This is a genomic window from Limnospira fusiformis SAG 85.79, from assembly GCF_012516315.1.
GTDB classification, from domain to species: Bacteria; Cyanobacteriota; Cyanobacteriia; order Cyanobacteriales; family Microcoleaceae; genus Limnospira; species Limnospira fusiformis.
Map to the genome: position 1 here is coordinate 170,990 of NZ_CP051185.1, position 56,418 is coordinate 227,407.

Consider the following 56,418-nt stretch of genomic DNA (forward strand, 5'->3'; position numbering starts at 1 on the left):
TCACCAAGGGGTGAAAGTCCCACTAGGAAGTTATTTCAGGCATTGCAGCCCTATTTCACTCCTAAACGTCTCGCACGGACACCAATAGTCAGACATACCCTAGAGAGACCGGACGCAACACCATACGACGGAAACTGGACATACTGGGCAACCAGAAAAGGACAAGCAATTGGAACACCAACAAGGATAGCAAAACTACTCAAGAAACAGAAAGGTAAGTGTAAATGGTGTGGACAATACTTTACACCATCAGACGTAATTGAGGTTCACCATATTGTACCTCGATGCCTAGGCGGAAAGGATGTATACAATAATCTTCAATTACTACACCACCACACCCGCGATGACAAGACAGCCCTAGACAAGGCTAAAGCTGTATCCATAACAATGGAACAGTCAGACTAGGAGCCGTGTGAGGTGAAAGTCTCAAGCACGGTTTTGAATGGGAGGGAATGGAGGCGACTCCATTCTCGACCCCTAATGGCATGGACAGTATCAAGATGCAGAAAGGCAAATCACGATAAACTGAGGAAATATTTTAGACCGGGAACGGTCAAACTCAGTAATGGGAAAGAAAGACATGAAACTTGGTTATTCCAGACCAAGGATGGATACACGTTATGGAAACATGACTGGACTCCGATTGTCAGACACACCCTAATACGCCCGGAAGCAACACTTTATGACGGAAACTGGACTTACTGGGCAACCAGAAAAGGACAAGCAATTGGAACGCCTAATAGGGTAGCAAAACTACTCAAAAAGCAAAAAGGCAGGTGCTCTTGGTGTGGGCAATACTTTACCCCATCAGACATAACTGAAGTAGACCATGTTGTACCTCGAAGCCACGGTGGAAAGGATGAATACAAAAATCTTCAGTTACTACACCGCCATTGCCACGATGATAAGACGGCACTCGATAATTGGTGTTGCATACAGCCTTTGTCTCAATCATTAAGCACAGTAACAACACTTGGTAAACCAGTTATTCAAACACTGTAAATCCACAAGGCTTACCGCCACTTCTACTAATCTCACTAATAATTCCATGGTCTCCGTCCTGAACTTGCACACTACACTTTTGAGCTGTGACCACATCATCTCTATCGGGTTAAACTCAGGGGAATACACCGGCAGATATTCTACCCTGGCTCCTACTGACTCTATCATTTCTTTGACTTCTTCTCGATGATGAGAATTTCAGTTATCCATTACCACTACATCTCCTTTTTTTAATTTTGGCAATAAATCTAACTTGATGAATTGGAGAAAATCCTCTTTTTTCATTGACCCTTATAATGTTTGAGTCGCCACCACTCCGGAGAGCTTAATTGCACCAATTATTGTCATTTTTTGACCTCGATAGGATTTCCACAGTTCATAGACTTTTTTCCCTTTCGTAGCTCTGGCTAACGGTCTGCTCATCCCTACCCATAACCCACTTTCATCAATAAACACAAGCTTTTCAGGAGCCACATCTCTAATTATTTACCAATAATCTACTCGCGCTTTCTGTACTTCTTCTGTTACTACTTTTTCGCTCCTGTATGTTTTTTTTTGAGACTTATATCGTGCTGCTTTAAAAATCTATCTATCATGGTCGTACTGACATTTATGCCCAGCTTTTCTCTGAGCTTATCACTATATTGCCATAAGGTCAGGTCGGGGTGGGCTTCTACAATATCTATCACGGCTTCCTCATGCTTAGATAAAATGCTTTTCTTTTTAGTGCCACACTTACGAGGAGATAAGTCTCCCGTTAATCGATACTGTTTGACCAGTCGCCTTACCGTGTCTGGACTCACCAAAAAGCGTTGCGCTACTTTTCGGATAGAGGTGTCTCCTTTTTCATAGGCTTCTACTATCTTTTTCCGAAAATCTAAAGAGTAACGGCTCATGGTAGTTGGTTGTGATAACTTATACAATAGCCATACATTATACTGTACTGTGTGTTTTGTGTAAAGGCTGTAATAGAAAATGATATTCTCAAATAAATCAAGATGGATTGTCCTTATTGCCAAAGCCATAAAGTAGTCAAAAATGGTCATCGTCAGGGAAAACAGAGTTACCTGTGCCGTGAATGTGGTCGCCAATTTCGAGAAAATCCCTGTCCTGGAGGTTACAGTTCTGATGTCAAAGAGCTTTGTGTGAAAATTTCCCTCAATGGCATGGGATTTCGAGCCATTGAGAGAGTCACTGGTATTTCTCACAACACAATACTTAACTGGGTTAGAGTTGCAGAAACCCACATTGATGAGGAAAACTATGAAATTCCTGAAATAGCTCAAATTGATGAGCTTCAGACTTTTGTGGGTTCAAAAAAAACCATCTGGGTCTGGACAGTTGTGAATACCAAACTGCCTGGCATTCTGAAGTTTGTCATAGGCGACCGCTCATTGCTGACTTTTACCACATTATGGCAAATGATTCAGGGCTGGGCTGGTTTTCTATATATTACGGACGGATACAAAGTTTATCCTTGCTTAATTGAGGATTGCAATCATCTAGTCAGCAAAACGGCTATGACAAGAGTAGAAGGAGAAAACTGCCGTCTGAGGCACTATTTAGCCAGGCTACATCGCAAAACTTTGTGTGATTCCAAGTCCACTGAGATGTTGTACAAATCAATTCGCTTACTTATCTATTATTTGAAGCATGGACAACTTCCTCCGTTCTCTTAATCATTCCTCACTGTGCAATACCCGATAATTCCAACGCTGTATCCCTAACAATGGAGCAATCAGATTAGGAGCCGTGTGAGGTGAAAGTCTCAAGCACGGTTCTGTATGGGAGGGGGAGATGGTGACATCTCTCTCGACCCCTACTAAACCGACTCGGGTTCAATTTCCATGCCTGCCTGCCCAACTTGTATAGCAAAAGACAGAACAGTTAGGACGTATAATGGCACGGATATCTACAGAAGACCCAAAATGCCAGCCCCCTACAGTTACGACCTTAGACAAAAAGTTATTAATGCAATTGAACTAGACGGTATACCCAAAACCGAAGCCAGTCAAGTTTTCCATGTCAGCAGGAACACCATCAATCTCTGGCTGCAAAGAAAAGAACACACCGGCGACTTCCTCCCTAAACCTAATCGCCCACCTGGTCATGGCCACCAAATTACCGACTGGCACAAATTCAAGGCTTTTGCCCAAGAGCATGGCGATCAAACCTCCGCTCAGATGGCTCAACTTTGGGATGACGACATCTCTCCTCGCACCATATCCAGAGCCTTGAAGAAAATTGGCTTCACCAGAAAAAAAACTTACGGCTACCAAGAACGTGATGAGCAACAGCGAGAGGAGTTTATTGCTCAGATTGAACAGATGGAGCCGGAAGGGTTGGTTTACCTCGATGAAGCTGGCATGAATAGTCAAGACTCGGATTATCCTTATGGTTACTGCGAGGAAGGACAACGCTTCCATGCCCTCAAATCAGGGAAGAGGCAGGGCAGGGTGAGCTATATGGCGGCATGGTGTTATCAACAACTCTTACAGCCTTTACACAAAACACAAAGTACGGTATAATGTATGGCTATTGTATAAGTTATCACAACCAACTACCATGAGCCGTTACTCTTTAGATTTTCGGAAAAAGATAGTAGAAGCCTATGAAAAAGGAGACACTTCTATCCGAAAAGTAGCGCAACGCTTTTTGGTGAGTCCAGACACGGTAAGGCGACTGGTCAAACAGTATCGATTAACGGGAGACTTATCTCCTCGTAAGTGTGGCACTAAAAAGAAAAGCATTTGATCTAAGCATGAGGAAGCCGTGATAGATATTGTAGAAGCCCACCCCGACCTGACCTTATGGCAATATAGTGATAAGCTCAGAGACAAGCTGGGCATAAATGTCAGTACGACCATGATAGATAGATTTTTAAAGCAGCACGATATAAGTCTCAAAAAAAACATACAGGAGCGAAAAAGTAGTAACAGAATAAGTACAGAAAGCGCGAGTAGATTATTGGTAAAGAATTAGAGATGTGGCTCCTGAAAAGCTTGTGTTTATTGATGAAAGTGGGTTATGGGTAGGGATGAGCAGACCGTTAGCCAGAGCGACGAAAGGGAAAAAAGTCTATGAACTGCGGAAATCCTATCGAGGTCAAAAAATGACAATAATTGGTGCAATTAAGCTCTCCGGAGTGGTGGCGACTCAAACATTATAAGGGTCAATGAAAAAAGAGGATTTTCTCCAATTCATCAAGTTAGATTTATTGCCAAAATTAAAAAAAGGAGATGTAGTGGTAATGGATAACTGAAATTATCATCATCGAGAAGAAGTCAAAGAAATGATAGAGTCAGTAGGAGCCAGGGTAGAATATCTGCCGGTGTATTCCCCTGAGTTTAACCCGATAGAGATGATGTGGTCACAGCTCAAAAGTGTAGTGTGCAAGTTCAGGACGGAGACCATGGAATTATTAGTGAGATTGGTAGAAGTGGCGGTAAGCCTTGTGGATTTACAGTGTTTGAATAACTGGTTTACCAAGTGTTGTTAATGTGCTTAATGATTGAGATAAAGGCTGTAGCTCCCTTTACCTTTGAGGGTTGTTGTAATTGGACAGTGTTTGAGTTGTGGTTGGAGTTTATCTTAATTCCAACATTGAAGCCAGGTCAGACTCTAGTATTGGACAATGCAACGTTTCATAAAGGGGGCGGATTGCTGAACTGGTGGAGGCAGCTCAATGCCGTTTACTCTATCTTCCGCCTTATTCGCCAGACCTCAACAAGATAGAGAAATGTTGGTCGTGGTTGAAAGCCCGCATTCGCCATTGTATTGAGGTCTGGCGAATAAGGTGCTATACATCAAAAGGTTTAACAATACCTTGAGACAACCAGTGTCTCGCTTAGTACCCAAGACCTTGTCCTTTTCCAAGTGTTTGCAGAATCACATTGGTGGCATTTGGTATTTTATCCATCACTACAACGCATCATTACCTCTTTAGCACTACCACCCTACAAAAGGATTCGCTTCCGGAGTTTGGTTACTGGTCAAAATTCATCTCGCCGTTAAGCCGCTCGGCTTAACGGGAGTCCTCTTTTGAGATTTAAGATCAGCTTGGGAATTTGTTTAACTTAACTGTGTTAGACTGAATTAAATTCTCCAAAAAAGCCTGCTACAATTTTGGGCAAGAAAATCTCAAATCAGTGTGGCTAAGTCTGACATCGCTGCTTGTTCAGGCGGGCATTGTAAACTTTTATTACGAAACTCATAGATTCTTCAAAAGTGATCGGGAACCCCCATTACAGGTGATGAAGATTAGCTTGTTAACTGATAGGGGTCACTTCTTTAATGAGGGAGTTTCCATATACTAGGTAACAGACCTGAAAAAGTAACCCTGATTATTGATATACCGACTAATTCAGGTATCCCTCACCAATAATTCATGACTCAGATTGCTGATCGGCAACATTGGGAACTGAAAGACTCAAGAGCGGTCTTAACCTGAATCAAGAATTAGCTAGTGCGATCGCCAACCTTAACATCCTGGGAATACTGAATCCTAGGCTCTGTGAGAGCAATTTGTGTTTAACCAAAAGCAACTGAGAACACGATCATGTCAGCCACCAAAGCTTCCCCAGATAAAGAGTCCACCCAAACTTTCCCAACTAAGGACAAGGATATGGAACTACCAACAGATGAACTCATCCGCCTTGACTTCAGTGATGTTGACCTCTCTGAGGCTCAAAGCAGTAGGCGCACTACGGACTTAGTGCGTCTGTACCTCCAAGAAATTGGTCGGGTTCGCTTACTGGGAAAAGATGAGGAAGTCTCAGAAGCCCAAAAAGTTCAGCGTTATGTACAACTGGTGGAATTGCGGGACACGGAGGCGGAAACCAAGGGGGGGGTACTCCAGACCTATGTTAATCTCCTGAAAGTACGCGATCGCCTCTGTGCTAAATTAAGCCATCGTCCATCCTTAGAGCGTTGGGCTGCGGCTGGGGGGGTTAATGTAGCTCAACTCAAGCAGATTATGGCAGAGGGTAAGCGCTGTTGGGCGGAACTAGCTAACCTGAGTGTAGAAGAACTAAAACAAGTCCAGCGGGAAGGCCTACAGGCTAAAGATCACATGATCAAAGCTAATTTGCGCCTGGTGGTATCAGTTGCTAAAAAATATCAAAACCGTGGTTTAGAACTATTAGACTTAATCCAAGAGGGAACCCTAGGATTAGAACGAGCCGTAGAAAAGTTTGATCCTACCCGTGGCTACCGCTTTAGCACTTACTCTTACTGGTGGATTCGCCAAGGAATTACCCGGGCGATCGCCACTCAAAGCCGGACTATCAGGCTTCCGGTGCATATTACCGAGAAACTCAATAAAATTAAGAAAGCCCAGCGCAAGATTTCCCAAGAAAAAAGTCGCACGGCTACCATTGATGATATCGCCACTGAATTAAAGATGACCCCGGATCAAATTCGGGAAGTGCTGCTGCGGGTTCCCCGTTCAGTTTCCTTAGAAACCAAAGTGGGAACGGACAAAGATACAGAACTAGGAGATTTGCTAGAAACAGAAGAAAGCACCCCGGAAGAACTGTTGATGCGGGAATCTCTTTATCGAGAACTACAGAACCTCCTAGCTGATCTCAGTGGTAAGGAGCGGGCTGTCATTCAAATGCGTTATGGTTTGGGTGATGGTCATCCTTACTCCCTAGCGGAAATTGGTCGTGCTCTGGATCTGTCGCGGGAACGGGTTCGCCAAATCGAGGCTAAGGCTCTGCAAAAACTGCGCCAGCCTAAGCGTCGTAACCGAGTGCGGGATTATCTGGATTCTCTGGATTAGTTTTTGAGCCTTGGTGGCGGGGTTATGGGAGATAACACTCGCCCCTAGGGTTGGGTTTATCAGAATTGATTATCAATAAGCTAGTTTTTTTGACAGAATCTCAAAATCTTGTGTATCATTGTCAGTATTAAGGTTTTATTGATAGTTTAATGATGGTGTTATATACCGCGACTTCGTTTAAATCGGAACTGAATAACAAAGGGTGGCGACTGACTCCTCAGCGGGAAACTATCCTCCATGTTTTTCAAAATTTGCCAAAAGGAAATCATCTCAGTGCTGAGGATCTCTATGATTTGTTAAAAGGTCGTGGGGAGACGATTAGTTTGTCTACGATTTACCGCACACTCAAGTTAATGGCGCGGATGGGAATTTTGCGAGAGTTGGAACTGGCAGAGGGCCACAAGCATTATGAAATAAATCAGCCTTACCCACACCATCATCACCATCTTGTCTGTGTACAGTGTAACAAAACCATAGAATTTCAGAATGAGTCGATTTCCAAAATCGGTTTGAAGCAGGCGGAGAAATCTGGGTTGCATTTGCTAGATTGCCAATTGACAGTTCATACTGTTTGTCATGAGGCTTTACGCATGGGCTGGCCTTCATTGGTTTCTAGTAATTGGTCTTGTTCTCAGGCGATCGCAGAAACTTCCGGTGAGTACCTTAACCCTGATTGAGTTTCACTTGGCGGCGTGGTAGTCCCAGGAACCGCTGTCTATCCCTAGGGCGATCGCCAGCGGGTTGATGCGGTTCCTCAAATATATACAGATACGGGGTCTAAAAGCTCCCTTGTTATTTTTGTGCTTGGCGTTGCAGACCCGGCGAGGTATGGGAAGAAGCGTTTACCTTTGCCTTGGAGTTGTAGAAGTCCAGATTGGTGTCAAGGGACTTAATGCGATCGCTTTTTTGTCCTAACTGGGAATTTGTACTTGTTTTGTCCATTTTCCCAGTAGGCTACCTTCCATTGGGTCAGTCTGATAACTTACTCCTTGCTTTCTCCCCTGGGACAGTTAATCCGGCTAGTGCGATCGCTTAACCTGGTGGGATTCTGTCTGGACTGATTTAGGATTGTGTATATCAGGTTCATTAGTTCGTTGTCTCTGGAGTTAACTTCAGTAATTAGTTTCTGGTTTTGTTTCATCAACTGCCAGACTAAAAAAACTGTAATTCCATCAGTTCCTAGCTTGACTATCTCAGGTAATGTATTAGAATTCATCGTTGTTTGTTTTGTCTTTTTTTAAGATTAATTCATTATAGTCAGTGGTTTTGGCTAAATATCTTTCAATATGTTTTAAAGTAAGCCAGACCAGTTGTTTGTCCCCTCGACATTCGCTTCTGACTGAACTTCTTAATCTATCGATATCTTCTTGATTTTTTTTGACATTAATTTGGAGTTCAGTATGTTTTGCTGAAAGATACCAAATACCTCCCGAAAAAGAAATAAGCCAACCAATAATTAAAGCAATTTTTTCAATTTCTAGATGCATAAAGTTAGAAACTCCTGTACTTTCAAAAACTAAAATTAAGTTTTGAAAAAATTGCTGGTACTTCGTTTTCGGGTAATTCGGATAGACTCCCAATCACCCGAAAAATTTAGACCGTTGGCAAATTAGAATTGTGGTCTACTAATAATTCCTGAATTCTCAAATTTTTGGTAGAATGACAATTGTCTATCTATCTGTCTTGTCACAGAGCCATCCGGTTGTAACACTATATTGAACAATGTCTGAGCAGAAACTACGTTTAATCGTTGAACATCAGGTAGTTGGTTGTGTTCGACTTGTGCCTGGTAAAAAGCCTCAACAAACTCGTAAAGTTCTACGGTAGCATCTACGTTTTCAGCTTCAGAACCTAATGACCCCAGCAAGGTTTTTCAGGTTGAACCATCTGGGAGATGGTTGATTAATTGACTGATAGAGATGTTCATGTTAAGCTACAAAAGCCTCAATTATTACGTTAAACTTTAGATCCATTGTAGGATGATTTTCGATCCATGTTGCGTTTTTGAAAAACCGGCGGCGGACTCCTAGCTTTCTAATTGTCCAGGAATTATCTGTAAATTCTTCTATGGGCGGATAATTAATCAGTTGTGGTTCTTCTGTAACGTATACAGCCCTTTGTCCTGTTACCCAGCCAAAACCCCCAGAATCATCACGATAATGCCCTCTGATAAGCAGCATTGACCTATAGCCATCATAGGGATTTTTCCAACGCCCCCAATCAGTTGAAAATTTAAACCTCAATAATGAGTGTTCAGTAATTGGGGGGTTGTGAATTATCCATTCTTGGGTAGGCTGATAGCTTGAAGCTATCAGTTTCCATGCACCATAAGCGTCGGTAAAATCCATGCCTTATTTGATAACTAGGCGGCGTTCAAAACCAGCGTTCATGACGCTCTTACCATTTAGAGTCCTACCGTTACTATTGTAATACGTCAAAGCCTCGTTTATTTTTTCCTTTGTGCAAAAAAGTCTATAAGTAATTGGCGGTTTGGTAGTGCCGTTGTTGCACTGAACGGCAAGCCTTACTAACAAACCAGTTCGCATTAATTCCCCGGTGTCATACACTGGATCATTAGCGTTGGTTTCTTCTACTGGGGATACGCCTAAAACATCTTTAGTTCCGGCTGTATACATTACCGCACTGGCTCTAAAGACTCTAACTTTAGTACCATCCATTGCCTGACAGAGTTGTGTTCTAGCCATTAATATTTTGTCCTTTCTCTATTAACGAAAATCAGCCCTTACGCGATCGCGGCAGGAAGTAATTCGCCCAGTGCCATCCCAGGCTTTGCCATGTAGTTTCTGAATTGCATCAGAAACTTTGTTTGTGGGTACATAAATATCAGCCCCAAAATATTTGTTACCTTTCCGATAGTTAATCCGCATTTTCATTAAGAGACCCTCTTTGACTGCTTGATTTGCCTTTACCATTTGCGCGGTGACTTGACTAGCGTCTGTGTGGGCTGTCATTCCCAAATCCTCAGCAATGCCATCGTATCTATTAGAAAGCCGAGCCGCTACTGTCATGGTTCCCGTTCCGCCTGGGGTGGGCGCATTCCAACTATAAATTTTCGTATCTGCTAAACTTGGCATCCAATACCCGCCTTGTTGCTTCAAAACTGCTTACTACTTCATTCATAGCAGACATTTTTAGGAGGTGGAACATATACGGAAACCTATAGGGTTTCCGGATATGCAAGGAGTTTTGTTTGGTCTAAAAAAAGTGTTGGGGTTGTCTTCTAATCGGGATTTCTATATAGATGACCGTTGTAGTCACAGAGCAGGATAGGCTCATTGAGCATCTCTAAAAACAATTTTGCTTCCCTAAAGTAGACGTACCCGACCGGACGGCGGCGCGGCGGTTTGATTTTGTTACCCAATATCGTCACTTCTGGAGATGTGATAGGGAACGCTTGGGCTGGATTTTGGTTGGTCGATGTAAATACTTTGGAGTTGTCAAACTCGATCTGCATCACCTGGCAGATGCGCTGGTAGAGATTGACACCTTCCGCCGTGCTGGTCGCAAAAACAAACGATTCTAACCCGGAGGATTTGTCCCGATAACTAACCGATTCCCTTCCTTTGCGGAACCGGAACTGCTGGGGCTGTAGAAAGTTCTGGAAAATTCTTTGTGCCAAACTTCTGATATTGGCTTTCGTCAGCAAGTCCCCGACTCCGTTTGGATTTTCCGTTTTTCCCACCAAACGGAAACCGACTCTCGCTTCCAGTTGTCGGTAGCCTTTCTCCACATCCTCAATTCTTTCCAAAAAGTACAGCACAACTTTAGGAGCGCCCCGGTAACTGATACCCGTTGAGACTGTGCTATCGGATTTTTCGCTACTGCCGCTGCCCTCGTAGTGGATTTGCAGGATTTGCCTAATTAGTTCCTTATCGTTCCCGGTCAAGACAACTGATTTGTTTTCGGAGCGATCTGGAAAATATTCTATTGTTCGGTGAAGCCCAACCTCCTTAGATGTTTTTCTGTCGGAAGGATGCCACTCAATATAAGCCGGGCGAGAACTCGCGTCTCCTCTCCATCTGGGGATGGTATCTCCGTCGCTGTTTCTTAGATTGCGCGCCGGATAGTTGGTGCTTAAATTGGGGAGTTTTGGGTTGGATCTATAACGCAGCTCTGGATAACCCGCCGCCCAAGCATCAAACCAGTCGTCAAATTTCAAGTCGCTGGCATTGAGGAGATGATCGATCATCTTCTCCATCCATCCGAGCTGAGACAACTGCAATGCCAAAGCTGACTCGGAACCCGCCATCAGCAGCTTGTAATCTGGGTTTTTTCTGTCAGGCTGCAGTTGGTAAACATCCCAGTTGGGTTGCAATTCTATTCGGACTCGTTCCGGGCGCTTATCCGAGAGTTTCGTGATGCGCCTTTGGCGAGCCATCATGATATAAGTTTGTTGGGTTAGCCTTCCAACATTTGCCATAAATACTCCCTCTCTCAGCCGATTAATTTACACAGGAATCCACTCCTCATAAGTTCCCTGGTCTGTTAGTAAATCCCCTAATGTTTCAAAGAAAGTAGAGGCTAATGATTCCATACCCTCCCACTGTTGTTCATTTACCCAGTCAAAATATTCATCTGCTTTAATCTTAGACCAGGTTTCCTCTACCTTTTCAGAAACGATAAAAGGCGACTGTCCTTCTTTCCCCCAAGTCTCCTCCTTATCTAACAACTTAGCTGCTACTTTCCTGGTGTTAATATAAGTTATGACAAACAGTGCTTTTTTAGCAACCTCTTGAACCGCATATCTAAGCGACGACAAGGCTTCTACCAAAGTATCCTTAATGGTTGGGTTAATCATACACATGGCGGCGATCGCGCCTTCTCTAATTCTTAGAGTTGTTGTCGCCGTGCTTCCTACCTTGCCTGCAACTAAAGCAGCCAGAGATTTTCCGACTGTCTCTCCCAAGGGAACATATAAAGCGTTAGCTGCTTGTTTTAAATCATCCATCATTTTTTTGTCAGATGCTGCCCAATCAAAATTATACGCTTGAGAAACTCCTTGGGTTAATTTGCCCATTAGTGTAGGCACTGTTACCCCCAAAAAACCGCCTACAAAAGCCGGGTGGGCTGCTACTAAACTCCCCACACCCGCACCAACAAGCCCTACAGCTTTTCCACCAACAAGCAGCACAGTCCCGGCAATTACACCACCCGCTAGAAGCCCTGCTACTTTAGGAATCATAGGGGCTTCTAATAGCCAATCTTTGAAAAATCCCCAGTTGCCTTTTTTGATGTTTTCTCCAATAGCTAAGGCACCACCTTTAAGACTTCCGGCCCATTTCTTAAAATCAAAAGATTTTAAAATCTGAACCTCTTTATACAGTTGAGATGAAAAAGCATTAAACCATTGTGCTGCGATTTCCTTGCCAGCTACAGCGGTTGAAGTTAGTTCTTTCAGGTCTACACCTACAACATTAGACATAATTTATTAACCTATTTCGTGGTCATTGTTGGGCAACAATCTTTCTCGGCGGCGTTGGCTTGGCGATTTTCCAGTAGACAAGTTGTCAGATTTAATATCACGAATCTCCATTAACTCGTCATTAGTTTTGATGAGGCGGGGCTGCTGTTCCCGACTGGGGGCTGTCTTGGGTTTATCCTTAAACCCAGATGCTGTCATGGCGTTATAGTAATTCATCAACCAAGAACGTTTAAACTCTTCAAAGTCGCCGCCCCCAACTGCTGATGCTACATTTAAATATTCCAGATGCAGCCGGAAATCTAACACAGCGATCGCTTCTTCAACTCTGCTCTTAGTGTCATTTTTCAACTTAGCCTTTTCCTGTCCTGCCGATGGCGGTTTTTTCCCACCACCCGAATCCGGCTGGGAATTACCCGAACCCCTTGGCGCTCTTCTTTTACTCATGATAAAACTATGACCTTAATTTTGCCGCTATCCCTATTAAAACCTCATAGAGGTCATTACTTTTAGCCCTAAACTCATCAACCTCTATTTCATAGTCGTGAATCTCCAACAAATCTGGCAGCATGGCTTCCGTCGTGTCTTCATCATTCAAATCAAGTTTAGGCTCCTGACCTTTCTTGTTATCCTTTCCAAAACCCTTTCCAGCCCCCCAGTGTTTTTTACCAAACACATTAAACTCAATTGGCAACGTAACCACTTTCGAGATAATGGGAATTCCCAACCCGTCTAAAATCGCCGACGTTCGATAATACAACTTAGCCAAAGTTCTATACATTCTCGTCATTATATAGGCTAAACGAATCTGAATATTTAGCCGGTTGGCGCTATCACCTTTTAACTCAATCAAAAGCTCAGTCTGAGCCTTTAATATTGCCCCCAATGAATTAAACTTTAACTCAATAGACTGGTCGCCTTCTTGGGCTTTGTTAGTATCCTGAACCGTCACGGTAACCGGAGCATCAAAACCATAATTATCTATGGTTTTGAACAGGTCAGACATGATTTCCAAATAATCTTTGTTTATGTGATTTCCCCGTCCCTCTGGTATCATCATATTAGCCGGAATCTGGAAACTCTTATCTAGCAACTTCCTTACCCCTAGGGCTTTATGGATTTCCCTAGTCATTTTAATCAAATCGTCACAACATTCTTTATTCATGTCATCCCTTAATATTGGTAAACTTGGCGGTAGCTCTGGTTGATGATTGTTGGCTTCATACGGTAATCGAGTATATTCAACCTGCCATGATGTATACCAATAATACGAATGTATTGCCATTTCAAGATTGGTTTCTGGGTCTCTACCTATGGGAAAGTGAGCAGGACATATTCTGTTTACCCTCGGTGTTATGGAACCACCAGAGAGACTCAAAGATGGAACGGAAGAACATTGTTTTGATGCAAACAGGCGAACAGGCGTTCCGCCTTTACCAAGATTAAAATTCCACTTTAGACGAAAAATATTGGGCGGATACGGGGGCGTACCATTCACCTGAATATGTAAATTCCGAAAATGTCTCGCTCCCGGACCGAGAGGAAAAATTCCTATGCTCTGTATACTAGAGTTTACATCTGTGTTGAATTGGAATTCTAAAGTGCTGACTATATATTCACCAGTGGTTATCCCGTCATCAGAATTATCAAGACGATCTAACATTCCCGAATACAAATCACCCCACCACCCTGATATATACCGTTTTCCAGTAACAAGAAAAAACTCAGCTAATAGTCCTGAATAACCTGGCGGAAAACTAGGTGGGTCAATGCTGGGAGGATTGTTATTATCTTGATCATCACTTGTTTCATTTTCATCTGTCTCCGATGGTTCTTCTATATCATCCTCGCAAACATTCCGAGCAAAAGTGACAGTTTTGCCAAGCATGGTTACGCTCATGGTTTGCTCACATTCCCCAAAGTAAACCGAGACATTAGCATCATTAATGCTGTCGATTGTTCCCCCAAAACCTTTGGGGTTGCCATCCTCATCAAGGTCTACAAATCCACGGGCTGTGCTGCCTATCTTCTCAGCTTTTATGCCTCTCCTAGTTCTACCATCCTGTAAATCTTCAGCCTCTGTGCTTATTTTTGGCTTCATTGCCTGGGCAAATTCAATTATCCCCCCCACATCTATATCAATGTCTCCATCGTCACGGGGAAATCTTACTCGCGCTCTGGGTTTGTCGTCGGCTTCTAGTCTTTTAACCTCTCTTTCTATGACATCTATAGCTTGCCTATAGTTGCGATTCCTTACAATGTCTCTTGTCCTTCGGCTACGTTCCTCTACTTCTCGCATTGTTCGCACTCCTGCCTCAACTCAGGAAATAGTTGCAGCCATCCCTCTTTGGTCAATTTTCGTCCGCCAACAACCCATTCCCGTTCCATTGTTTCTATGGGTTCCAAGGAGACAAGTTTAATGGTTTTCCGTTGTTTTAGCGTGAGAACAGACAGGGGGCGATAGGGACCAACAGAATCAGACAAAAAAGCTGCAATTGGCAACACTTCCAAAAATGGAAAGATATGGCACAAATACTCTATTCTTTCCAGCCATTGCTCAAGGACAAATCGATAATTTTCGTCTTGGGCTTGAGAGAGCCTTCTTTGTCTCTCTTCTGGGGAAGGAAAATCAACAATGGTTTTATATTCTTGGGGAACATGAGCCAATGCTTTTAATTCTCTATAAATCAAATATCCATTGGCGGGGCGACCTGGTAGCAAAAAATGGCGGTTAAACACATCCTTATTTGTAGCTATAAGAATCTCTAACCGCTTATCCCATAGATGAACAGGATTAACCGCAGATTCTAAGGATAAATCTACCGGATAATTTTCTAAGTCATCTAATCCATAAAAAGCTATCATCATGTGTAAGAACTCTCCATAATTAAAACAGTTGTCGAACCTTCTACTACTTTACCCCATATCGCGTCAGTCGGAATAAATCCTGATACATTACCGGGATAATAAATCTGACCGGGTGGCATTCTGAATGGGTGAGTAGTTGCATTATTTCCCGATGCACCCAACCCCCAAAGCAATTGAGTTTCTCCCTGGTTCTGAATTTCAAAATAAGCACGGTTGGGATTAGCGGGGGCGATTAATGTAGGATTAGGTCCGACTATTATTGTGTTCATCAAGGTATTAGCCGGGCGTTTAGCCATCAGTATCAAATCTAATTCGACCCGATATTCACCCTCTATATAAATGGTGTCATAGCCGCGATTACTGCCTATTGAACCGCCGCCTAATATACCGTTACCGTAATCCTTAAAACTTAAACCTAACTGGTCATCTACTCCAAATATTTTTACCTCATTGGCAGTTAAATAAGGGTTGATTAGAGGCACATAAAACCGCCGCCCTCGGTTTTGGATAACCGGACAAGCTGCCTCAACCCAAGGATTTAACGAGCCTTTTCTTCTCAGTAATTGCAAACCAAACTTAGGGTGATTGCTCTCTAATTTCATTAATTTAGCTGCCCTTTCCGCCGCTGAATCCTCTGGGTAAAATTCGGGATAAGGAGAACGAGTAAAACTCGGACACCAAACTGATGCAGTGAGACTTTCTAAAAAAGCATTAGCTCGCCATAGCCACCTGGGGTCAATATGGGCAGAAATGGCAGTAATAGCATCAGAAATATTCCACAGTGTTAACGGATTGCTTGCATAATCACTGACATTACTCTGATTAATTTCAAATGAAAAAGTGTCGGTTTCTGATAAGCGATTTTCTGCCATAGGTTAAGGAGTTAATAAGTATGGTTTGGCGGCGGAAGTCATGCCATTGGTGTAGTCAACAATTACGGGATAGTCGGTTAAGCTGATGGTGCATATTAACGGATATTGTCCATCTCCCCTAACGTTAGGTCGGATAGAAAAATCACAATGTTTTTTGGCGGGTTCGGGGTTTAGTGCGGGGCTAAATTCTGCTATGTGTTGATGTACAACTAAATGCAGTAAAGCACTGGCTAAATTGGTTTGGTCAAAGGGGTAACTACCTATACCGGGTTGAAAACTACCAAAAAACGGATCTACTATTTTAATCGCGCCATCTTCTATATAAGCCTCTAGCTCGTCAATATCCAGGTTGACAACAGAATCCTCTTCATTGAGAGTTAAATCCATAATGTCTTTTCCTGTGACGTTAATCGTCAGGTTTTTTTGCCTTTGTAGCAATCGCCGCCCCATGGCTAAGGTTAAGGCTTCTAGTGTGGTTTCGGAAAAATCGGGATAGACTCCCGGCGTGATGTTCATGTGAGAAAATAGAAGTGGTTACTTCCATTCTACGATAAATGCCTATTCGATTTGCAATGCGTCCTACCGGTGGCGGGGGCGGCGGGGGCGCTTATTATAGATTTTCCAAGTCGGGGACGGTTCAACTGGCGGCAGGGGAAGAGGTGGAAATTATCCCCTCCACATCGTCCCCGGTGAGGCGAGAAATTTCCATCAAGGGGGAAAATCCATTCTCCATCAGATGGGATGGTAGCGATCGCTCATTGCCAGTATTTGAAGATGCGACCTATTTTGATAGCAGCGACGGGGGAATCTCTCTTTTTGCGACATCCGCCACCACCCAGACGGTAGAACTCTGGGTTAGACAGGAAACGGAAATTGATTATGACTTAGGACAAGAATCAGGAGAAATAGACGATATGCCAATGCCGAATTTATCTATTAGACCTTTTATGGGTACAGGAAATCAATCCGTTCACGTACCCAATTTTATAGCTGACAACGCAGATTCGGATAGTAACAGAATATATGACTATCTTTGGTATAACACCTTTTCTAGTGAACATGGAGTTTTAATTTTTCAGTTTGATGTGTTTTTCCCTGGTCAAATGTACAACTTTACCATTAATCCCTCTAACGATTCTTGGCTGCCGCCTGGAGAAGTGATTAAAGTCTTCCTGATTCCGCGAGAAATTATGGCGATGGTCATGACTCAAATAGCCGTCTATACCTGGCAGTTTTATAACTACGATACACTAATAAATCTAACGAATTGGATTAAAGAACATAGTGAAGTTGCGACAGTAGAATCACCAGCACGCGGGTTTTCTGTTGTACCTACAATGAGCCGTCAACTATTATTTTTTGATATGCCATCCCCTTGGAGTTCTACTAGGCCATTGTGTACTTGTAGTTATACGCCCAACCTAGCGAACCCCAAAGAGGGGGGAGAATTTACTATCAATGAGTTTATCGATTACGAAGACTGGTAGATAAACGATCGCCTTAATCTGAGTTTTCCTAAGATGGGGGGGAAGCGATCGCATTACCGGCTGGCGAACAAATATAGGGGAGGCTGATCCGATCGCCCGCCGCCAATCCCCCAAGTCTCCGAGTTGATTCCATCTGGCTCAGTCCGTCCACTACAATAGGTAAACAGGAAGGGCGATCGCTTAATCCGACCATCTGGGCAACTGGGGAGAAACCATAGCCAATTACAAACCTATGAAGAAAAACCGAATCGGTCAGGCTTCCATTATCCCCGACGCGATCGCCTACAGAATTCAGAAGCAGTGCAAATATGACTGGCAGCGGACCTTACTAGCAATCTTGATGTACACCGGTGAACGAGTGGGAGCTGTCAGGTTACTGCGAATCCCTGACGTTTATGTTTCCTCAGCTTCCCGTGTTGTCCTGCCAGAAATAACTTTTCGATCCGAAACTCGTAAGCGCGCGGGCGGGAAAGATGGGGGAGTCCGCCAAGTTCCCATTTCCCAAAAACTTAGAGAGATTCTCGGAACTTACCGCATCGGTGGCGGCGAGTTTCTGTTTCCTAGCCCATCTGATATATCCAAGCCCGTTACCGTTCAAGCGATAGACTCTTTCCATAGGGCGGCGATCGCTCGTCTGGGATTAGAAAACGAGGGCTATTCTCTCCACAGTTACCGCCGCACTTTCATCACCAAACTCTATAACAAGGGAGTCAATACCAGAACCATCATGGCTATCACAGGTCACAAATCCATGTCATCTTTGCAGCGCTATATTGATGCTGATCCTCAAAAAATCCGAGACGCGATTGATGAAATCTAAGGCAGCGATCGCTATCAGTGTTATCCAGGGAGAAATGGGTTGCTGCTATGCTTTGGAGGGCCGAACGCCACACACTGCCTTAGATACTTCCAATTTTAGCGCTAAACTCGGCACTTTGGTATTTTGGACAAAACATCAAATATTCTTACACACGGCAAACGACGCTAACCAGTGTACAGTAGCACTTAGCGCCGTTTTAGGTTGGGAAACGCTCCTTGATTTTTCTGTGAAATCACAAAATTTTTGGGGGTATAAAATCTCCTTTGGGAGAAATCTTAGGACGCGCCGCCGGGGAAATTTCCACCACCCGATTTAAGTGCTGGAAGTTTCTCTAGGATAGTTTCCAGAGACCAGTCCGACTCGATCCACTGTTCTACCTGGTTGGCGATCGCCTTCGCTTTTTCGCTGAGATGAGGACCTGCCAGATAACAAACCTGCTTTTTCCCCTGATAAAGATAAGCGTACTTATTGCCGTTTGTGTCTTGGAATGCTGATTTGGTTTTCCAGCGAACGGTTAGGCGATCGCTCTGGGAAGTTTTCACCGGTGATAAATTTTCGTCACCCTGGGTGACGGCTACCCATCCTAGATATTTAACCTTGCCCTGTTCGCGCAACCTTTCCAGAGACTTAATCACGCGGGATTGTAGGAGTCCAGTAGCTTGGCTAATTTGCTTTATATCCTGATTCGGGCAACTTCTGAGACATCTCAAGACATCCTGATCATCCCAGCCTGGATCAAACGGCTCTGGATTTTCAAGTTCCGTCACCCTGGGTGACGAAATTGCTAAGGAAAGCTGCCCCGGTGTGGATTGTCTTTTCATCGGCCGGACCCCCTGCCATCATCATCTCCGGTGGTGATAGCTCGAGTATTTATAGCCAAAATTGCCAATTGTGAGTTTTTGGCTATGCTGCGAACCAGGAAAAGCCTTGTCACAAAAGGACGATTGTCATAAATTAGGGCGCTTACTATATCAATATCACAGGCGATTCGGGAAAAAGCGGCGTAATCCTTTTTAACCAGGTCTCGAAGTTCCAGCACTTCGGACTCAAGTTCCCGCACTTTAGACTCAAGTTCCAGCACTTCTGGGGGAACGGTCGGGATGGTATCAGTAATCTGATGAGCGATCGCCGACACCGGGGCAGGTGATTTTTTAACTTTTTCGTCACCCTGGGTGACGGAATTGGTGGCTTGATGCGCGGCGGTTTTGTCACCGGTGATAGTTTGGGGATTAGAGTTCTGTCTGTTCATGGCTAATATAATGCTTGAGGGTTTTGCCAAATGCCGACAGAAAAAACACCCCCCACTGGCATGAGGGGCGCTTAAATTATTCGGACACCTGCTGGAGAACTTCCTGCCGGATTTTCTCCATCTGCTCTTTCATTTGAGACTGATACTCTCTGTTCGCTAGTAGCCGTTGCTCTAGTCGCGCTTCATGGCTTTTGACATAAGAATCAAATCCAGCGAACAGCTCCTCCAACAGGTCTAAGATTTTCCCGCCTGTTCCGAGGTGATGACACCCCCCTGGCTGGAAATAATCCCCCTGGCAATTTGCTCGATCAGTTCTGAACGGTTCAGAGTCAACTCTGTAGCCATCTGATCCAACAACTTGACCGCTGTTTCCGTCAATGTCATTGTGACAGCCTTCTTCTTCTCCCCGTACAAAACGTTGGGAGTCCGATGCTGATAGGGTTTGCTCTTTTTCATGTTCCTTGTCCACAACCTCTCCAAAAAAAATATCATAAATATATTTACATTTTTATATTTACCATGTTATCTTAGATTCATGCAACCTAAATATATTTAAGTTGCGTCGCACCTCTATCACCTGCGGCCAACTGAGGAAAAGGGGGTAGGCGGCTCTCCCGGTGGATCTGGGACAGCGATCGCATTAATTGCGAACTACGAGCGCCTCTTTTAACTCACTTCCTGCGGCCACTATTCGAGCGAGAGAGATAAAAAGCCGGATATTGAGAGCGGGGAAGTTGATAGATGTAAGCGATCGCCATGAGGTTGGTTAAGCGATCGCACCAGTCAACCCTATATATAAAGTCAAAGCCTATGGTGAATAGAAAAGCTAAGGCCGCAGAATTGCCTAGCGGGTTTCACCGCCTAGACAAAAAACATCAGCGGATCTTCTTGGTTACTTGTTTAGCTTGGATGCTGGCAGACCGACAAGTTGCGGCTAACGGGCAGCAACAAATCGGACGGCATTTAAGAAGGACTGCTCAAACAACTGTGTTCAAACTATCTGATGAGGAGGTAGCCTACTACATTGCAGAAATAGAGGATTCCCTACAGCGGAATCCCCAACTAGCCGGACCCATTGGTTTGGTGTTCAAAGTTCACAACTCGTAATTCCAAAAGGAAGGGGGAAACCCAAAATTTCCCCCTACCCACCATCGTCCTTTAGCAAAAGGAATTTGAATATGAGCGATCCTAATTCGCCCCGTTCAGTCATCAGTATAACATCTGATGCTGCTACGGGTCAACTCAACTTGTCCGAATCACTAACACCAGAGGAGGTTTTTGCCTACCTGAGTTTAATCAGCAAAATGCTCGAATATACACCCGATGAATTGGAGGAAATCCTATGGAAACACCAGACAGAAGAGAGATTTCGCTCTCCCATTCTGCCGTTTCCGACACGGCAAAATCCGTCCTTTTAGCATTGCTGCAAAATCCTAGCCTTGTCTATGAGTTGCCATTAACAACTCAACAGGTTAGTCGGCTGCTAAAGGAAAGCTGGTATCTCGCCAATGAAATGCTGGCAACTTACCAGAGGAGTAATGGGGATGAACTGAGAGCGATCGTTTTAAGCGGTCGCCCTAACGAGGAGGTGAAAAACTACGATGTCAACTAGCCCCAGTAACGACCCGTTTGCACGGATCAAACTTCAGGCGGCGACTACTTCCAATCAGGAGCTAACCCGTTGCCTACAACAAATGATTGAAGTTCTGGAGTCACAAAACCCCGACTACAGAGAAGTTAGAAGTCAACTGCTTAGGGCTACCTGCCTGAGTTATGAAGTAGTGCGACATCTCGATGCTGCCAGCTTTAGTCTCGGTCAGTAAATAAAAGGGCTTGGGGCTGCTTACCTCAAGCATTCCCCAAGCAAGCCAGTCAGGAGTTTCTGATGCGAGAGTTATGCGAGCGATCGCTTTCTCTTACTCACCATTGGCGCTTAATCATAGCACCATCTGACTGGTTAATGCTAGACGTGCGCGCGCCGTGAGGATATAGGCGATCGTCTCTATCCCCATCTGGATAGATAGGCGATCGCTTCCCCCCCCGGTGTCCGCCAATCAGTTACACCAGCAATCTGGAGACAGAAAGGATGAAAAAATTAACCAACGAACAGAAAGTCGCTCAACTTAGTATCTTGCTGCAACACTTAGAACCCAAAGCCTTAAACACATTGCACAAATCGTTTTTGGATCGGTTTAATCAGGAGATTGCAGTCAACCCCCAAAAGCAGTATGTGAAAAAAATGCTTGATGCGATCGAGAACGGGGAAGTTGTCGCTAACCATGAATCAAGCGCGGGCGATCGCCTTCTCATTTCTATGGCTTGGCAGATGTTCTCGGCTAGTCCATCTGTCCAGGAGTCACTATCCTTTGATGAGTTTACCCAACAAGCGCTTGCATCCTACGCGGTTGCTGCCCTAAAAAAAACTAAGTGTTTCTTAGAAATAGCCAATACCTTTATCGCCGAAGACCATGGAGAATCTGGAGAATGAAATCTACTTAGGCGGCCTGCTAGATATCGCCGCCAGTATTGAAGATTACGCCGAGAGGATTAATGTTCGCCTTGATGGTTTTTCGAGGGAAAAGCCAGAACATCTAGCCGAAGTGATTGGTTATCTACAACTAATCAAAGACCTAACCACTCAAGGATTAAAGGAGGCTAAAAAATTGTGACCAATGACCGCGACCATCTGGACGAACAATTGAGGCGACTGCCAGGGTTTAAGGAGGAGGCTTTAGATATCAGCTACATGGTGAGGAAACTCTACTATGATATCGACCAGATTTTTGGCTACTGCTTTAGCGACAAACTCACTAAACCCCACGCCCAAAAGCAATTTCTCAACAAACTAGAGAAATTTGTTACCAACACCCAGGAAGCCGGGAAACTCATTCCCCAACTCATTGAAAAAATTGGAGGCTCTGATGATGACTAGCACAAACCAGCAAAACCCACAAACCCAATACACCAAACAGCTAAAAGAGGAAGTTTTAAAGTCCATTGAAAACATTAGCGTACAGGTTTCCTCTTTGTGGTTAAAAGCCCAAGTCCCGAACCCCGATGAACCCTTAACCAGGGAAAACATCAGTAACTACTTGGAACAGCTAGCACGGGCTGTGAAAGTAGAAGCCAACAACTACAGCGAGAATCTTCCCGACAATGAGGATAAACATTCCCCTTACGAATGGGTCGATTTGACAGTAGATGCAAGCTCGCTTATGGAGTGTTTATTAAAGGCTAAGGCAAGTATTGATAACACCATTGCTCATCTAAGAGTTATCGATTTTGCCACTAACATTAAACCATACCAAGATGTTGACAGTTACGCAGCACGCCTTAACTACTGCCATGAGCGAATTTCTACAGACTTGGAAAATGCACTTGCTGAATTAGAAGATCTAGATTTCACCGCCTGATGAGTCCTGACCGGTAAAGGACGAAACTTCCTCCCGCCGCTGGGGGGAAGTCGCGGATAACCGGGTGATTCCCTCCGCATTGATAACTAGCCCCCCCGAGACGAAATGGGAGGTTTCCCTCCCCATGCTTTTACTGGGGGCAGAAGTCAGTAATCATTTCTAGCTGGGTTCCAACCCCAGCTAGATCTTAGGCGAGTTTACTCCCCCGGATAGAATGGGCGAAAGCCGTAACAGCTTCTTGGGAGTGATTTTCCACCATACTTAACAGGAAAAATGAATAGTTTAATAGTAGGCCTTGACGTTAGTTCGTCGTGGTGCGATGCCGTGTGGCTGGAATCGATGCCAACCGGTGCCGTGCGGGATTTTTTCGACTCCCCAGCATTTGCTGAGTGCCACCGAAAACTGGAAGCGAACGCGAAGTCTATCCAGTTTCTGGTATCTTTGGAGCCGTCTGTCGTGGTATTAGAGCCGACTGGAACTTATAGCAGGTTCTGGATTGACTCTCTCCATCGGGAAGGAATCCCAGTCTTGAAAGCGGATCAAACCATGATCAAGGACAGTCGGAAAAGCTATGGGGGAACTTCCAACAAATCTGACCCCTATGATGCCCTCATCATGGTGATTACTTACTTTCAGCACTACCAAACCAATTATGATCGCAGGTATTGGGTACGGGAGCGGCCGCCAGCGGTTGCCAAAATTGAGCAATGCCTGAGAGATATTCAGTCCTTTACCAAGCGCCGCACTCAAGTCATAAACCAAGCCAAGTCGCGGCTGGTCTATGAATTCCCAGCTAGGGCTAAAGTTCAAGTAAAAAGAGAAGCTGGGAGCCTAGATCCGGACAAACTGCCAGCTTGGTGGGGTTGGGCTTGTGGCTGGACTTCCCAAGGTAGTTGGGAAATTCCCAAAGGGGTTAAAACCAAGTTTGACAATGAATACGCGAAAGCGATCGCGGCGGGTGAAGGGACTGGCATTAGTGTAGTGACTGCCCGACTAGCCCAACAGATTTGTATGTGGCATCAGTCGGAGGCAATGGTAGAGCAGGAGATGCTCGGCTACCTGAACCTTCCAGAATTTGATTGTTACCACCGGGTGTTTGATAAGTTCGGTTTTGGTTCCCGCGAACGAGGCTGGCTGCTCACTCGGATCGTACCCTTTGATGAGATGTTTAAATGCCTTCCCAAGTCTAAAGCCATGCGACGATTCCGGCAGTTGTGCGGGTTGGGGGCTACTCAAGTGCAATCTGGGCAGGCTGACACTCGTAGCAGTTTTACCGGAAGTAAAGAGGCGCGATCAACCTTGCATCAGTTTGTTGTACGGGCAATCGAGAAGGGGACTCATCGCGAACAGAAACCGGGTGGAGGTGCGATCGCGACGACCCCCTACGATTGCCTTTCCAAATCACCAGAGGCTCAGTCTCTTAGACTCTACTGGGTGACTAGAGCATACCACAAAGGGAACAAAGTTTCCGGGGCGGCGCTCAAGGCTGCCAGGAATGCCACATCCAGAAAGCTGGCTGAGACTTTATTTAAGGCTCTGTGGGATATGCGATAATCTACTTTAATTCATATACTTTTACAAAGCCCCGCTAACTAATTGTCTCGGCGGGGCTTTTTATTGTTCAAAGTTTGGGGGTAGGATAGAACTGATACTGACAGAGTTACGTCCTGTTAGCAGATTAACTGAACATTGCTTGACAATACTCAACAATCAGTCTAAGCTAGATAAGTACACAACCAGCGAGCTAAATGCCGAAATATACATCACCGAGTGAAACGGCTCAATACTTTGGTGTATGCTTACATACTTTAAGAAGATGGGAAAAAAACGGCAAAATTCAAGCGCTCAGGACACCATCAGGGCAGAGACGATATGATATTGCCTCCTACACGGTCTCATCAAACGAGAGAACGCAACGGGCAATTATCGCTTATGCCCGCGTTTCAAGTCGCGGACAAAAAGCAGACCTTGCGCGCCAAGTTGCAAAGTTACTCGAGGTCTACCCCAACGCCGAGCTCGTCACTGATATCGCCAGTGGTCTTAATTTCCAAAGAAAAGGACTTAGAGCCATTTGGGAGCGAGTCCGTAAAGGCGATGTCGGATTTATTGTGGTTGCCCACAAAGACAGACTCGCCCGTTTCGGGTTTGACCTCATCTCTTGGTTGTGTGAACAAGATGGTACAAAAATCGTGGTTCTCAAGCAAGACGGTTTATCCCCAGAGCGAGAATTGGTTGAAGACATCCTTGCCATTGTCCATGTCTTCGGTTGCCGACTCTACGGACTCAGAAAGTATAAGTCTGCAATCAAAGAAGATCCGGATTTATCCAAGCCTTGAACTGGAAAAAACCTGGAAAAAATGGCTGGCGGCTTGCCGTTATTGTTTTAACCAAGCCATCGCTATGCAGCGAAGCTCGACGCGGATGATTGGTAAGCTGAAGTTAAGAAATCTGGTAATGCAATCAGATTTACCTCAATGGGTGAAAGAAACGCCTTGCCATATCAGACAAAACGCGATATTTGACGCATATCAAGCATATAGGGCAAGCCGTGATGCCAAGTTCAGAAGTATTCGTAACCCACGACAGACAATCAAATTCAATGATTCTAACTTCACCAAAGGAACATGGTACAGCCAGTTAACAAAAACACTATCGTTTAAGGCAAGTGAACCGGTACCAGTCAGATGTGAGTACGGCACTCAATTAGTTTATCGGCGCGGCCTATGGTTTGCTATTTTCCCTGAACCCGTAATCGCAACGCATACATCTTCCCAAAAAATAATTGCCTTAGATCCTGGTGTCAGAACTTTTTTGACCGGATATGACGGCGATAAAGTCATTGAAATTGGCAGTGGTGACATGGGACGAATCGTGAGATTATGTCAATATTTAGATGATTTAATTAGTCGTTCAACTAAGGTAAGTGCTAAACAACGCCGTTCAATGAGAAAAGCGGCTAATCGGATTCGAGAAAAGATTCGGAACTTAATTGATGAAGTACACAAAAAAACAGCTCATTATCTGACTAATAACTATGGATTAATTTTTCTTCCTCGCTTCGAGTCCTCCCAAATGGTAGCCAAGTCAAGAAGAAAAATTAGATCTAAAACAGTCAGAAGTATGCTGACTTGGGCTCATTATCGATTTAAGTTAATTCTGAAACATCAAGCAGCAAAGCGTGGTTGCGTGGTGCTTGATGTGGGCGAAAGTCACACATCTAAAACCTGTGGAGCGTGTGGACATCGCCACGCCCAACTAGGTGGTGCGAAGATACATAAGTGTCCCCACTGTGGTAGTCAAACACCTAGAGATGCGAATGGCGCACGTAATATAATGTTACGTGCTTTGAGGGATTCCTCCTTTACTGTCAGCAATGATGGTATTGCTATAGTTACAGTCCGAGCATTGTCAATCAATGTTCAGGAATGTTCAGCTTAAATGAATCAGTGCTGATTGATATGACCAAAACTAGGCCGAGTGACGTTAAATAAGTAGGTCTCTGTAGTCGGTCCAACAATCCCGGTGGTAGTGATATTATAGGCTTGCTGAAATTGAATTACAGCATTTTGGGTCTGGCCGTCAAAAAAACCATTAATCGGGCCATTATAGAAGCCTAACTCCCTTAACCGCCTTTGAATGCGCCGCACATTTTCTCCGGCGTTACCCATTGCTATATATGTATTAGGATTAGTTGCCACAGGTCTGACGACGAACCCTGGACCGGCTGGAGCTGCGGGTATGATGGGGCGTTGGATAGTAGCCCTAGCTAAATGGAATTGGGTGGTGGGTCCCACTTGACCTGTTTGGGTGATGGCATTATCCCGTTGGAAGCGAACGACAGCCACGCGGGTAGATTCACCAAAAACCCCATCAATCATCCCTGTATAGTACCCTAATTGCTGTAATCGCTGCTGAAGTGCAATTACATCTGCTCCCCGACTTCCGAGCAGGAGAATTGAGGAGGGATTAGATTGGTTCATGGAAACATTGGTAGAGTTGGAAGTAATACCACCATGACCCAACATCTGTTGACTGGCGAGGAGGCTTTGGGTAGTGGGTCCAATAAAACCTGTGGGGGTGAGACCGTTCACCATTTGAAAGTTACGAACGGCTTGGAATGTTACCTCATCATAAAAATTGGTAATTTGACCTGGGAAAAAACCGAGTCGTTGCAATTCTCGTTGTACTAAGCCGACTATAGGGCCAAAACTACCGGGACCAAGGCTAACATTTCCAGCGAGGCTACCTGTGCCGCGATTGAGAATGGCTAGGGTGTCTTCTGTAACTAGACCTGTGGCTGCAATTAAGTTGGCTTGCTGAAAACGAATGACGGCATCCCGGGTGATTGGTCCAAAATATCCGGTGGAGTTGTTGTTGAAAAAACCAAGATTTCGCAGGCGATTTTGGAGGCTGGTAACTCCGGGTCCGCTGTCTCCTAATCCTAAACCGATTAATTGGCGATCGCTGACTGGGATAGTATTGAGAGGCCGACTGATGGCGTTCTGGTTGGTTGCGATCAAAGCCACAACGGTATTAGGACCTACTATGCCATCTTGGACTAAACGGTTATCGCGCTGGAACCGAATAACTGCGTTTTGAGTTTCCTCACCAAAGTATCCGGTGGCGTTAGCGCTTAAATATCCTAATGCTCTGAGGCGGTTCTGAATTTGGGTAACTTCGGGTCCGAAATCCCCAATAGCTAAAACTGCCTGGGCTGCATGAGTTATGCTCAGAATCAGCAGCACTGTCCCTAGAGACAGAAGCCACCGATAGGCTAGAGTAGATAGTTTTCTGTTGAGAATGAGTTGCTGAGGATTTTCGTAACTCAGGGCGAGGTACAGATAAGCATAGGATTCCATCATAATTCTTCAGGAAAATATAGGAATGGGAAACACTTAACCCAAAAAAACCTAAGTTGCGGCTTCCCTTTCCATTATATCACTTATACCAAACCTGCGCGATCGCATAACATCGCTACAACCACTGAAAAAGCGGTAATTCCCAAGGCTACCCAAGGACTTTGACCTTGACTAACAGCGAAAGATGTGGCTACTCCAGCCCCTAAGCCAGCGGTCACGGCTGCACCAATCGGATCACGTTCTGATTCGGGTTTATACATAGTCTTTAGAATGATAAATTCCAATGGCTGCCACTGTAGCACCATGATTGAGAGGGTGGATGCAAAAGTTGCTAAATTGAAATTAAGGTTTAACTTTAGATAAGTTTCTTAACATTCGGTGGGTAAATTCGGGGGGTTTTTTAAGAAAGTTAACAAAATCGGCTCTGGGTCAGCAGGGGCTGGTATTTCCTCTCAATTCATCCTCACAGGTCTAGGGCTGCTATTCCCACCTGTCTAATTCTTGAAGGGAGTTTTGGAATAGGCTAAGAATTTGGTCTCTGCGGGTTTCAAAGTTGGCGGCACCCCAGATAAAAATTAATCCGCCGATCAAAACTACTATCCATTTTAAAAAGGAGTAAACTGAGTTTAAAATGATTAATTGATTGACAATATTAATAACAAATGTGGCTGTACCAATGTACAGAAAAGCACGAGTTTTTAGGCTTAAACCAGCACCAATGGCGATTAAACTAATGAGACCGGGAATAATTCCTACCCATTGACTTTCTAATAAGGAGATTACGCAAATTAAGCTAATACTGATGATGCGGATTAGGTGTCGAAGGGGTCGGCGTTGGGAACCTTTTAAGTAGGGTTCCACCTGTATAATATATAACATTGATAAAGCGGGAGGGGTGATTAGCCACAGTAAATAAGTATCTGCTGGACTGGCGAGAATGGCTTTTAAGATTACCCAATTGAGCAGAAAAATACTAATGTAAGTAAAGCGAATATTTTGACTTAATTCGGCTAGGAATACATAGAAAATGGCGGTGATGACGGTGGCTATATACCAGGAGGGTAGTTGGGGGGGATTAATGAAACTATGAATAATTGCTATAGCTCCTATTGGGAAAATGATGGCAGACCGTCGCCAGGGTGTCTGTGACCATCCCCAATTTTCCCAGGGGAATATATAGAAATAATAGGCAATTAGAGAAGCGATCGCACCTATCCAAGGAAACAGAATATTTCCCCATCCCAGGACATCAATCATATAATAAAGGATGGCTACGGCTTGCAATAAACCCAAATAAACCCAGATATCTTGTGGTTGTTGGTGGGGATGACTGCGACCCTGTACGATCGCATAACGACTGAGAAGGATGCCACTTCCTAACCCTACTAATGCACTAGTATTTCCGGGCATAAAAGATGATATTACTAATAATACACTAGCGATTAACCAATGGCAATGAGCGATCGCTTTAATTTCTGCCGCCGCCAGGTTCAAATATCTGGCTAAGGTTGATGATAAGATCCGATACAGATAGACGAAGCTGGTAGTTAATACGGTGAAGGCGACTAATTGATTAGCTAGGGGTTGGGAACTCACTTGCTGGAATAACATTTCTCCGGTGGCGACGGATACTCCGACTATTCCCAAATAAACTAGGGGTTTTAATGAAGAATGTCGCCGTCCTACTCCTATTAAAATAAAGGCAAATCCCAGGCTATTTAAGCCAGTCCATACGGCTATTTCATTAAATCGCAGAACTGTTCCCAATATACCATATAATAAAGGGATAACTTGCAGGGATTTGGGTAGACTCAAATCTGGGTGTTTTTTGTGCCACAAATCACCGCCTATTTGGACAATAATTCCTAAAGCTGTATTAGCGATCGCCAACAGAATTAAAGAGTGCGGTAAAAATGCCAAGATTTCAGATACGAGTAATTGTATCCCCCAAAATGTTCCATAAATACCATTATCAAAACTGCGAGTTGACAGAGTGGCTGTCTGAGTCCGAAATACTATGGCTGCTACAGTTAAAGCGATGATTATGACAGCGAATAAACTCGGTTGTCTTTGTTGTTGAAAAACTAACAGAGAATGAAAGGTGAGCAGTAGTAACTGTATCGCCGCCAGTGAAGTTCCCCACAGGTCTGCTGCTTGTCTATAGAGTTGGGATAACGAGGCTTCCCGGTTGAGTAAATTATGCCGTAATATCCACAGACTATTAAATACTATGGCGTTAATAAGTAACCAGTCTAAGCTAGAAATTATCGGGAATTCCCAGAGGATAGCGGTTAAGAAACTGAGACCAAACCCTACAGCGATCGCCGCTACAATTAGCCGACGTATATAATAGGAGTTAATGGCAATTATGACGGTGCTTATACCTAAAGATATCGCCCGAATTACAGGTATTTCGACTGTCAACAGTTGCGCGACTACTGTAGTCACAATGGCTAATTCAGCGGATTGTTTTTGTTTTGAATTGCTACCATATTTCCCGACAAAAGTCAAGCCCAAAGGTGTGATTAACCAGATTAAATTGACAGGTTCAATGCTATTGCTAAGTAGGAGATAGCTACAACCCGCCAAGACTAAACCTAGATAAAAACCACTTTTTCCCCAACTATGATCTGGGGTATCATATCGAGATATAAAGTAATGATGACTGGCGACATATAAGCCAAATTCTGCTACCATTAGCGACAATAAAATTATCGACCACTCGGTATAGTTAAGAGTAGGAATTAGCCAGTTGATGCTACTCACCAAAGCTAGTAAAGCGGTGATATGGGTTACATATACTCGAAATGGTGGGCGATAGTTTCGGCGTTTAGTAACTACGGCTAAGGTGAAAGTTGAGGCGATTAAATTAAGCGATCGCGTGAGAGGATTAATCACCCCCAACAAGGCTAAAAAGACTCCTAATAATAATGCGATTTGCTCGCCAAATAATGCCAATTTACGCTTAGGTATTTGATACAGCCACTCAGTAACCGCCAGCATCAAAATCAGATAGGGAAACCAGGTTAAGCTAAGTAGTGACCAAGGGTAATTTTGGCTGTTAGTAATTTCAGCAGCAGTGATAATAGTAGTTTGTCTCATACCACTAGGAATCATGAGTCCTAGTAACCAAACCATCTGTAATCCTATGGTAAAGATTACTAATAAATCCCGCCGTCGCCAAGAGTTTCGCAGGTGTTTAGTCCAGATAGAAATTACCAAAGCGCTAATTAGAAAACCGTGCCAAGGATAGGATATCAGAGAAATTAACCACCCTAAAAGTAGTAATCCGTAGCCGCCACGATTTATTAAAGGTGAGGAAAAATAGTAGATTAACCAGCCACAAATCCCTACAGCCAACCCTAAACCATTAAGGGGGAGTTCGGCGACAAAGATGCCGCGACTAAGGATAATAATTAGGCTATAAATTAACAGCGCGATATCACGATTAGCTAAGGGTTGATGATTGAGTTTTTGGCGAGTATAGAAGGATATAGATGCGGTGATAATTACGGCTAAATAAATGGCAATTATGGGAAAGTTTGACCAACTCCACCCCCAGTGAAGGGAACTGACAAGTAATAAATTGGCGAGTTGTAGCTTCTGGGGAACTGATGGTGTAGAATAGAGTTTAATGGTGGTACTGGATAGCAGGAAGGTGGCGATCGCAATGGTGATCCATCCTAGGGGATATCCCCATAATCCCAAGCCATCCATTGCCCAAAAATTGAGGGGAATTAACAGTAAGGTAACTTGACGCAAAGTAGCAGCAGTCAAGGTTAAGTTATTCTGTTTTTCCGTCCATTGGCTACCTACCCAAAATGCCAAAGTATAAGCTAGTAATACTCCATATTGTGCAAAAGCGGGGAATCTTTCCCACTGACTCGCCGCCAGTACGCCGGAAGATACCACCACCATAAACAGTCCTAAAAATAGCAGCCAACGCACACTGAGTTCAGCTTTGAAAGACTGTAATAATTGGGTAAATACGGGGGTAATGTTGGGCGGTAATGTGGCGGTGAAAGTAGTTTGAGGTTCCCTAATAATAGGTGGTTGAGCTTTCCTAACAGGGGGATGATATACGCGGGAAGGTGGCGGTAGGGGTAGAGGTTGACTTAGATGCAGCTTACAGAGTTGTTTAACCTGTTCTTGAGAAATTAAACCTAATTCTAGCCAATATTCCAAACCATCCAACAGATCTGGATTATCTGGATTAATGATAACTTTAACCGCGATCCATCGTTCCCAGGGTGAGGACATAGTTTGAGGATAGTTAATTCATGTTAATAGGTGAGTGGAACCATTCTGGCATCGAAAAATGATTTTGGCAAGATTTGCCAAGTTGATCGCCTAAATATATAATGAAGCTAGTACAGGCGAAAGGATGGGGAATTTGTGCCAATTAATCAACTGGCTGATCATCCATTGCCTTGGTTAAGGAACTAAAGCAGTTACATAGATGGCAGATTGGGGAATTTAGTTCCTAGGGACCCCAATTAAAACAGTGTCATAATTTCGGTAGCGGTAGGGATGAACTGTGAATAGGATCAAAGCATAAACCAACCACCACAGTTCAAACCCAGCCATGATTTCAGCGACTAAATTACCATTTCTCTCTCTTCTTCGTCTAATGGCTCAAATGCGGGCTAATCTTAATATCATGTTGTTAGAACATTATGATCAGCTTACCCAACTATTAGTGGTGATACCGAAATTGTCACTGATGTTCAATGCCATTAGATTAACTCTGGGTTAAAATCACAGTTTCGCCTGTTTCAGCAGACCGTCTAGCCGCATCAGCTACTTTCAGGGTATAAAGACTATCTGCGACAGAAACATAAAGAGGCGTTCCGTCAAAAAGGTGATCGAGAACCATAGTAGTATCCCGCGCAAACAAACCGCTACGACTTCCGACTTCAATGGGTTGAGGAGTATCTCCCCGTAGTAATTTGCCCTCTTTTGGGGTAAATATCAAAGTTCCGGCTTCCCCATAAAGGGTAAAAAGGTTTTCGGACTCCCAAAAGGTTTCGCCTTTTCCGTAGACGACCTCACCAATGGTCCCACAGGTAAAGTGTAACTGAGTCTGACACCAACAGGAACGATAACGATCGCCATCGACATTCCAAAACCGACTCTGGGCGTTTACAGAAGCCACAGCACCAAATAGGTCAGTCAAACGATGTAAACGGGAAAGCGCCCCCACCAAGGGAAAACCAAACAGAGAATTTTGGTAGGTCCAGCGATCATAAGCCGGACGTTGGGGGTTAATAGTGCTGTAGCGGGCATAAAATATGGTTCCGATCGCCTCTAAAGATGGTTTAATAGAATTGTGCAATCCTCCCAAAAGTTCCAGATGTTCCACATGAAGGAGTTTATGGCGCATTGAAGCCAAGGCGAGCAACTCCTCACCCTCTTGAGGATCGAGACAAAGGGGATATTCAACCACCACGTGCTTATCATTTTCCAGGGCGGCTTTTGCGATCGCACCATGATCGCGGTTAATGGTGCTAATCATAATCAGGTCTAAATCGTCTCGCTGTACCAATTCCAGCCAATTAGGGACTAATTCCGCATTAAACTCTTGACAGAAGGCTGCTGTAGTTTCTGGACTATGACCGGTAACCGCCACTAAATGCGATCGAGGATCAGAGTTGAGGGTTTGGGCGCGGGACTTAGCAACATACCCAGTTCCCACCAAACCGACGCGAATAGTGGAAGGGTTAGAAATTGTATTAGAAAAATTACTGGCTGTCATCTACAGACTGATATATTTTAGGGAGATATGACTAAGGCTTAAAACCCTAGCTCATCCATTATTATCCCTTATGCTGACGACTATGCAACCACCTGGCCCTATAGGCTGGCCAGATAAGATATAAGCAATTGGGATGTAATTAGAAAAATTTATAACAAAAACCATTCATAATATGGCCGCGAAAGGTTTTACAACCTCGTGTTTTTCCTTTAATATCAGAAAGTGAAGAAAACCGAGACCACAGGGAGTTAGGCTAATATTCCCTTGTGATTTATATAGGTTTTTCTTATCGATTTTTTTGAGAACTTAGAGAGGAACACTGAATGGCTACTTACAAAGTCACTCTGATTAACGAAGCTGAAGGCATCAACGAAACCATCGATTGCGATGATGATACATATATTCTCGATGCTGCCGAAGAAGCTGGACTAGATCTGCCCTACTCCTGCCGTGCTGGTGCTTGCTCCACCTGTGCTGGTACAATCACCAGTGGTACCATTGACCAGTCTGATCAGTCTTTCTTAGATGATGATCAGATCGAAGCTGGGTATGTTTTGACTTGTGTAGCCTATCCCACCTCCGACTGCACAATCAAAACTCACCAAGAAGAAGGACTCTACTAAGTTTCTCCAACCTGGTCAGAGAAGGGAGAACAGGTTATTTTGGTTACAGCGGATCTGTTCTTCCTTCCCCTATAGCCAGGATTTATGGAGATTGCTGCCCAGTGATTAAATAATTGTTCAGGGGTTCTAGTTGAGTCCCCGGAAAATAAAATTCCAAAATGCGATCGCTAGACCAACCCAACCGGGCGAGTTTATGCGATCCTATTTGGCTGAAACCGACACCATGACCAAACCCGCCGCCCACAAAATTATAGCCTTGCAGAGTTTGGTTAGGGCCATAAATCGGATCAATATAGAATAGGGTACTAATAGGAGGCCAAAAAGCACTTTGGACCTCATCCTTATGGATGGGGATAACACCCTTATCAGTTTGTACCTCCATTTTCAACACCCGGCCAGAGTGAGCCCTTTCCACCACCCTCACCTGTTGAATAGTGTTAAAATCTGCCAGGGGACTTTTGCGACGCTTGAGATAAAATTGCAGATGATTAGTCATGGCCTTGAGATCTGTTCGGTATTGCCAGCGAAAATCACTCCAACCCTCTTCATTAAAACCCTTCCTCAGACTCATAAACCGCCGGAAGTTCTGTTCATCAGCTAGGCTGTAGCTTTCCAGGTTCCACACATTTTGAGTAGTATCTAATACTGACCTGAGATAGGGTGGCTTGGGTCCATCCCAGACATCATTAAAATTAGCAGTAATGCCACCACTAGACGAGAAATACACGGCATCGACCAATTCCCCGTCATAGGTCAGCACTAGGCCCCTGGTGTTAGTAATAGCGTTATCAGTAGATGGGTAAACCTCCGTTAACCCCTTATATACTTGACAATCGGTATTGGCACAAATTTGATAATTGTCCGCCTCAAACCGATGCAGATTCCGCAAGACATAGGTACGCGCTAAAATAGCCTGGGCTTCAATAGAAGCAGCGGGAGGCCATGCGCCCATTTCATGGGGTACAACTCCCCGCAAATAGGTTTCTAAGGGAACATGGTTAACCAGGGTATAGGTTCCGTAGGCATCTGGCTGGAGTTTTAAACTGCCTCCATAAACTAAAGCCTGGGGGTCATCTCTTTTCTTACCTACGGAAATGACATTCTGGGGAGCTTCAATTTTTAACTCTTGGCGGTTGTAACGATAGCCACCTAACACCCAATAGGGGACGGGTTTCTCTCTGGCTACTTGGCTGGTGAAAGTAGGCTGATAGCCCTGGGCTTTTATGCTTTCTAGTAACCATCGGCGCAACAGGGGAGTTGAATAAGTTTCCCGAGAAGCCCAAACCTGCCATACATCAGGTTGCGCTAGTTCAACTTCGATGCCCATTTCTCGCCATTTGTTAGCCTGCTGTGCGGCGGTTTCATAGCTGCGGTGACTGCTAAAAATCAGACGTTCGTTAACTTGGGGTTCTGGAAGGGGTTGCATTCCCACCTGAATAACGGCGCTGAGGGTATGCAGGACTTGTTCACCTTCGGGGGTAGCAAAACGCAGCCTGAGATGGTCTCCAGGTTTGGCTTGCAAGACGAGGGTATCTGTGGGGGTTTTACCAAATTGCTGCACTACGCCTACTTCTAGGATAGGGTTAATTTCTTCTTGGGCGATCGCTTTAGTCGGTGTCAGTCCCAATAAACATCCGAACATTAAAACCATTGGCAACTTGCCTAAACTCTTAGAAACAGACTGACCACTACTCCGGGAGTATAGGTTAGGTTGGGGGGCTGTTATCGCGTTCATCATCTCGACTCTCAGATATCAGGACACGCTATCCATTATACGAACAGCACTGGAGCATGAAAACCTTGTCTCAAGAGAGCAAGGATGAAAGGCGACACGGGTATAGTGCCCGTCAGCCCAAGACCTGATCAACTCTCGAACAACATCGCTGTTTGACTTTACACGCTTACTAGATAAATGCTACACTGATTGACCATGGATAAAGGTAACCAACCACTTAAAAAACCTTGTTGCCGAAAGGCGTACACTAGACCTTGACAATTGAATCTATGCGGTTTTGCTGCATTGTTCTAGCTTCCTCCTGGCAGCAGGTAAAAGATTCACAGGAACTAGACAAATCAGTTTTTGAGGTATATTTGCTTCAATCTAAACAGGATTGGCAGAAATGCAACTACGGTAGGGCATACCGAAAGTAACGCTTGGGGAGAGTCCCACCTCTGGGCTAGACGACGCAAGGAATCTAGTTTAAGTGGTCTCGGTGAGCCAAGAATCCCCGTCTCTTCAGACCGGGGAGCAAGAATTTAATCCAAGATTTGCTTTACATCTTAGGACAATAAGGTACAATACCCCAAAAGATTCGCAACTCAATCAATAATGAGTATACGGTCAAACCCCAGACCATGCCAAATTTCCCTGACGACATACTCATCAAGTCGGATTCTTCATGGTAAAATCCAATCATGGTGCGAGACGTTTAGGAGTCAAATAAGGCTGCAATGCCTGAAATAACCTCCTAGTGGGACTTTCACCCCTTGGTGAAATATAAGGGACTCGTACCCTGACCATCCCATAACTGTTTATATGTCCCAACGTTTGGTATAGAAATATACAAAACAAGGCAGGGAACTCAAGGTCAAAACGCCCAACTGGAAATATTAATGATTCCTTAACAATTGCGTTGAGAGTAACGGCGATAGCCACCCCCAGTTTTGGGAATCATAACCCCAGGATTGAAGCGGGGAACGGAAGGCGTGAAGTAGAACCTACTACCAAATGCGACCACTGCCAACCATCCATGATTAGGGAAACCGAATGTCCGGCTTGAACCATCGTAATGATTTAGCAGCGAAACAGGTTGATACGCTGCGTTCAAAAGAGCAAGGGGAAAAGTAGGGTAATCATGACATCACCTACACAGACTTTTAAAAGTACCCCGGTGGAGAGGACAAATCTAAAGATGGAATGCCCGTATAAACGGAACGTTTAAACCCCTTTTAGGCTCTCAAGTGGCAGGATGTACCTGCGGAGTAGTGAAAGTGTAAGCGTATACCTTTAAGGGGAAAGGATGTGACTGAAAGCCAATGCCTAACTGTAATGGTTAGGATATGCCCACTAGTCACGGTGTGGATATAGAGACTGCGACAATTAGGAGTGTTTACGACGAAAGCGAGTTTAAACACTACGATGTTGTATTTAGCTCCAAAAGTTGAAATCACAAAAGCAGGGAGTCGTTACCCTGTTCCCGATGTCAAAAGGGGTATCCACATCAGGAGCCGTGTGATGTGAAAGTATCAAGCACGGTTTTGAATTGGAGTTGGGGAAGGCGACTTCCCTTTCGACCATAACCCTTACAAAGCTTTCCGAACCAAACTAAAACTCAATGACTGTCAAGCCACCTTGATGACCAAACACGCGGGGTATGCTCGATTTGTGTTCAATTGGGGATTACACTTATGGATGTCAGCTTATGAAGAGGGACTCAAGCCTAACGTCAACTCCATCAAAAAGGTTTTTACTAATTATGTGAAACCTCAATATCCTTGGATGTCCGAATTGTCTTCTAAAGTTGATCAATATGCCTTCATTAATCTAGGGGATGCCTTTAAGCGCTTCTTCAAGGGAATAAGCAGTTATCCTAAATTTAAGAAGAAAGGCCACCATGATAGTTTTACCCTTGACAATTCCGGAAAGCCATTCAAGTTGTCAGGAACTCGCCATAAGCTGCCTTTTGTGGGCTGGGTTTCTACATTTGAGGCTCTACCCGAAAGTTGGGTTAAGAAAGTCACTATAACGCGCCAAGCAGGTGACTGGTATATGAGCTTTTTCGTAGAAATCACGCCAGAAATTACACCGAAATATCGAGAGAGAATCGGGGTAGACCTAGGAATTAACAATTGGGCGACTTGCTCCGATGGGACCCAATTCTCTAATCCCAAGGCTTATAAAGCAGCGACCAAAAAAATAGCCAGATTACAACGCCATTTAAGTCGCAAAGTCAAAGGCTCGAAAAATTGGGTCAAATGTCTCTTAAAAGTTCAAAAGCTACATCAAAGAGTCGCTAATATTCGCCGTGACACGATTCATAAAATAACTACTTTTTTGGCTAAAAACCACAGCCAAGTAGTCATTGAAGATTTGAATGTGTCAGGTATGCTGAAAAATCATTGTTTGGCGGGTTCTATCGCTGATGCTTCATTTTATGAGTTCCGTCGTCAACTAGGTTACAAGGCAGAACGTTATGGTTCAAAGTTGATTATTGCCGATAGATTTTATCCATCCAGTCAACTGTGTTCTAATTGCGGTTATCGTCAAAAAATGCCCCTAGTCCGTCGGACTTTTGAATGTCCAAACTGCGGTCTGGCGATAGATCGTGACTTGAATGCCAGTATAAACCTAGAGTGCGAGACGTTTAGGAGTGAAATAAGGCTGCAATGCCTGAAATAACCTCCTAGAGGGAGTTAAACTAGTCAATCCGGCTGCTACTATAACTAGATTATTAGTTTACCCCTTAAATATATATATGTCCCGACGCTTAGTGAGTTATGACACTAAGCAAGGCAGGGAACTCAGGGTCAATCCCATTCTAAGAAATCGCAATGTTCCATCCAAGTATACTACAAGGAGGAGTATTTAACCCACTTGGGGCGATTATGGGAAAGAGTAAAGGCGGTAGCCACCCCCAGTTTCAGAAATCACAAATCTGGGATTGAAGCGGGGAACGGAAGGCGTGATGTAGAACCTACTACTATAGGCGACCACTGCCAACCATCCATGATTAGGGAAACCGAATGTCCGGCTTGAACCATCGTCATTATACAGCAGCGAAATAGGTTGATACGCTGCGTTCAAAAGAGCAAGGGGAAAAGTAGGGTAATTTTAGCATCACCTACACAGACCTTTAAATGTACCCCGGTGGATAGGACAAATCTAAAGATGGAATGCCCATATATATGGAACGTTTAAACCCCTGTTGGGCTCTCTACGAGTACATCTTGTAGAGTAGTGAAAAGTGTAAGCGTATGGTGCGAGACGTTCGGGTATGAAATAGGGCTGAAATGCCCGAAATAACTACCCGGTGAGGATTCCAGCTCCGAATCTGGATATAAGGAGACCTCTCCTGACCATCCTCATAACTGGTTATATGTCCCGACGCTTAGGGAACTAAGCAAGGCAGGGAACTCAAGGTCATAAACGAACTGAGAAATCAGGGAGTAGAGAGTAACGGCGATAGCCACCCCCAGTTTTGGAAATCATAACTCCAGGATTGAAGCGGGGAACGGAAGGCGTGAGGTAGAACCTACTACCAAGACGCGACCACTGCCAACCATCTATGATTAGGAAGACCGAATGTCCGACTTGAACCATCGTAATACACTAGCAGCGAAATAGGTTGACACGCTGCGCTCAAAAGGGCAAGGGGAAAAGTAGGGGGTTCGTGCGACTACCTACACAGACCTTTAAAAGTACCCCGGCGGAGAGGACAAATCTAACGATGGAATGCCCATATAATCGGAACGTTGTAACCCCTCTAATGCTCTGCCTATAAACCAGTGAGTAATGCTATTCACAAGGCAGTAGTGAAAAATGTAAGCGCATGCTTAGAGGGTGAAGGATGTGACCAGAAGCTAAAGCCCAATTGTCATGGTTGGGATATGCCCACAGGTCACGGTGGGGATATAGATACTGCGGTCAGTAAGAGTATAATGGCGAGGACGAGTTTAAAGACTACGTGGTGCATATAGCTCTGAACATCGAAGTAGAAAGCAGGTCTCTTGATTCTGCTCCTTTGACAAATAGGGTATCCACACCAGGAGCCGTGTGATGGGAAACTATCAAGCACGGTTCTGAATGGGAGAGGGTGAAGGTGACTTCACTCTCGACCCCTAACCCCATAAGGGGAAAGGATGTGACTGAAAGCCAATGCCTAACTGTAATGGTTGGGATATGCCCACTAGTCACGGTGTGGACATAGAGACTGCGATGATGTAAGAGTGCTTATGACCGAGAGCGAGTTTAAAGACTACGTGGTGTATATAGCTCCTAAAGTTGAAGTCACAAAGCAGGGGGTCGTAACCCTGTTCCTACTGACAATAGGGTGTCTACATCAGGAGCCGTGTGATGTGAAAGTATCAAGCACGGTTTTGAATGGGAGTTGGGAAAGGTGACTTTCCTTTCGACCCCTACCAAAATCGCCTGGTTCCGACGATTACACTTGTGGACGGGGTGCTGCCGACAGTCCCGGACGAAGCCAGAAATAAACATCAAGATCCGGCTATGTCCGGTTTTGTTTAAGTTTTATAGAGCAGTGTCAAGAATGATCAAACCCAAATCTCCCGCTAGAATTGGATCTATAGCACAAGACAGAACACTTAGGACGTATAATGGAGAGGACGAGATGACTAAGAAGACCAAAAATGCCAGCCCCCTATAGTTACGACCTCAGACAAAAAGTTATTGATGCCATTGAACTAGACGGTATGCCCAAAACAGAAGCCAGTCAAGTTTTCCATGTCAGCAGGAACACCATTAATCTCTGGCTGCAAAGAAAAGCACAGACCGGAGACTTCCTCCCTAAACCTCATCACCGACCTGGCAATAACCACAAAATTACCGACTGGCAGAAATTCAAGGCTTTTGCCCAAGAGCATGGCCACAAAACCTCCGCTCAAATGGCTGAACTTTGGGATGACGACATCTCTCCTCGCACCATATCCAGAGCCTTGAAGAAAATTGGCTTCACCAGAAAAAAAACTTACGGCTACCAAGAACGTTGGAAGCAACAGCGAGAGGAGTTTATGGCTCAGATTGAACAGATGGAGCCGGAAGAAGTGGTCTACCTCGATGAAGCCGCCATGAATAGTCAGGACTCGGATTACCCTTATGGTTACTGCGAGGAAGGAAAACGCTTCCATGCACTCAAATCAGGGAAGAGGCAGGGCAGGGTAAGTATGATAGCCGCATGGTGTCATCAACAACTCTTAGCTCCCTTTAGCTTTGAGGGTTGTTGTAATCGGACAGTGTTTGAGTTGTGGTTGGAGTTCATCTTAATTCCAACATTGAAGCCAGGTCAGACTCTAGTATTGGACAATGCAACGTTTCATAAAGGGGGGCGGATTGCTGAACTGGTGGAGGCAGCTCAATGCCGTTTACTCTATCTACCACCTTATTCGCCAGACCTCAACAAGATAGAGAAATGTTGGTCGTGGCTGAAAGCCCGTATTCGCCACTGCATTGAGCAGTTTGATTCTCTCCATGATGCCATGGATTCCGTTCTCAAAGCTGCGTCCTAACCACCTTGACTAATGCTATAACAGGAGATATGGACAATATTTCCGAGTTAAATTCGCGCCTAAGACTTTTGTTCACCTTTGCGACTGACAAGGGAGAAAGCCGCGCCAACTGCTAGGAGTCCTAACACCATAGTAGGTTCAGGAACTTGCACACCTCTGATGGCATTCATATTTTTCTTGCCGATATCAAGGGCAAACACAACGTCATTATAGTCTCTGTCACCACCACCGACGATATCTTCAAAAGCTAACACCAGATAGCCAGATTGTTCATAGGCCATCACTTGTTGGAATCCATTTCTGTTCCGGCTGGAGTCAACATATAAACGAGTGGGGTTGCTGCGTCCATAACCATCGGAATTTAGGAAAAAGTCTAGGGTAGTTCCTCCGTTAACTGTACCCAAGCTGACAAAATCACCTGCTTGTAAAGCATTAGCGGTTGGGTCGTTGCCAGAATTTCGATAACCGATATGAGTTGAGCAACTGCTAGTTAGGCAGACAATATCATCAAATAGAATAGTGTCTGATATGGTGGTAGCGCCTGTAGCAGAAACACCTAACTGGTTGCGATACCATGCACCCTCACTGAGGAAATGCACTTTCACTTCATGGTTGAAATCTAATGTTAGTTTACTCAAATCTAGCTGACGACTAGAAACAAATGAGGGGTCTAGGGCTTGATATTCGGTGTGGATATAGTCATTAAAAACACCGGAGTTAATCAGCCCTTGAAAGTGTTCATCGGCTCGTTGAATAGTGAATGCAGCAGCGGAACCAGCAACGGCTAGGGTAGTTGTGACGGCTGTAAATGCTGCAAGGATTGTGGATTTCATGGGGGTTGGTCTCCGTAAGTTTTAAGATAGCAGTTCAGTAAGATGCGAGTCCTGGAAGATTCATAACTTTTTAGCTGATGACTCTATTATGGAAAAGTTATCAGTTCTTTGTCCAGCCAAATTGGCAATCTTTACCAAATCTTTAAATAATTTATTTGTTTTATAAAGATTATGCAAATTTTTTAGTGAAAATACGGAGATTTTTGGGGGGGATATCCCCCCCAGGGGGGTATAAATAATCGCTCATAAAAACTCCCTCACACCCCTCTGTCCCTGTGGTATAGGGAGCCATAGAAGGAGGAGAGGGTTAGGATAAAGGATAAACTGCTATATTGAACTGAAATCAGATCTCCTATTTCTCGATTTTGGCGACCTCTAGTAGGGTCTTGAGTAGAGAATCAGGGTTGAGGCTAATTGAATCAATCCCTAAGTTTACCAAAAATCGGATAAATTCAGGATAATCACTGGGGGCTTGACCACAAATACCAATCTTGCGATCGTAACGTTTCGCCGTTTGAATGACCATTTTAATCATGCGCTTAACGGCTTCGTCGCGTTCATCAAAAATGTGGGCTACCAGTCCGTAATCACGATCTAAACCGAGAGTTAACTGAGTTAAATCATTGGAACCGATAGAAAAACCATCAAACACCTGGCAAAATTTATCAGCCAATAAAACATTGCTGGGTAACTCACACATGACATAAACTTGCAGACTATTTTCGCCGCGTTTTAAGCCATGTTTTGCCATTTCTGCTAAGACCTGCTGACCCTCTTCGGGGGTGCGACAGAAAGGAATCATGGGAATGACATTAGCTAATCCCATTTCATCGCGAACCCGCTTGATCGCTTGACATTCCAAGGCGAAGGCTGGGCGATATTTGGGGTCAGTATACCGAGACGCACCCCGCCAACCAATCATGGGGTTTTCTTCGAGGGGTTCAAATTGTCGCCCTCCCAGCAAATTGGCGTATTCGTTACTTTTTAAATCACTCATGCGTACAATGACGGGTTTGGGATAAAAAGCAGCAGCAATAGTGCCAATTCCTTGGGCGAGTTGACTAACAAAATAGTCGGGTTTGCTATTAAATCCGGCGGTGAGTCTGTCAATTTCCTGGCGCGCGGTTTCATCTTGGAGTTGGTAAAAGTTAATTAAGGCGAGGGGATGGACTCGGATCTGATTAGCAATGATAAATTCTAGTCGCGCTAGTCCTACGCCGTCACAGGGTTGAGAAGCAAGGCTAAAGGCTTCGGCTGGGTTGCCAATATTGAGTAAAATTTGGGTGCGGGTTTTGGGTAAATCGTCTAATACGGTTTTGGCGATCGCAAAAGGTACTAAACCCTGATAGACTTTACCGACTTCGCCTTCGGCGCAGGAAACGGTTACGGCTTGACCGGTGCGTAAGATATCGGTAGCATTACCACAGCCGACAATGGCGGGAATGCCCATTTCTCGCGCAATAATCGCCGCATGACAGGTGCGACCGCCGGAGTTGGTAATAATGGCGGAGGCTTTTTTCATAATTGGTTCCCAGTCGGGGTCTGTTTTTTGGGTAACTAAAATTTCGCCGGGTTTAAATTCATGAATGCGCTGGACATTAAGCAAAACGCGGGTTTTACCTTGACCAATACGATCGCCTACAGCGCGACCCTCGACTAAGACTTCTGCTGTACCTTGGAGGTGATATTGTTGCCAAATGCGATCGGACTTTTGAGATTGGACTGTTTCGGGACGCGCCTGGACAATAAATAATTCCCCAGTTTGGCCGTCTTTCGCCCATTCAATGTCCATGGGGGAATAACAGCCCCGAATTTGGTTATAGTGATCTTCGATAATTTGCGCCCATTTAGCCAGCTTGAGAATTTCCTCATCACTTAGGGCAAATTTTTGTTTTTCGGTTTCTGGGACGGGAATAAGGCGGGTAGCTTCCTGGCGATCGTAAACCATTTTCACGGCTTTACTACCCAGACGCTTGGCGATAATGGGTCGAAAACCCTCCCGCAACATGGGTTTAAATACCATGAATTCATCAGGGTTGACAGTCCCTTGGACTATGGTTTCCCCTAAGCCATAGGCGGCGGTAATGATGACGGCATTTTTGAATCCGGTTTCTGTATCAATTGAGAACATTACCCCGGAAGTGGCTAGGTCGGATCGCACCATTTTTTGTACGCCAATATATCATTAGTCAAGGTGGTTAGGACGCAGCTTTGAGAACGGAATCCATGGCATCATGGAGAGAATCAAACTGCTCAATGCAGTGGCGAATACGGGCTTTCAGCCACGACCAACATTTCTCTATCTTGTTGAGGTCTGGCGAATAAGGTGGTAGATAGAGTAAATGGCATTGAGCTGCCTCCACCAGTTCAGCAATCCGCCCCCCTTTATGAAACGTTGCATTGTCCAATACTAGAGTCTGACCTGGCTTCAATGTTGGAATTAAGATGAACTCCAACCACAACTCAAACACTGTCCGATTACAACAACCCTCAAAGCTAAAGGGGGCTAAGAGTTGTTGATGACACCATGCGGCTATATAGCTCACCCTGTCCTGCCTCTTCCCTGATTTGAGGGCATGGAAGCGTTTTCCTTCCTCGCAGTAACCATAAGGGTAATCCGAGTCCTGACTATTCATGGCGGCTTCATCGAGGTAGACCACTTCTTGTGGCTCCATCTGTTCAATCTGAGCCATAAACTCCTCTCGCTGTTGCTTCCAACGTTCTTGGTAGCCGTAAGTTTTTTTTCTGGTGAAGCCAATTTTCTTCAAGGCTCTGGATATGGTGCGAGGAGAGATGTCGTCATCCCAAAGTTCAGCCATTTGAGCGGAGGTTTTGTGGCCATGCTCTTGGGCAAAAGCCTTGAATTTCTGCCAGTCGGTAATTTTGTGGTTATTGCCAGGTGGGTGATTAGGTTTAGGGAGGAAGTCTCCGGTCTGTGCTTTTCTTTGCAGCCAGAGATTAATGGTGTTCCGGCTGACATGGAAAACTGGACTGGCTTCTGTTTTGGGCATACCGTCTAGTTCAATTGCATCAATAACTTTTTGTCTGAGGTCGTAACTATAGGGGGCTGGCATTTTGGGTCTTCTTAGTCATCTCGTCCTCTCCATTATACGTCCTAACTTTCCTGTCTTGTGCTATACCTTTATACAGGGTCGGATAACAGCCACTGTTGGGATTGAGGACGGGACGTTTGGCATCCCGACATTGACGAGTTCCCGATTGCCATTCCCGATATCGGGTCATGTGCTATACGTCCTAACTTTTCTGTCTTGTGCTATATCTGGGTTCCGAACAGAATAAGGGCGGGTTCCGTGAGTTGGCGGGTTTTTACCGGGGCGTTACATAAGAAGGGCGGGTTCCGTAAGTTGCCGGGTTTTTACCGGGGCGTTACATAAGAAGAAGGGCGGGTTCCGTAAGTTGCCGGGTTTTTACCGTAGGTGAAGGCGGGTTCCGTAAGTTGCCGGGTTTTTACCGGGGCGTTATATAAGAAGAAGGGCGGGTTCCGTAAGTTGGCGGGTTTTTACCGGGGTGTTACATAAGAAGAAGGGCGAGTTCCGTAAGTTGGCGGGTTTTTACCGGGGCGGATCTAGCACCCGCCCCTACCAGCCGCCCCTATCATTGGTAGTTATTTAGTCGTGGCGTTGTTGCAATTGTAGACGAATGGCTGCGTGGACGGTGCGAGTAATTGGGTAAAAATAGGCTAATACTAACCCCATGGATAAAAAGGCAATGGGAATGGGGCCTACCATCAGGCGAATTGCCCATAATACGGATTCGGGTTGGCTGATTGCTTCTTTGGAACCGGCTGTGGCTAACAGTCCAGCATGGCTGAGAATTTGTCCGACAATAAATAGGGATAGGGCAATTCCTAGTTTTTGTAACATTACCATAAAACTGTAAAAAATGCCTTCCCGTCGCTGTCCGGTGTTGAGTTCATCGAGATCGACAACATCGGGTAAAATTGACCAGGGGACTAGGTGGGCGGTAGCTATTCCAAATCCAGCGATCGCACCTAAACCATACATGGTCAGCATTTGTCCGGGTTGCAGCATGAATAGTCCGACTCCGGCTAACATGGTGAAGGGAATGCCTAAACAATAGACGGTTTTTTTGTCTACTTTTTGGGCGATCGCATTCCAGAAAGCCATACCCAGTAAGGATACCCCTTGCACTAATAATGCCATTTGGGTTAAGTGGCGATCGGCTAGTTGCATATAATCTACTATAAAATAGGGTAGAATAGCAACGGTTACCTGTACTCCCAACCAGGAACATAAATAAATCCCAATGGCATAAAGAAAGGGTTTATTACTAAAGGCAATGCGAATTTGTTGTAAAAATGGTAATGATGGAGGTCGGGTGATTGCCAATCGTTTAGCTTCTTGTTGAAAGTAGCGTTTACTGGTTCCAAAAACACATATATAGACAGATATCATCGCCATTAATCCCCCCAAACTACCCAATAAAGGATATCGCAATTGGGGAGATTCAAATAATCCAAATAAAACCTGGGCTAACACTAAAGCAAATAGACTTCCGCCAATTTTAAAAGCTGATTGAAAGCTGATTAAACTGGTACGTTCGTCATAGTCTTGGGTAAGTTCAGCCGCCAAAGCACCGAGGGGAAGAAATACGGCGGTAAATGCGGTATAAAATAGGATGGTAATCAAGCCATAATAGCCGAATAGTAGCCAGCCACTAACAGGAGGTACAACCCAATGCAGGAAAAAGCAGATACCCAAAGGAATAGAAGCTACTATCATCCAAGGGTAACGCCTTCCCCAACGAGACTGGGTGCGATCGCTTAACCAACCAATCATCGGATCACTGATAGCATCCCATCCTTTACCAAGTAATAATACACTACCTGCTAAACCTGCATCAAGTCCCGCAATATTAGTCAAGAAAAACAGCAAAAAGAAGACTTGCATACAGCCGGGAATAGCACCGCCAAAATCTCCCATTGCATAGGCGGCTTTAGTGCGAATAGCCAGATGATCACTATGGTAGTCGGTAGCTTGAAAGCGATCGCTGAGTTGAACAAGTGCCGTCTTGGCTTGTTGTCGAGAAAGGCGGATCATAGTTTAGGATTTATCTACAGGTAATTCTCGGATTGATTGATAATAGCATATATACATTGAGTTAGCATTGACTTCAGGAAATCATGTTAATTATTAATTATTAATTATTAATTATTAATTATTAATTATCTGAGTTAAACAAGTGCCGTCTTGGCTTGTTGTCGAGAAAGGCGGATCATAGTTTAGGATTTATCTACAGGTAATTCTCGGATTGATTGATAATAGCATATATACATTGAGTTAGCATTGACTTCAGGAAATCATGTTAATTATTAATTATTAATTATTAATTATTAATTATCTGAGTTAAACAAGTGCCGTCTTGGCTTGTTGTCGAGAAAGGCGGATCATAGTTTAGGATTTATCTACAGGTAATTCTCGGATTGATTGATAATAGCATATATACATTGAGTTAGCATTGACTTCAGGAAATCATGTTAATTATTAATTATTAATTATTAATTATTAATTATCTGAGTTAAACAAGTGCCGTCTTGGCTTGTTGTCGAGAAAGGCGGATCATAGTTTAGGATTTATCTACAGGTAATTCTCGGATTGATTGATAATAGCATATATACATTGAGTTAGCATTGACTTCAGGAAATCATGTTAATTATTAATTATTAATTATTAATTATTAATTATTAATTATCTGAGTTAAACAAGTGCCGTCTTGGCTTGTTGTCGAGAAAGGCGGATCATAGTTTAGGATTTATCTACAGGTAATTCTCGGATTGATTGATAATAGCATATATACATTGAGTTAGCATTGACTTCAGGAAATCATGTTAATTATTAATTATTAATTATTAATTATTAATTATCTGAAAAGCAAGTCGCGCCGCCCCTATAGTACCCGCCTGATTTCCTAATTCGGCGGTCAAAATTTGTAGCCCTTCCCGAGAAGTGGGTAAAACTCGGCGTTGAATTTCCTCCCAGAGGGTTGGTAAAAATAGATTCGCTGCCGCACTAATACCACCGCCTAAAATGACCGCTTCTGGAGTCAAAACATAAATTAAACTAGCTAAACCCGCCCCTAACCGTCGCCCATATTCTTCCCAATAGGCTAAGGCTTGGGAATCACCTGCGATCGCCTTTTTGGCTAGGTCAGAAGGGTGATCACCCGTTTCTCGGCGGATAGCTTGTACAGAGACATATTGTTCCAGAGAACCCTGATTTCCGCTATTACAAGGGGGTCCATCGGGGTTCAAAGTAATTAATCCCAACTCCCCCGCCGCGCCGCGATGACCCACAAATAACTGACGATTGAGGATAATCGCCCCGCCAACTCCTGTCCCCAGAGTTAACATAATCAGATTATCAAAATTTCGTCCCGCCCCTAACCAGGCTTCCCCCAACCCCGCACAATTAGCATCATTAGCCATGATTACTGGCTTTTGGGTTTTTTCTTCCAGCCAGTCTGCTAAGGGAACATCCCGCCAATTCTCTAGGTTAATGGCTACCTGGGAGATACGCCCCGTCCCATCTACTGGTCCCGGTAAACCCACCCCGATCGCCGCCCAAGACTCGACAGGGGCTGTTATTTGTGATATAGCGTTTAGTATTGCTGCCAACACAGCTTCCGGGGTAGCGGGTTGTGGAGTTGCCACCGTCAGGGATTGGTTACAGGAACCGTCCGCCTCAAACAGTCCCAGTTTAATCGCCGTCCCCCCTAAATCAATACCAATGACCTGAGCGGATTTTGGTTTCATTCTACTTCGTCGCGTTCTATGCTGCTAGTATAAATGGGTTCGACGCGAATCCCCATAATACTAGAGGGACGAACTACCAGATACTCACCTTCAATGGTTTTAATCGGGACATTGAGAAAATCGGTATCAGTGTGCTTAGGAATCAGAACCTTAGTGTACCAGGTCTGAAAATCCTGGATCGTCCTGAACCGGACTTCTTCCCGGTGTCCCCCCTGAATCAAAAGATGAACCGCGTATGAACTAGGTTTAGGCATAAGGATGTTTGGGATAATAAGGGATTGTTGTACCATTTTCTCACTAATCAGGGCGATCGGTCAATCCATTAGTAACGATACACCAATATCAGCCAGAAGATGAAATAAGTTCACCACCATCAGTATTTAATCAGTTCCCTGATATCAGCCTTGTCTTTACTGATTATAGATGATTCAGGAAATTGTGATCACAACTCATGGCTGATTGGTAGAACCTCGAAATTGGGTAATTTCGGCTATTGTTAATGGCTAGGTGGTGGAATTAGACACATTTTTTCATATACTGTTATTGGATTGTTAAAAAGAGGATTAATTTAGATATGTATACACTGATAATCATGGGAGTTTTCTCGTCATGTCTACAATCATTATTACTGGTTGTTAGTTGATTTTCCGGTTCTAGGGTAGTAGTACGATCGCACTTGTCAAGTTCAGTCTGAACATTTAGGCGGGAGTTGAGATTGTACCCTGGCATTGATTACAGTGAGCGATCGCCCATAATTGGGCATCGGATCTAAAATTAGGCTGATGATGTTCAGTTAAATTTAAGTCTAAGTTATGATTTTTAAGCGCCAGGAAGTGGCGTTTAGGCCTGTGGAGACGATGGGAGACCCCAGCTATAAACTAATAGCCTGGGGAATTGTCGGAGAAGCAGGAAGCCTACACCCAATGCGTCAGCCTGTTCTGACCCAGGTGGTGGTAGGGTACTTCACAGATAACCGAATAACGGATAGTTAAGAGATATGCCGCGACGCGACGACCTAAAAAAAATTCTGCTGCTGGGTTCGGGTCCAATTGTCATCGGACAAGCCTGTGAGTTTGACTATTCAGGGACTCAAGCCTGTAAAGCCCTACGAGAAGAAGGATATGATGTAGTTCTGGTCAACTCTAACCCAGCCACAATCATGACCGACCCGGAAACAGCCCGGCGGACATACATTGAACCCTTAACCCCAGAAATTGTGGAAAAAGTCATCGAGGCGGAACGTCCCGACGCTTTATTACCAACCATGGGGGGTCAGACCGCCTTAAATATTGCGGTGGCTTTGTCGAAAAATGGGGTTTTAGACAAATATGGTGTTGAACTGATTGGCGCTAAATTAGATGCGATTGAAAAAGCCGAAGATCGTCTCCTGTTCAAACAGGCGATGGAGAAAATTGGGGTCGGCTGCTGTCCATCAGGTATTGCGAATAACCTCAATGAAGCCAGGGCTATTGCGGAGCAAATTGGTAGTTATCCGCTGATTATTCGTCCCGCCTTCACTATGGGGGGTACAGGGGGCGGTATTGCTTATAATCAGGAAGAATACGAGGAATTGGCGATCGCTGGGTTGGATGCTTCCCCCATGTCCCAGATTTTGGTGGAACAGTCTTTAATTGGCTGGAAAGAATACGAGTTAGAGGTAATGCGGGATTTGGCGGATAATGTGGTGATTATCTGTTCCATTGAAAACCTCGACCCTATGGGGGTTCATACTGGCGATTCCATTACCGTCGCTCCGGCGCAAACCCTCACCGATAAGGAATATCAACGATTGCGGGATGCGGCGATTAAAATTATCCGGGAAATTGGGGTAGAAACGGGAGGTTCTAATATCCAGTTTTCCGTGAACCCGGTTAATGGAGATGTGATTGTCATTGAAATGAACCCCCGCGTCAGTCGGTCTTCGGCTTTGGCTTCCAAGGCGACTGGGTTCCCTATTGCGAAGTTTGCAGCCAAATTGTCTGTGGGTTATACCCTCGATGAAATTAGCAATGATATCACCAAAAAAACTCCGGCTTCTTTTGAACCAACTATTGATTATGTGGTCACCAAGATTCCCCGGTTTACTTTTGAGAAGTTCCCAGGTGCTGAACCAGTATTGACTACCCAAATGAAATCGGTGGGTGAGGCGATGGCTATTGGTGGCACTTTCTGCGAGTCCTTCCAAAAGGCTATGCGATCGCTCGAAACAGGTTTGGCGGGTTGGGGACTTAATACTAATGAAAAAGTCCCCAGTTTGGATACTATCCGTTCTGGTTTAAGGACTCCTAACCCCGACCGAATGCTAACGCTCCGCTATGCCATGTTATTGGGAATGTCGGTAGAGGAGATTTATGAGTTAACCGGGATTGACCCTTGGTTTTTGGATAAGTTGCAGCAATTGTTGGAGACGGAGAAATTTTTAAAACGCACTCCCTTCAACCAAATTAATCATGAGGATATGCTGGCGATTAAGCGACAAGGTTTTAGCGATCGCCAAATTGCTTTTGCGAGTCAAACCACGGAAGATGAAGTCCGTAAATATCGTAAGGGTTTAGGGGTCAAACCTGCCTATAAAATGGTGGATACCTGCGCCGCCGAATTTGAGTCTACCACCCCTTACTATTACTCTACCTATTGGGAAGAGGACGAAATGATCCCCTCCGACCGCCCCAAAGTCATGATTCTCGGCGGCGGACCTAACCGCATTGGTCAGGGGATTGAGTTTGACTATTGTTGCTGTCACGCCTCCTATTCTTTGCGCGATGATGGCTATATCACCATTATGGTTAACTCCAACCCGGAGACGGTTTCCACCGACTACGACACCAGCGATCGCCTCTATTTTGAACCCTTGACCAAGGAGGATGTTTTTAATATCATCGAGGCGGAAGAACCACTAGGTATTGTCATTCAGTTTGGCGGTCAGACTCCCTTAAAACTAGCCGTCCCCCTGGAAAAAGCCCTGTCAGAATCCACCCTAAAAACTAAAATTTGGGGGACTAGCCCTGACTCTATTGATACCGCTGAGGACCGGGAACGCTTCGAGAAAATTCTCCGGGAGTTGAATATTCAACAGGCGGCGAATGGAATGGCTCGCAGCTATGAAGAGGCTCTCGCGGTGGCGGGTCGTATCGGTTATCCGGTCGTCGTGCGTCCTTCCTATGTGTTGGGGGGTCGCGCCATGGAAATCGTCTATTCTGATGAGGAATTGGAACGATATATGACCTTTGCGGTGCTGGTGGAACCGGATCACCCGATTTTGGTTGATAAGTTCCTGGAAAATGCCGTTGAGGTCGATGTTGATGCGATCGCTGACCATACCGGAAATGTCGTCATCGGTGGGATTATGGAACATATCGAACAGGCGGGGATTCACTCCGGGGACTCCGCTTGTTCCATTCCTACCCAAACTCTATCAGAAACCGTCCTCGCTACCATACGCCGCCAGACTATTCAATTAGCCAAGGCTTTGAATGTGGTGGGTCTGATGAACATTCAGTTTGCGGTACAAGGTGAACAGGTTTATATTCTGGAGGCTAACCCCCGCGCTTCCCGGACTGTTCCCTTTGTGTCTAAGGCGATCGGTATTCCTTTGGCGAAAATGGCTTCCCGCGTCATGTCTGGCAAGACTTTGGCAGAGTTGGGATATACTCAGGAGAAAATTCCCGATTATGTCTCGGTGAAAGAGGCGGTTTTACCTTTTGCTAAGTTCCCAGGTACGGATGTCCTCCTCGGTCCCGAAATGCGATCGACCGGAGAAGTTATGGGAATTGATACCGAATTCGGACGCGCCTTTGCTAAAGCCGAATTGGCGGCGGGTCAGGTGATACCCATGTCGGGGACGGTGTTTGTCTCTGTCAATGACCGCGATAAAGAAGCGATCGTTCCTGTGGTTCAAGATTTCCTGGATCTCGGCTTTAAGGTGACTGCTACCATCAACACTCGCAAGGTGTTATGGGAACATGGGGTTAAGGTTGACCTAGAGTTGAAACTCCATGAGGGTCGCCCTAATGTATTGGATGCTATTAAAAATCACGCGGTACAATTGGCGATTATCACGCCTTCGGGGTCGGAAGCACGCGCTGATGGGATTATGATTCGGCGATCGGCTTTGGCTTACAAGGTCCCGATTATTACCACTATCGCTGGCGCTAAAGCCACCATATCCGCTTTGCGATCGCTCCAGCAACGCCCCCTAGATGTTAAAGCCCTTCAAGACTATTACATTTAAAATAGTCTCGCCCTAGGGCTAATGGGCGGGTTTAGACGGTTGGCGGATTTTTTCCCAAAACCGTCGGGAATGCGATCGCACCACCTGTTCAAAACGGCGGCGGGGAAAGGGCGGGTGTATATCATTGGCTGGTGTGTTCCATGGCTGACTGCTGCACCCGCCCCTACATTACATTGGGCGCGTTATTCGAGGTCGAAATTCGGTGAAATTCGGTGAAATGCGATCGCACTACCTCACCAAAAACCGCCGTGGGGAAAGGGTCGGTGCTAGTAGGGGCGGGTGCTAGATCCGCCATCGGGAAAACCAGCCAACTACCTGCACCCGCCCTTCTTTTTTAATGCCCCTACATTGGGCGCGTTATTCTTGTTAACAAAAGGTTCGACTTGATCTCAGTCTTGACATTATGTAGACTATCTATCACAATCATGATTATAGAGCCTTTATTTTTCAAGTCATGGACCTACAATTATCCTTGTTTCCAGATGATCCAAAAGATAACAGCACCAGGAAACAGAAAAAAGCTAAATTAGGGCGTTATCAAAGAATTCAGCGTGAATTAGCCACAACCAAACGCGATCCTTATCAAGTTCAAGTTGATATTAATCCCGTATCCCAACCACTGCAAACCTATAACTTTATCGATCTATTTTCTGGTGCAGGGGGAATCACGCAGGGTTTTTGGCAAGCTGGTTTTAATCCAGTAGCTAGTGTAGAAATTAACCCAATTGCCTCCGCCACTCATCAGAGAAACTTTCCCAATTGTCATCATTTTTGTGGGGATGTTAATGATTTTAATCCTCACCAGTGGCTATCTAAAATTGGTTCTCCTTCAGTTCATCTGGTCGTAGGCGGGCCACCGTGTCAAGGTTTTTCTGTCGCTGGGAAGCGCGATCCCAATGACCCTCGCAATCATTTATTCCAACAATTTATTCGCATTGTTGCTGAAGTGCGTCCTTGGTATGTCGTTATGGAAAATGTGCCGGGAATTTTAACCCTCAAAAAAGGCAAAATTAAACAAGCTATTTTTTCTGCTTTTCAAGCCATTGGTTACACAAATATTTCCGTGGCAATTCTTGAATCTGCCACCTATGGTGTTCCCCAAATCAGACCGAGAGCTATTTTTATAGCTAATCGTTTCGGAATGGAAAATCCTTATCCAAATCCTCAATTAGTTCCAGAGGAGTATCAGACAATTGAATCAGCAATTTCCGATCTACCAGCTTACCAACCCATTCCCAGTATTAATCATGAATGGACTCGTCATTCTCCCGAATATATGGAGCGGATATCAAAAGTACCTCCAGGAGGTTCTTTGTATCAAACCTATGTTGATGCTTTTAAGCGACAGTATCCCGGAAAACCTAGTATGACCATCAAAGAGAATCACGGGGGGACTCATATTCATCCCCATCTAAATCGGGTGATTTCAGCGCGAGAAATGGCTAGATTACAGACCTTTCCTGATTCTTTTATCTTTGAAGGAACCATGAAAAAAGCCATGTGGCAAATTGGAAATGCTGTTCCTCCACGTCTAGCAGAGTGTATTGGCTATGGACTCATTCCTTACTTAAATAGGATTGTCACAGAGGCTGAAAATGAGGCTGAAAATATAGTTGTCTCCGAAAAACAGCTTACTTATGTTCAGCTAATGTTGCATTAAGAGCATTACGCCATGACTCAAAATCATACCAACCGCAACCTATACAACCACCTTCTGCTTCCGCTCCCAATGGAGGAATATTATCAGGCCAGTTCTCACCCCCAGAATACCAGAAGCGGATACCCATGGGCTGCCCTCTTTTACCAGTTTTCATACATCTTTCACAACTTCTCGATTTCAGTAAATTGTGGTTGCCAGCACTATCTTTTTTGAGAAGTTGAAATTTTCTTTTGATTTCGTTTTCGTTCATGTTTATGTCATGACTAGGTTCGGCTTTACCCCAACGCTGCATAGGAAAACGGTGATCAATCACTAACTCATGGGTTGGTCTTTTTCGATTTTCAATAACGTCTTTATAATCATAAAGTTTCAAAATTCTGTCTGCTAATTTGGGGGGAATAATAGCCGGAGCATTTGACGGTTTTATTTGCCCAGTCCATCTATCCCATCTGGTTTTTTTATTACAGATGTTACAGAAATCCCGTTTGGTCTCAAGATGTAGCCCCGGACGACTTTTAGTTCCGCGCTCTAGTCCTTGAATTCCACCACCTCCAGCGTATTGCTCCGATGCTACTTGCTTACCTTCACAAGTGCGACAGTGCCACTTCTGATCTGACAGCAAACTGAACACCTTTAACTGAGAAGAACCTGGTTTTAATTGGGATTTAAAATTAGCCACTAAATTGCGATTCATTCAGTCCTAGTTATTTCTATTTCTAAGTTGTCCAGAAGTTGAGATACGGTTATTCCTAAGCCCTCAGCAAGAGCCACAATCGCCGTAAGAGAAGGATTTCTGACACCACGCTCTAGACCAGATATATACGTGCGGTCTAGGTCACAGCGTAGCCCTAGTTCTTCTTGAGAAATACCCACAGCCATTCTATGCTGTCTAATCAGAAATCCCAAAGCTTTTAAGGTTTTTGCTTTTGATTTTTCCATAGAGTCATAATTACCCATGGTGGACGATAAGTCTACGGACTATCAGTCACATTAAGAGATATTTTTGTCCTCTCAAAGTCCCTCTCCCTCTCTGGGATCCAGATTTAGGGTGAGGGCAATGTATTAAGCGACTGGTGAACAAGCTGTACTCTGATTGACGATTCTCCTAACCGCTAATCTTCCCAGGTCTTGAATTTAACCGCCACCAGGTTAAACTCCCCAAAATTAACCCAATTAGACAACTCGCAACCAACTTATAGCTTTGTAATTTGCCTCGCGCCCTTTGCTTTTTGGGCGGGACTGGCAACCCGGCGGGCATAGGGGATAATTCCCCGTTGTGTTCCCTGGTATCATCTTCCTGGGCTTGACGGGATCTCATATCGTTTTTGCGGTGTTGCATAATAGAAAATGATATTCTCAAATAAATCAAGATGGATTGTCCTTATTGCCAAAGCCATAAAGTAGTCAAAAATGGTCATCGTCAGGGAAAACAGAGTTACCTGTGCCGTGAATGTGGTCGCCAATTTCGATAAAATCCCTGTCCTGG

General features: G+C 44.6%; 61 protein-coding genes and 9 pseudogenes (1 of these 70 running past the window's edge). 30 read left to right on the plus strand and 40 right to left on the minus strand.

Annotated elements, in window-relative coordinates:
- Positions 1-78: 78 nt before the first annotated feature.
- Positions 79-405: pseudogene (locus HFV01_RS00920) on the plus strand (HNH endonuclease); the annotation flags it as partial.
- A 72-nt stretch (positions 406-477) separates the two neighbouring features.
- Positions 478-1,002, plus strand: a pseudogene (locus HFV01_RS00925) (HNH endonuclease); the annotation flags it as partial.
- Here the strand turns inward: HFV01_RS00925 and HFV01_RS00930 are convergent.
- A pseudogene (locus HFV01_RS00930) lies at positions 955-1,898 on the minus strand (IS630 family transposase). The pseudogenes HFV01_RS00925 and HFV01_RS00930 overlap by 48 nt on opposite strands.
- A 102-nt stretch (positions 1,899-2,000) precedes the next feature.
- Between HFV01_RS00930 and HFV01_RS00935 the strand changes: the two are divergent.
- The 7 genes and pseudogenes from HFV01_RS00935 (at position 2,001) to HFV01_RS00960 (ending at position 7,461) form a co-directional block, all read left to right on the plus strand.
- Positions 2,001-2,681 (plus strand): IS1-like element ISArma2 family transposase, encoded by a 681-nt coding sequence (locus HFV01_RS00935; RefSeq protein WP_006669616.1) that lies wholly within the window; start codon positions 2,001-2,003, stop codon positions 2,679-2,681.
- Positions 2,682-2,930: 249 nt separating this feature from the next.
- Positions 2,931-3,503: pseudogene (locus tag HFV01_RS00940) on the plus strand (IS630 transposase-related protein); the annotation flags it as partial.
- A 64-nt stretch (positions 3,504-3,567) separates the two neighbouring features.
- Positions 3,568-4,501 (plus strand): annotated as a pseudogene (locus HFV01_RS00945) (IS630 family transposase).
- 26 nt (positions 4,502-4,527) lie between these two features.
- A pseudogene (locus tag HFV01_RS00950) lies at positions 4,528-4,832 on the plus strand (transposase); the annotation flags it as partial.
- Positions 4,814-4,948: pseudogene (locus HFV01_RS29995) on the plus strand (IS1 family transposase); the annotation flags it as partial. The pseudogenes HFV01_RS00950 and HFV01_RS29995, both read left to right, overlap by 19 nt.
- 612 nt (positions 4,949-5,560) lie before the next feature.
- A complete protein-coding gene (sigC, locus tag HFV01_RS00955; protein WP_006623217.1) occupies positions 5,561-6,784 on the plus strand; it encodes an RNA polymerase sigma factor SigC in 1,224 nt (407 codons plus the stop codon).
- A 152-nt stretch (positions 6,785-6,936) separates the two neighbouring features.
- Entirely contained in the window at positions 6,937-7,461 is a 525-nt protein-coding gene (locus HFV01_RS00960) for a ferric uptake regulation protein (RefSeq protein WP_174447168.1), read from the plus strand.
- 115 nt (positions 7,462-7,576) lie between these two features.
- Here the strand turns inward: HFV01_RS00960 and HFV01_RS00965 are convergent, their stop codons facing one another.
- The 14 genes from HFV01_RS00965 to HFV01_RS01030 form a co-directional block, all read right to left on the minus strand.
- Positions 7,577-7,726 (minus strand): hypothetical protein, encoded by a 150-nt coding sequence (locus HFV01_RS00965; RefSeq protein WP_006623219.1) that lies wholly within the window; start codon positions 7,724-7,726, stop codon positions 7,577-7,579.
- A 40-nt stretch (positions 7,727-7,766) separates the two neighbouring features.
- Complete coding sequence (locus HFV01_RS00970; RefSeq protein ID WP_006623220.1) at positions 7,767-8,000, minus strand: hypothetical protein; 234 nt, start codon at positions 7,998-8,000, stop codon at positions 7,767-7,769.
- On the minus strand, positions 7,990-8,271 hold the full coding sequence (locus tag HFV01_RS00975) for a hypothetical protein (protein WP_006669510.1): 282 nt from the start codon (positions 8,269-8,271) through the stop codon (positions 7,990-7,992). Before HFV01_RS00975 ends, HFV01_RS00970 begins: the two co-directional genes overlap by 11 nt.
- Positions 8,272-8,393: 122 nt before the next feature.
- Positions 8,394-8,651, minus strand: a complete 258-nt coding sequence (locus HFV01_RS00980) for a hypothetical protein (protein ID WP_315664422.1) — start codon at positions 8,649-8,651, stop codon at positions 8,394-8,396.
- A gap of 61 nt (positions 8,652-8,712) precedes the next feature.
- Positions 8,713-9,132, minus strand: coding sequence for a hypothetical protein (locus HFV01_RS00985; RefSeq protein ID WP_006623223.1), 420 nt, complete (start codon positions 9,130-9,132; stop codon positions 8,713-8,715).
- 3 nt (positions 9,133-9,135) lie between these two features.
- Complete coding sequence (locus HFV01_RS00990; RefSeq protein ID WP_193520747.1) at positions 9,136-9,489, minus strand: hypothetical protein; 354 nt, start codon at positions 9,487-9,489, stop codon at positions 9,136-9,138.
- Between the two features lie 21 nt (positions 9,490-9,510).
- The gene (locus HFV01_RS00995) at positions 9,511-9,879 is read right to left on the minus strand and encodes a hypothetical protein (RefSeq protein WP_193520748.1); all 369 of its coding nucleotides are present in this window, start codon (positions 9,877-9,879) and stop codon (positions 9,511-9,513) included.
- Positions 9,880-10,025: 146 nt separating this feature from the next.
- On the minus strand, positions 10,026-11,225 hold the full coding sequence (locus tag HFV01_RS01000) for a hypothetical protein (protein ID WP_193520749.1): 1,200 nt from the start codon (positions 11,223-11,225) through the stop codon (positions 10,026-10,028).
- 27 nt (positions 11,226-11,252) lie between these two features.
- A complete protein-coding gene (locus HFV01_RS01005; RefSeq protein WP_187758715.1) occupies positions 11,253-12,227 on the minus strand; it encodes a hypothetical protein in 975 nt (324 codons plus the stop codon).
- 6 nt (positions 12,228-12,233) lie between these two features.
- On the minus strand, positions 12,234-12,671 hold the full coding sequence (locus tag HFV01_RS01010; protein WP_006623227.1) for a hypothetical protein: 438 nt from the start codon (positions 12,669-12,671) through the stop codon (positions 12,234-12,236).
- Positions 12,672-12,678: 7 nt separating this feature from the next.
- Positions 12,679-14,523, minus strand: a complete 1,845-nt coding sequence (locus HFV01_RS01015) for a hypothetical protein (RefSeq protein WP_006623228.1) — start codon at positions 14,521-14,523, stop codon at positions 12,679-12,681.
- On the minus strand, positions 14,511-15,092 hold the full coding sequence (locus tag HFV01_RS01020) for a hypothetical protein (protein WP_108615147.1): 582 nt from the start codon (positions 15,090-15,092) through the stop codon (positions 14,511-14,513). The genes HFV01_RS01015 and HFV01_RS01020 overlap by 13 nt, the downstream gene beginning before the upstream one ends.
- A complete protein-coding gene (locus HFV01_RS01025) occupies positions 15,089-15,964 on the minus strand; it encodes a hypothetical protein (protein WP_006669624.1) in 876 nt (291 codons plus the stop codon). Before HFV01_RS01025 ends, HFV01_RS01020 begins: the two co-directional genes overlap by 4 nt.
- 3 nt (positions 15,965-15,967) lie before the next feature.
- Positions 15,968-16,480, minus strand: a complete 513-nt coding sequence (locus HFV01_RS01030; protein ID WP_048895280.1) for a hypothetical protein — start codon at positions 16,478-16,480, stop codon at positions 15,968-15,970.
- Between the two features lie 38 nt (positions 16,481-16,518).
- On the opposite strand from HFV01_RS01030, the gene HFV01_RS01035 reads away from it, so the two are divergent.
- A complete protein-coding gene (locus HFV01_RS01035; protein ID WP_193520750.1) occupies positions 16,519-17,451 on the plus strand; it encodes a hypothetical protein in 933 nt (310 codons plus the stop codon).
- Positions 17,452-17,479: 28 nt separating this feature from the next.
- Here HFV01_RS01035 and HFV01_RS01040 read toward each other — a convergent pair whose 3' ends face one another.
- Complete coding sequence (locus HFV01_RS01040; protein ID WP_006623581.1) at positions 17,480-17,644, minus strand: hypothetical protein; 165 nt, start codon at positions 17,642-17,644, stop codon at positions 17,480-17,482.
- Positions 17,645-17,683: 39 nt separating this feature from the next.
- Here HFV01_RS01040 and HFV01_RS01045 point away from each other — a divergent pair, with 39 nt between their 5' ends.
- Positions 17,684-18,271 carry a tyrosine-type recombinase/integrase gene (locus HFV01_RS01045; protein WP_006669522.1) on the plus strand — a complete coding sequence of 196 codons (588 nt, stop codon included), beginning with the start codon at positions 17,684-17,686 and terminating at the stop codon, positions 18,269-18,271.
- The gene (locus HFV01_RS01050) at positions 18,261-18,587 is read left to right on the plus strand and encodes a hypothetical protein (protein WP_193520751.1); all 327 of its coding nucleotides are present in this window, start codon (positions 18,261-18,263) and stop codon (positions 18,585-18,587) included. Before HFV01_RS01045 ends, HFV01_RS01050 begins: the two co-directional genes overlap by 11 nt.
- Here the strand turns inward: HFV01_RS01050 and HFV01_RS01055 are convergent.
- From HFV01_RS01055 to HFV01_RS01065, 3 genes are all read right to left on the minus strand, one after another.
- On the minus strand, positions 18,547-19,092 hold the full coding sequence (locus HFV01_RS01055; RefSeq protein ID WP_006623235.1) for a winged helix-turn-helix domain-containing protein: 546 nt from the start codon (positions 19,090-19,092) through the stop codon (positions 18,547-18,549). The two genes, HFV01_RS01050 and HFV01_RS01055, sit on opposite strands and share 41 nt — an antisense overlap.
- Positions 19,089-19,520 (minus strand): hypothetical protein, encoded by a 432-nt coding sequence (locus tag HFV01_RS01060; protein ID WP_006669628.1) that lies wholly within the window; start codon positions 19,518-19,520, stop codon positions 19,089-19,091. The genes HFV01_RS01055 and HFV01_RS01060 overlap by 4 nt, the downstream gene beginning before the upstream one ends.
- Before the next feature lie 76 nt (positions 19,521-19,596).
- On the minus strand, positions 19,597-19,989 hold the full coding sequence (locus HFV01_RS01065) for a hypothetical protein (protein WP_006623237.1): 393 nt from the start codon (positions 19,987-19,989) through the stop codon (positions 19,597-19,599).
- 341 nt (positions 19,990-20,330) lie between these two features.
- Between HFV01_RS01065 and HFV01_RS01070 the strand changes: the two genes are divergently transcribed.
- The 10 genes from HFV01_RS01070 to HFV01_RS01115 all read left to right on the plus strand — a co-directional run bounded on the left by HFV01_RS01070 (position 20,331) and on the right by HFV01_RS01115 (position 26,371).
- Positions 20,331-20,627, plus strand: coding sequence for a hypothetical protein (locus HFV01_RS01070; protein WP_048895333.1), 297 nt, complete (start codon positions 20,331-20,333; stop codon positions 20,625-20,627).
- Between the two features lie 235 nt (positions 20,628-20,862).
- Positions 20,863-21,132, plus strand: a complete 270-nt coding sequence (locus HFV01_RS01075) for a hypothetical protein (RefSeq protein WP_193520752.1) — start codon at positions 20,863-20,865, stop codon at positions 21,130-21,132.
- On the plus strand, positions 21,122-21,343 hold the full coding sequence (locus tag HFV01_RS01080; protein WP_006623241.1) for a hypothetical protein: 222 nt from the start codon (positions 21,122-21,124) through the stop codon (positions 21,341-21,343). The genes HFV01_RS01075 and HFV01_RS01080 overlap by 11 nt, the downstream gene beginning before the upstream one ends.
- A gap of 263 nt (positions 21,344-21,606) precedes the next feature.
- Positions 21,607-22,008, plus strand: coding sequence for a hypothetical protein (locus tag HFV01_RS01085; protein WP_006623243.1), 402 nt, complete (start codon positions 21,607-21,609; stop codon positions 22,006-22,008).
- Positions 21,989-22,189, plus strand: coding sequence for a hypothetical protein (locus HFV01_RS01090; RefSeq protein ID WP_006623244.1), 201 nt, complete (start codon positions 21,989-21,991; stop codon positions 22,187-22,189). Before HFV01_RS01085 ends, HFV01_RS01090 begins: the two co-directional genes overlap by 20 nt.
- Complete coding sequence (locus tag HFV01_RS01095) at positions 22,186-22,452, plus strand: hypothetical protein (protein WP_006623245.1); 267 nt, start codon at positions 22,186-22,188, stop codon at positions 22,450-22,452. The genes HFV01_RS01090 and HFV01_RS01095 overlap by 4 nt, the downstream gene beginning before the upstream one ends.
- The gene (locus HFV01_RS01100; RefSeq protein ID WP_318286086.1) at positions 22,442-22,933 is read left to right on the plus strand and encodes a hypothetical protein; all 492 of its coding nucleotides are present in this window, start codon (positions 22,442-22,444) and stop codon (positions 22,931-22,933) included. Before HFV01_RS01095 ends, HFV01_RS01100 begins: the two co-directional genes overlap by 11 nt.
- A gap of 273 nt (positions 22,934-23,206) precedes the next feature.
- Positions 23,207-24,487, plus strand: a complete 1,281-nt coding sequence (locus tag HFV01_RS01105; protein ID WP_006623248.1) for an IS110 family transposase — start codon at positions 23,207-23,209, stop codon at positions 24,485-24,487.
- A 194-nt stretch (positions 24,488-24,681) separates the two neighbouring features.
- Entirely contained in the window at positions 24,682-25,269 is a 588-nt protein-coding gene (locus HFV01_RS01110; protein WP_006669633.1) for an IS607 family transposase, read from the plus strand.
- The gene (locus tag HFV01_RS01115) at positions 25,190-26,371 is read left to right on the plus strand and encodes an RNA-guided endonuclease InsQ/TnpB family protein (RefSeq protein WP_071533553.1); all 1,182 of its coding nucleotides are present in this window, start codon (positions 25,190-25,192) and stop codon (positions 26,369-26,371) included. The genes HFV01_RS01110 and HFV01_RS01115 overlap by 80 nt, the downstream gene beginning before the upstream one ends.
- Positions 26,372-26,376: 5 nt before the next feature.
- Here HFV01_RS01115 and HFV01_RS01120 read toward each other — a convergent pair whose 3' ends face one another.
- From HFV01_RS01120 to HFV01_RS01135, 4 genes are all read right to left on the minus strand, one after another.
- The gene (locus HFV01_RS01120) at positions 26,377-27,795 is read right to left on the minus strand and encodes a peptidoglycan-binding domain-containing protein (RefSeq protein WP_193520753.1); all 1,419 of its coding nucleotides are present in this window, start codon (positions 27,793-27,795) and stop codon (positions 26,377-26,379) included.
- A gap of 80 nt (positions 27,796-27,875) precedes the next feature.
- Positions 27,876-28,097, minus strand: a complete 222-nt coding sequence (locus HFV01_RS01125; RefSeq protein WP_006623251.1) for a hypothetical protein — start codon at positions 28,095-28,097, stop codon at positions 27,876-27,878.
- Positions 28,098-28,272: 175 nt separating this feature from the next.
- Positions 28,273-32,052 (minus strand): hypothetical protein, encoded by a 3,780-nt coding sequence (locus tag HFV01_RS01130; protein ID WP_006623252.1) that lies wholly within the window; start codon positions 32,050-32,052, stop codon positions 28,273-28,275.
- Positions 32,053-32,533: 481 nt separating this feature from the next.
- Positions 32,534-33,547: a Gfo/Idh/MocA family protein gene (locus HFV01_RS01135; protein WP_006623254.1), complete on the minus strand. Its 1,014-nt coding sequence runs from the start codon at positions 33,545-33,547 to the stop codon at positions 32,534-32,536.
- Between the two features lie 323 nt (positions 33,548-33,870).
- On the opposite strand from HFV01_RS01135, the gene HFV01_RS01140 reads away from it, so the two are divergent.
- Positions 33,871-34,170 (plus strand): ferredoxin, encoded by a 300-nt coding sequence (locus tag HFV01_RS01140; RefSeq protein ID WP_006623255.1) that lies wholly within the window; start codon positions 33,871-33,873, stop codon positions 34,168-34,170.
- 82 nt (positions 34,171-34,252) lie between these two features.
- Here HFV01_RS01140 and HFV01_RS01145 read toward each other — a convergent pair whose 3' ends face one another.
- On the minus strand, positions 34,253-35,908 hold the full coding sequence (locus HFV01_RS01145; protein ID WP_006623256.1) for a SpoIID/LytB domain-containing protein: 1,656 nt from the start codon (positions 35,906-35,908) through the stop codon (positions 34,253-34,255).
- A gap of 883 nt (positions 35,909-36,791) precedes the next feature.
- The gene (locus HFV01_RS01150; RefSeq protein WP_158536364.1) at positions 36,792-36,998 is read right to left on the minus strand and encodes a hypothetical protein; all 207 of its coding nucleotides are present in this window, start codon (positions 36,996-36,998) and stop codon (positions 36,792-36,794) included.
- A 527-nt stretch (positions 36,999-37,525) separates the two neighbouring features.
- On the opposite strand from HFV01_RS01150, the gene HFV01_RS01155 reads away from it, so the two are divergent.
- Positions 37,526-38,569: an RNA-guided endonuclease InsQ/TnpB family protein gene (locus HFV01_RS01155; protein WP_006670950.1), complete on the plus strand. Its 1,044-nt coding sequence runs from the start codon at positions 37,526-37,528 to the stop codon at positions 38,567-38,569.
- 204 nt (positions 38,570-38,773) lie between these two features.
- Here HFV01_RS01155 and HFV01_RS01160 read toward each other — a convergent pair whose 3' ends face one another.
- Together HFV01_RS01160 and HFV01_RS01165 are read right to left on the minus strand one after the other, a co-directional pair.
- Positions 38,774-38,974, minus strand: coding sequence for a hypothetical protein (locus tag HFV01_RS01160; RefSeq protein ID WP_071533550.1), 201 nt, complete (start codon positions 38,972-38,974; stop codon positions 38,774-38,776).
- A gap of 336 nt (positions 38,975-39,310) precedes the next feature.
- On the minus strand, positions 39,311-39,490 hold the full coding sequence (locus HFV01_RS01165; protein WP_008050473.1) for a hypothetical protein: 180 nt from the start codon (positions 39,488-39,490) through the stop codon (positions 39,311-39,313).
- 780 nt (positions 39,491-40,270) lie between these two features.
- On the opposite strand from HFV01_RS01165, the gene HFV01_RS01170 reads away from it, so the two are divergent.
- Positions 40,271-40,417, plus strand: a complete 147-nt coding sequence (locus HFV01_RS01170) for a hypothetical protein (protein ID WP_157883466.1) — start codon at positions 40,271-40,273, stop codon at positions 40,415-40,417.
- 122 nt (positions 40,418-40,539) lie between these two features.
- Positions 40,540-41,415 (plus strand): IS630 family transposase, encoded by an 876-nt coding sequence (locus HFV01_RS01175; protein WP_006667970.1) that lies wholly within the window; start codon positions 40,540-40,542, stop codon positions 41,413-41,415.
- Between the two features lie 59 nt (positions 41,416-41,474).
- Here HFV01_RS01175 and HFV01_RS01180 read toward each other — a convergent pair whose 3' ends face one another.
- The 8 genes and pseudogenes from HFV01_RS01180 to HFV01_RS01215 all read right to left on the minus strand — a co-directional run bounded on the left by HFV01_RS01180 (position 41,475) and on the right by HFV01_RS01215 (position 49,770).
- Positions 41,475-42,248, minus strand: coding sequence for a DUF4114 domain-containing protein (locus HFV01_RS01180; protein ID WP_046321947.1), 774 nt, complete (start codon positions 42,246-42,248; stop codon positions 41,475-41,477).
- Positions 42,249-42,600: 352 nt separating this feature from the next.
- Positions 42,601-44,427, minus strand: a pseudogene (gene ppsA, locus HFV01_RS01185) (phosphoenolpyruvate synthase); the annotation flags it as partial.
- A gap of 19 nt (positions 44,428-44,446) precedes the next feature.
- The gene (locus HFV01_RS01190) at positions 44,447-45,322 is read right to left on the minus strand and encodes an IS630 family transposase (protein ID WP_006623263.1); all 876 of its coding nucleotides are present in this window, start codon (positions 45,320-45,322) and stop codon (positions 44,447-44,449) included.
- Positions 45,306-45,491: a hypothetical protein gene (locus HFV01_RS01195; protein WP_006623264.1), complete on the minus strand. Its 186-nt coding sequence runs from the start codon at positions 45,489-45,491 to the stop codon at positions 45,306-45,308. Before HFV01_RS01195 ends, HFV01_RS01190 begins: the two co-directional genes overlap by 17 nt.
- A 386-nt stretch (positions 45,492-45,877) precedes the next feature.
- Positions 45,878-47,329 (minus strand): MFS transporter, encoded by a 1,452-nt coding sequence (locus tag HFV01_RS01200; protein WP_006623265.1) that lies wholly within the window; start codon positions 47,327-47,329, stop codon positions 45,878-45,880.
- Between the two features lie 809 nt (positions 47,330-48,138).
- Positions 48,139-49,041 (minus strand): ROK family protein, encoded by a 903-nt coding sequence (locus HFV01_RS01205; protein ID WP_006623266.1) that lies wholly within the window; start codon positions 49,039-49,041, stop codon positions 48,139-48,141.
- Positions 49,038-49,295: a hypothetical protein gene (locus HFV01_RS01210; RefSeq protein WP_006616856.1), complete on the minus strand. Its 258-nt coding sequence runs from the start codon at positions 49,293-49,295 to the stop codon at positions 49,038-49,040. Before HFV01_RS01210 ends, HFV01_RS01205 begins: the two co-directional genes overlap by 4 nt.
- Before the next feature lie 286 nt (positions 49,296-49,581).
- Positions 49,582-49,770 (minus strand): hypothetical protein, encoded by a 189-nt coding sequence (locus HFV01_RS01215; RefSeq protein WP_006623268.1) that lies wholly within the window; start codon positions 49,768-49,770, stop codon positions 49,582-49,584.
- Positions 49,771-49,853: 83 nt separating this feature from the next.
- Between HFV01_RS01215 and HFV01_RS01220 the strand changes: the two genes are divergently transcribed.
- Positions 49,854-50,033 (plus strand): hypothetical protein, encoded by a 180-nt coding sequence (locus tag HFV01_RS01220; protein WP_006623269.1) that lies wholly within the window; start codon positions 49,854-49,856, stop codon positions 50,031-50,033.
- 5 nt (positions 50,034-50,038) lie between these two features.
- Positions 50,039-53,272, plus strand: a complete 3,234-nt coding sequence (gene carB, locus HFV01_RS01225) for a carbamoyl-phosphate synthase large subunit (RefSeq protein ID WP_006623270.1) — start codon at positions 50,039-50,041, stop codon at positions 53,270-53,272.
- Here the strand turns inward: carB and HFV01_RS30000 are convergent.
- Together HFV01_RS30000 and HFV01_RS30005 are read right to left on the minus strand one after the other, a co-directional pair.
- Entirely contained in the window at positions 53,269-53,397 is a 129-nt protein-coding gene (locus HFV01_RS30000; protein WP_257720182.1) for a hypothetical protein, read from the minus strand. The two genes, carB and HFV01_RS30000, sit on opposite strands and share 4 nt — an antisense overlap.
- 38 nt (positions 53,398-53,435) lie before the next feature.
- Complete coding sequence (locus HFV01_RS30005; RefSeq protein WP_257720183.1) at positions 53,436-53,567, minus strand: hypothetical protein; 132 nt, start codon at positions 53,565-53,567, stop codon at positions 53,436-53,438.
- 159 nt (positions 53,568-53,726) lie between these two features.
- On the opposite strand from HFV01_RS30005, the gene HFV01_RS01230 reads away from it, so the two are divergent.
- Positions 53,727-54,932 carry a DNA cytosine methyltransferase gene (locus HFV01_RS01230; protein WP_193520754.1) on the plus strand — a complete coding sequence of 402 codons (1,206 nt, stop codon included), beginning with the start codon at positions 53,727-53,729 and terminating at the stop codon, positions 54,930-54,932.
- Here HFV01_RS01230 and HFV01_RS01235 read toward each other — a convergent pair.
- From HFV01_RS01235 to HFV01_RS01245, 3 genes are all read right to left on the minus strand, one after another.
- The gene (locus HFV01_RS01235) at positions 54,904-55,626 is read right to left on the minus strand and encodes a hypothetical protein (protein ID WP_006623272.1); all 723 of its coding nucleotides are present in this window, start codon (positions 55,624-55,626) and stop codon (positions 54,904-54,906) included. The genes HFV01_RS01230 and HFV01_RS01235 overlap by 29 nt on opposite strands.
- Entirely contained in the window at positions 55,623-55,889 is a 267-nt protein-coding gene (locus tag HFV01_RS01240; protein WP_006623273.1) for a helix-turn-helix domain-containing protein, read from the minus strand. The genes HFV01_RS01235 and HFV01_RS01240 overlap by 4 nt, the downstream gene beginning before the upstream one ends.
- Before the next feature lie 148 nt (positions 55,890-56,037).
- On the minus strand, positions 56,038-56,250 hold the full coding sequence (locus tag HFV01_RS01245) for a hypothetical protein (RefSeq protein WP_228116403.1): 213 nt from the start codon (positions 56,248-56,250) through the stop codon (positions 56,038-56,040).
- Positions 56,251-56,302: 52 nt separating this feature from the next.
- On the opposite strand from HFV01_RS01245, the pseudogene HFV01_RS01250 reads away from it, so the two are divergent.
- Positions 56,303-56,418, plus strand: a pseudogene (locus HFV01_RS01250) (IS1-like element ISArma2 family transposase) (it continues 566 nt past the right edge of the window).

Coding starts and splice junctions, on each gene's coding strand:
- HFV01_RS01180 (WP_046321947.1), bottom strand. CDS start 42,248: ATGAAATCCACAATCCTTGCAGCATTTACAGCCGTCACAACTACCCTA.
- HFV01_RS01045 (WP_006669522.1), top strand. CDS start 17,684: ATGAAGAAAAACCGAATCGGTCAGGCTTCCATTATCCCCGACGCGATC.
- HFV01_RS01215 (WP_006623268.1), bottom strand. CDS start 49,770: ATGCCAGGGTACAATCTCAACTCCCGCCTAAATGTTCAGACTGAACTT.
- HFV01_RS01015 (WP_006623228.1), bottom strand. CDS start 14,523: ATGCGAGAAGTAGAGGAACGTAGCCGAAGGACAAGAGACATTGTAAGG.
- HFV01_RS30000 (WP_257720182.1), bottom strand. CDS start 53,397: ATGATATACACCCGCCCTTTCCCCGCCGCCGTTTTGAACAGGTGGTGC.
- HFV01_RS01120 (WP_193520753.1), bottom strand. CDS start 27,795: ATGATGGAATCCTATGCTTATCTGTACCTCGCCCTGAGTTACGAAAAT.
- HFV01_RS01220 (WP_006623269.1), top strand. CDS start 49,854: ATGATTTTTAAGCGCCAGGAAGTGGCGTTTAGGCCTGTGGAGACGATG.
- HFV01_RS00965 (WP_006623219.1), bottom strand. CDS start 7,726: ATGGACAAAACAAGTACAAATTCCCAGTTAGGACAAAAAAGCGATCGC.
- HFV01_RS01130 (WP_006623252.1), bottom strand. CDS start 32,052: ATGTCCTCACCCTGGGAACGATGGATCGCGGTTAAAGTTATCATTAAT.
- HFV01_RS00975 (WP_006669510.1), bottom strand. CDS start 8,271: ATGCATCTAGAAATTGAAAAAATTGCTTTAATTATTGGTTGGCTTATT.
- HFV01_RS01155 (WP_006670950.1), top strand. CDS start 37,526: ATGACCAAACACGCGGGGTATGCTCGATTTGTGTTCAATTGGGGATTA.
- HFV01_RS01075 (WP_193520752.1), top strand. CDS start 20,863: ATGGAAACACCAGACAGAAGAGAGATTTCGCTCTCCCATTCTGCCGTT.
- HFV01_RS01165 (WP_008050473.1), bottom strand. CDS start 39,490: ATGGTTCAAGTCGGACATTCGGTCTTCCTAATCATAGATGGTTGGCAG.
- HFV01_RS01210 (WP_006616856.1), bottom strand. CDS start 49,295: ATGCCTAAACCTAGTTCATACGCGGTTCATCTTTTGATTCAGGGGGGA.
- HFV01_RS01135 (WP_006623254.1), bottom strand. CDS start 33,547: ATGACAGCCAGTAATTTTTCTAATACAATTTCTAACCCTTCCACTATT.
- HFV01_RS01085 (WP_006623243.1), top strand. CDS start 21,607: ATGAAAAAATTAACCAACGAACAGAAAGTCGCTCAACTTAGTATCTTG.
- HFV01_RS01030 (WP_048895280.1), bottom strand. CDS start 16,480: ATGAACATCACGCCGGGAGTCTATCCCGATTTTTCCGAAACCACACTA.
- HFV01_RS00970 (WP_006623220.1), bottom strand. CDS start 8,000: ATGAATTCTAATACATTACCTGAGATAGTCAAGCTAGGAACTGATGGA.
- HFV01_RS01145 (WP_006623256.1), bottom strand. CDS start 35,908: ATGATGAACGCGATAACAGCCCCCCAACCTAACCTATACTCCCGGAGT.
- HFV01_RS01100 (WP_318286086.1), top strand. CDS start 22,442: ATGATGACTAGCACAAACCAGCAAAACCCACAAACCCAATACACCAAA.
- HFV01_RS01050 (WP_193520751.1), top strand. CDS start 18,261: ATGAAATCTAAGGCAGCGATCGCTATCAGTGTTATCCAGGGAGAAATG.
- HFV01_RS01010 (WP_006623227.1), bottom strand. CDS start 12,671: ATGAGTAAAAGAAGAGCGCCAAGGGGTTCGGGTAATTCCCAGCCGGAT.
- HFV01_RS01060 (WP_006669628.1), bottom strand. CDS start 19,520: ATGAACAGACAGAACTCTAATCCCCAAACTATCACCGGTGACAAAACC.
- HFV01_RS00995 (WP_193520748.1), bottom strand. CDS start 9,879: ATGCCAAGTTTAGCAGATACGAAAATTTATAGTTGGAATGCGCCCACC.
- HFV01_RS01090 (WP_006623244.1), top strand. CDS start 21,989: ATGGAGAATCTGGAGAATGAAATCTACTTAGGCGGCCTGCTAGATATC.
- HFV01_RS01070 (WP_048895333.1), top strand. CDS start 20,331: ATGGTGAATAGAAAAGCTAAGGCCGCAGAATTGCCTAGCGGGTTTCAC.
- HFV01_RS30005 (WP_257720183.1), bottom strand. CDS start 53,567: ATGGCGGATCTAGCACCCGCCCCTACTAGCACCGACCCTTTCCCCACG.
- HFV01_RS01110 (WP_006669633.1), top strand. CDS start 24,682: ATGCCGAAATATACATCACCGAGTGAAACGGCTCAATACTTTGGTGTA.
- HFV01_RS01195 (WP_006623264.1), bottom strand. CDS start 45,491: ATGACCCGATATCGGGAATGGCAATCGGGAACTCGTCAATGTCGGGAT.
- HFV01_RS01105 (WP_006623248.1), top strand. CDS start 23,207: ATGAATAGTTTAATAGTAGGCCTTGACGTTAGTTCGTCGTGGTGCGAT.
- HFV01_RS01190 (WP_006623263.1), bottom strand. CDS start 45,322: ATGCCAGCCCCCTATAGTTACGACCTCAGACAAAAAGTTATTGATGCA.
- HFV01_RS01115 (WP_071533553.1), top strand. CDS start 25,190: ATGTCTTCGGTTGCCGACTCTACGGACTCAGAAAGTATAAGTCTGCAA.
- HFV01_RS00985 (WP_006623223.1), bottom strand. CDS start 9,132: ATGGATTTTACCGACGCTTATGGTGCATGGAAACTGATAGCTTCAAGC.
- HFV01_RS01235 (WP_006623272.1), bottom strand. CDS start 55,626: ATGAATCGCAATTTAGTGGCTAATTTTAAATCCCAATTAAAACCAGGT.
- HFV01_RS01240 (WP_006623273.1), bottom strand. CDS start 55,889: ATGGGTAATTATGACTCTATGGAAAAATCAAAAGCAAAAACCTTAAAA.
- HFV01_RS01200 (WP_006623265.1), bottom strand. CDS start 47,329: ATGATCCGCCTTTCTCGACAACAAGCCAAGACGGCACTTGTTCAACTC.
- HFV01_RS01230 (WP_193520754.1), top strand. CDS start 53,727: ATGGACCTACAATTATCCTTGTTTCCAGATGATCCAAAAGATAACAGC.
- HFV01_RS01125 (WP_006623251.1), bottom strand. CDS start 28,097: ATGGTGCTACAGTGGCAGCCATTGGAATTTATCATTCTAAAGACTATG.
- HFV01_RS01005 (WP_187758715.1), bottom strand. CDS start 12,227: ATGTCTAATGTTGTAGGTGTAGACCTGAAAGAACTAACTTCAACCGCT.
- carB (WP_006623270.1), top strand. CDS start 50,039: ATGCCGCGACGCGACGACCTAAAAAAAATTCTGCTGCTGGGTTCGGGT.
- HFV01_RS00960 (WP_174447168.1), top strand. CDS start 6,937: ATGGTGTTATATACCGCGACTTCGTTTAAATCGGAACTGAATAACAAA.
- HFV01_RS01020 (WP_108615147.1), bottom strand. CDS start 15,092: ATGATGATAGCTTTTTATGGATTAGATGACTTAGAAAATTATCCGGTA.
- HFV01_RS01080 (WP_006623241.1), top strand. CDS start 21,122: ATGTCAACTAGCCCCAGTAACGACCCGTTTGCACGGATCAAACTTCAG.
- HFV01_RS01040 (WP_006623581.1), bottom strand. CDS start 17,644: ATGGTCGGATTAAGCGATCGCCCTTCCTGTTTACCTATTGTAGTGGAC.
- HFV01_RS01175 (WP_006667970.1), top strand. CDS start 40,540: ATGCCAGCCCCCTATAGTTACGACCTCAGACAAAAAGTTATTGATGCC.
- HFV01_RS01245 (WP_228116403.1), bottom strand. CDS start 56,250: ATGAGATCCCGTCAAGCCCAGGAAGATGATACCAGGGAACACAACGGG.
- HFV01_RS01000 (WP_193520749.1), bottom strand. CDS start 11,225: ATGGCAAATGTTGGAAGGCTAACCCAACAAACTTATATCATGATGGCT.
- HFV01_RS01025 (WP_006669624.1), bottom strand. CDS start 15,964: ATGGCAGAAAATCGCTTATCAGAAACCGACACTTTTTCATTTGAAATT.
- HFV01_RS01035 (WP_193520750.1), top strand. CDS start 16,519: ATGCCTATTCGATTTGCAATGCGTCCTACCGGTGGCGGGGGCGGCGGG.
- sigC (WP_006623217.1), top strand. CDS start 5,561: ATGTCAGCCACCAAAGCTTCCCCAGATAAAGAGTCCACCCAAACTTTC.
- HFV01_RS01205 (WP_006623266.1), bottom strand. CDS start 49,041: ATGAAACCAAAATCCGCTCAGGTCATTGGTATTGATTTAGGGGGGACG.
- HFV01_RS00990 (WP_193520747.1), bottom strand. CDS start 9,489: ATGGCTAGAACACAACTCTGTCAGGCAATGGATGGTACTAAAGTTAGA.
- HFV01_RS01170 (WP_157883466.1), top strand. CDS start 40,271: ATGGGAGTTGGGAAAGGTGACTTTCCTTTCGACCCCTACCAAAATCGC.
- HFV01_RS01140 (WP_006623255.1), top strand. CDS start 33,871: ATGGCTACTTACAAAGTCACTCTGATTAACGAAGCTGAAGGCATCAAC.
- HFV01_RS00935 (WP_006669616.1), top strand. CDS start 2,001: ATGGATTGTCCTTATTGCCAAAGCCATAAAGTAGTCAAAAATGGTCAT.
- HFV01_RS01055 (WP_006623235.1), bottom strand. CDS start 19,092: ATGAAAAGACAATCCACACCGGGGCAGCTTTCCTTAGCAATTTCGTCA.